The organism is Azohydromonas lata NBRC 102462, assembly GCF_001571085.1.
Lineage (GTDB): Bacteria > Pseudomonadota > Gammaproteobacteria > Burkholderiales > Burkholderiaceae_C > Azohydromonas > Azohydromonas lata.
On record NZ_BCTC01000041.1, the window covers coordinates 1 to 52,988 of the forward strand.

Sequence of the window (52,988 nt, forward strand, 5' to 3'; positions counted from 1 at the left end):
GAATTCGCTTTCGGCTGGCACTTGCTATCTTTCAATAGTTGATTTCGCGAGCAAACCAACTTGAGAATAAGCTGGCAACCCTGCAATTCAGCTTAGCAATAGCATCCCGCCAGCCAAGGCGCTTCGCACCCCATTTCTTCATTCCCGCGAAGGCGGGAATCCAGGCGGCCCCACGTCAAAGCGAAGGAGTAACGCAGGAAAACCAATTTTTTGGGCCCTGTGCCGCCAGCTAACGAGCTTGCGGCCAACTTGGGGGCCGCCTGGATTCCCGCCTTCGCGGGAATGACGGATCGGGGTGCGCTGTGGAGCAGCCTTCGGCTGACGCTTGTCGTCTTTCCACAGGTGGCATTGTGCCTTCGCGGCAATAACGTTCCGGAGTGCGCTGCATTTTTCCCCGGCCAAATGCATCAGTCGGTTTCAAAAAGCGGCGCACCCATGGAAAACAAAAACGTCAAATACTGAGTACCGAGCACTCCAGATCCAACGGGTTTTGCAAGCTCACCCCCCGCTATATTCCCCCACCCAATCCGCATAGGGCCCATGCACCCTTTCCAGCGCCAGCGCATAGATCGCCGGCAGCGTGTACGGGTGCAGTTCGCGTATCGCCTCCTCCACGGCCGAATAGCGGGACGCAACGGTCTTGAGCATCAGGCGGTATTCGCCTTCCTCCTGCAGCTTGTTTTCCCAGAGATAAACGCTTTCGATCTTCGATATCTGCGCGCAGGCCACCAGGCGGCGCTCGACCAGTGCGCGGGCGATGCGGCGCGCGTCTTCCGCGTTGGCCACGGTGGTCATGACGGCAATGGGCTTCATCGGCGGGCTCCTCTGTGCTTTGAGCGGTGAGTGAAAACGGCGAATCGGAAAACGAAGGTCAGCGGATCAGGGGTGAAGATTCAGCGCGGCGCCTGCGTCGTGGCGGGCGTCGCGGGCGAAGGCTCGGTGGCCGAGGGCACGGGCGACGATGCCGGCTCGGACGCGGGTGCGGCCACCGGCGAGGCCGGCGGTACGGCGGACGTGCCGGCCACCTGCTGCACCGTCAGGCGCCGCGCAGCGCCCACGGACGACAGGTCGCCCGCCGCCTTCAGGTCGCCCGCGATCACGCCGCGCAGCGCCTGCGCCGGCCAGTACTTCTGCGCGAAGCCCTGCACCTGCTGCGGCGTCACGGCGGTGATCTCCTCGACGAAGCCGCGCAGCTCGGCCAGCGGCCTGTCCTGCGCCACCTGGCCGGAAATCGTCGCGGCCAGGCCCCCCACTGTCTCCAGACGGCGCGAGAAGCCGCCGATCAGCGTGGCCTTGCGCGCCTCCAGCTCCTCGACGCCCGGGGCCTCGCGGCCCAGGCGCGCCACCTCGTCGCGCATGACCTGCAGCACCTGGCCGGCGGTGCTGTTCTGCGTCTGCGCGCTGGCGCTCCACATGCCGCCGCCCGGGTGGGCCTCGGCCTCGCTGCCGGCGCCGTAGCTCAGGCCGCGCTTGATGCGCACCTCCTGGTTCAGCCGCGCGGAGTAGCCGCCGCCCAGCAGCACGTTGGCGGACTGGCCGATGCGGCGCGTGATGCGGTCTTCCTTGTCCAGCGCCACGAAGGGCGCCACCACCACCACGCTGCTCTGCCCGGCGCCGGGCATGTCCACCAGCACGGTGGCGTCGCCCTGCGCCTGCGGCTGCGCGGCCACCAGCGGCGCCAGGGGCGTCTTGGGCGCGCGCCAGTCGCCGAAGTGGCGGCGGGCGAGCTGCATCGCCTGCGCCTCGGTCACGTCGCCGGCCAGCACCAGCGCGGCCTGGTCGGGGCGGAACTGCGCGGCGTGAAAGCGCTGGATGTCGGCGGTGGAGATCTTCTGCAGCGAGGCGGGCGTGGCGGAGACGCCGTAGGGCGAGTCGCCCCAGTAGGCGCGCCGCGCGGCCAGGCCGGCCACGGTGCCGGGGCTGGAGAGCGCCACGCGCAGCGAATCCAGCGCCTGGGTGCGGGCGCGCTCCAGCTCGTCCTTGGCCAGGGTCGGCCGGCGCGCCACGTCGGCGATGAGCGACAGCGCCTCGCCCAGCTTGGGCGTGGTCACGGTCATGGCCACCGTCGTGGAGCGCCAGGAGCTGCCCGTGTCCAGCGAGCCGCCCAGGGCCTCGGCCTGCTGCGCCAGCGTGGTGGCGTCCACGGCGCGGCCCTTGCGCACGGCCCCCTTGGACATGAGCGTGGCGGCCATGGAGGACAGGCCCGCCAGGCCCGCCGGGTCGGTCTCGGGGCCGGCGCGCACCAGCAGCCGCGCGCTCACCAGCGGAATGCCCGGCCGCGGCGCCACGATCACGCGCAGGCCGTTCTCCAGGCGCTGCTCCGGCATGGGCGGCAGCACGATGGGGCGCGGCGGCTGCGCCGCGGGCGGCTCGTCCACGCCCGGCGTGGCGGCCTGGGGCGAGGTCAGCGCGGCGCCCAGCAGCGCGGCGGCGGCAAGGGGCAGGAGTCGGGGGGTGCGGGTCATCGAGCCTTCCTTCACGCCTTCTTCTCCGTGTAGTCCAGCGTCACGCGCGGACGCTGCAGCACATAGGTCTTGAGCACGCGCTGCACGTCGGCGGCGCGCACGGCCTGCAGCTCGGCCAGCTCGCGGTCGGCGGCGCGCGGGTCGCCCCGCTGGATCACCGCCCAGCCCACGCTTTGGGCGCGGCCGTGCGGGGTCTGGCGCTCGGCCAGCTCGCCGGTGAGCACCTGGGTGCGCACCTTCTCCAGCTCGGCATCGGCAATGCGGCGCTGCGCCAGGCGCTCGATCTCGCGCAGCAGCGCCTGCTCCAGTTGCGCCGTGGAGTGCCCGCCCGCGGCGATGGCGTAGGCCATGAGCAGCCCGGCGTCGGCGTTGAGGTCGGCACTGAAGCCGGCGGCCTGCGCCGACTGGTCGCGGTACACCAGCGCCTCGTTGAGCCGCGAGGACTCGCCGGCGGACAGCAGCGCCGAGGCCACGTTCAGCGCCGCGGCGTCGCGGCTGTCGGCGCGCGGGCCCTGCCAGATCAGCGCCACGGCGGGCAGCGGCACGGTTGGGCCGAACACCTGCGCGCGGCTGTTCTCCTCGCGCCGCGGCTCCCGCACGGTCACGCGCGGGATGGGGGTGTCGGGTTTTTTCAGCGGGCCGAAGTAGCGGTCTATCCAGGCGGCGGCCTGCGCGGGGTCGAAGTCGCCGGAGACGATGAGCGTGGCGTTGTCCGGCCGGTAGTAGGTGGCGTGGAAGGCGCGCACGTCCTCCAGCGTCGCGGCGTTGAGGTCTTCGATGCTGCCGATGACGGGGCGCTTGTACGGGTGCGCGATGTAGCCGTAGGCGGGCAGCGCGTTGAACAGCCGCCCGTAGGGGCCGGCGAGCACGCGCTGGCGGTACTCCTCCTGCACCACGGCGCGCTCGCTGTCGAAGTTGGCCTGGTCCACCACCAGCGAGCCCATGCGCTCGGCCTCGGCCCACAGGATGCGCTCCAGGTGGTTGGAAGGCACGGTGGAGTGGTAGGCGGTGACGTCCTCGGCGGTGAAGGCGTTGTTGTTGCCGCCCACGTCCTCGGTGAGGCGGTCGAAGGTGGCCGCGCCCATGTGGCGCGAGCCCTTGAACATCATGTGCTCGAAGAGGTGGGCGAAGCCGGAGCGGCCCGCGGGGTCGTCCTTGCCGCCGACGTGGTACCAGACCTGCACGCTGACCGTGGCCGTGTTGCGGTCCGGCAGCGTCAGCACCTGCAGCCCGTTGGCCAGCCGCCGCTCGGCCAGCGGCAGCGGCGGCACGCTGATGGGCGCGGGCGGCGCGGCGGCCCAGGCCGGCAGCGCGGCCAGGACCCCCAGGGCCACCAGACATTCACGGCGATTGGGCATCGGCGGTTCTCCTTCTTGGCATTCCTGCGGTGCGGCCATCCTAGCCGCGCGCCTGGGCACAATCCCCGGGCAGGCGCCAAGCCCGCGCCCACGGTGCCGGGCGCACGCCCGCCCCGCCGGCCTGAGGGCCGCCTGGAGTCCTTGATTTACCGAGCGGCCACGCCGCGCCATCGCCATGCAGCTCTACTTCCACCCCAGCAACGCCAGCATGGCGCCACACCTGCTGCTGCAGGACATAGGCGCCCCCTTCGAGCTGAAGTTCGTGGACCGCGACCGCGGCGAGCACCAGTCCCCCGAGTACCTCCGGCTCAACCCGAACGGGCGCATCCCGGTGCTGGTGGACGGCGACCTGGTGCTCTACGAGGCGGCGGCCATCTGCCTGTACCTGGCCGACAAGTTCCCGGATGCGCGCCTGGCGCCGCCCGCGGGCACGCCGCAGCGCGCGCGCCTGTACCAATGGATGTTCTGGCTGAGCAACACGCTGCAGGCCATGCTGATGCACTGGTTCTACCCGGAGCGCATGGTGGACAGCGGCGACGCGGCGGCCGCCTCGCAGGTGCGTGCGCAGGCCGAGGAGCACATCGCCGTGATGCTGCAGCGCCTGGACGAGCAGGTGGCCGCCAGCGGCGGCCCGTGGCTGCTGGGCGCCGACTACGGCGCGGCCGACGCCTACGCCCTCATGCTCTGCCGCTGGACCCGCCACTTCGACCGCCCGGCCCGCGACTACCCGCACCTGGGCCCCTACCTGCAGCGGCTGCTGGAGCGCCCGGCGGTGCAGCGCATGTTCGAGGCGGAGGGGCTGCAGGCGCCGCTGGTGTGAAGTGGGAAAAAGGAAGCGGTGCTGTCCGGGGGAAGTTGTTCTGATCCGTCAGCCCCGTGGCAAGGGCGCTTCGCACCCTTACCCGTCATGCCCGCGAAAGCGGGCATCCACCCCGGCCGGGGTGCTGGCGCGCCGACGCCGCCTCTGAGCGATGCCGTTCGAAGGCCACAGCTCAGTGCTCGTGGATGCCCGCTTTCGCGGGCATGACGAAGTAGAGAGCGCAGCGTCTGAGTCTTCGGGATGCCCACAAAAGCCAACGGGCCCTCACGGGCCCGCAGTCGTTTCAATCGCGACGAGTTTCAAACGCAACGGCCGCCTTCATGGGCAACCGTCACAGCCGTTGAAGCCTCAGCCCACGTAGTGCCGCTCGTAGCGGTCGGCGGCGCACATCAGCTCGGTGGACAGGCGCGGGTCCTCGTTGCGCAGGGCGTGGGCCAGGGCGCGGACGTCGGCCACTTCCTGCTCATGGGTGCGCGGAGCCGGCGCGAACATCACGCGCAGGCCGTTCCACACGCGGGCAAAGATCTCAGCGGCAACCACGGCACCGCGCGGAGCCGTGCGGCGGAAAGCGGAAACAGTGATGGCAGTCATGGTGATCCCTCTTCAGAAAACATCGATTCCTTCGATGGACTGAATACTAGGGTTTACCCCCAATTTACACAATTGAAGACTGGGCAAGCCAGGTATTAGTCAACCGCATAACATGCCCGGCATGAACTTCCGAACGCTGGACCTCAACCTGTTGCGCGTCTTCGATGCCGTGATGGCCGAAGGCAGCCTCACCCGCGCGGCCACGGCGCTGTCCATGACGCAGCCGGCGCTCAGCCATGCCTTGAAGCGCCTGCACCAGGCCGTCGGCGAGGACTTGTTCACCCGCACCGCGCGCGGCATGCAGCCCACGCCGCACGCGCAGACGCTGTGGCCGCAGGTGCGCGCCGCGCTGGCCTCGCTGCGCCAGGCGCTGGCGCCGGAAGCCTTCGATCCGCGCTCGGACGTGGTGAACTTCCGCGTCGCCCTGGCCGACGCCACCGCGGCGCTGCTGGCCCCCGTGCTGGTGGAGGTGATCGAAAAGGAGCAGGCGCTGGCCAACCTGCGCTTCCTGCCGCTGACCACGCGCGACCCGCGCCCGCTGGTGGAGCGCGGCGACGTGGACCTGGCCATCGGCCACTTCCCCTGGGTGATCCCGGTGCTGCAGTCCGAGGGGCCGGATGCCGCGCTGCGCCACGCGCGGCTGTACGAGACGGACTACGTCTGCGTCATGCGCCGCGGCCACCCGCTGGCGCAGGGCCCGCTGACGCTGGACGACTTCTGCGCCGCCCACCACCTGCTGGTGAGCTTTTCAGGGCGCCCCTACGGCCTGGTGGACGAGGCGCTCTCCGCGCTGGGCCGCCAGCGCCGCATCGTCCTGACGGTCAACCAGTTCTTCACCGCCGGGCTGGTCGTGACGCGCTCGGACCTGCTGACGGTCCTGCCCCGCCACTTCCTGCCCGCCACCGGCTACCAGGAGGAACTGGCCGTGCAGCCCATCCCGCTCACCCTGGGCAGCGTGCAGGTGGAAATGCTGTGGCACATGCGCCAGGACGGTGACCCCGCCCAGCGCTGGCTGCGCCAGCGGCTGATGGAGTCGCTGACCGAGTAGTTTTTGAGTTTCAAGGCTGCACCCGCAAATTCGACAAAACAGTCAGGGAGCCGGCATGACCTACGACGAGGACGAGGCTGCGCGACAACTGCGCGCGCGGCAGCTTCAATACCTGCAGTCCAAGCGCAACAGGCTCATGCGGAAGGCCGGCGGAGTGAAAACGCTGGTGCTGGGCTCCTCGCATGGGGATTACGCCTTCAACCCCGCCTTTTGCCCCGGATCGTTCAACCTCTGCTCGCGATCCCAGGATTTTCAATATTCCCTGCTGATGTACGCGCAATGGGCGCCGCGGTGCCCGCAATTGCGCAACGTCGTCGTGTTCTGCTCGGTGTTCTCGCCCGGCTTCGTGCTGGAGAAGTCGCCCTCGCAGGCGCCCCTGGCGCCGCTGCTCAACGAGGTGTTCCAACTTGGACGGCACTACGAGCCCGGGCCGCTGGCGGCCATTGCCGACGCGGTGCACGGGCAGGCGGACGATGCGGATTTCTTGTTGAAAGGCGAAAGCGGGTTTTTGCCGGCATTCGAAAAGGATTTACTGCCCGCCGAATATGGAGCAGGCAAGCGCGCCCATGAGCATTTGAAATACAACCGGCGGCAAGGCGGATTGCCCTACCTGGCGGAGATCTTGAAAACAAGCCACGAGCGGGGCCACCGGATTCATATGGCCCTGTCGCCCGCCAGGCCGGATTACAGAATGGCGCTGGGCCGCGATGCCGGCGACTTGTTTGAATCCCTATTCAAGACCATGCAGGACTTGAACGGGGAACCGGCCGCGCAGGTCTTGAATTTCTTTGATTCGCCGCTGTTCGGCGAAGCGGATTTCGGCGACTTCGACCACCTGCACCCGTTGGGCGCGGGCGTCGAAAAGCTCTCGCAAGAGATCGGCCGGGCCGTGGCGGGTGCCGCGGCCCGGCAGGCTGCCTAGCGATCAGGCCAGCACGGCCGCCATGGCGTCGGCCACGGCCTGGACGTTGCCCGTGTTCAGGCCGGCGACGCACATGCGGCCGGAGCGCACGAGGTAGACGGCGTGTTCCTCGCGCAGGCGGTCCACCTGCTCGGCGGTGAGGCCGGTGTAGCTGAACATGCCGCGCTGGGTCAGGAAGTAGTCGAAGTTGCGGCCCGGCAGCTTGGCGTTGAGCACGCCGTGCAGGCTGCGGCGCATGGCGGCGATGCGCTCGCGCATGGCGGCCACTTCGCCCTCCCACTGGGCGCGCAGCGCGGGGTCGTTCAGCACCTTGGCCACCACCAGGCCGGCGTGGATGGGCGGGCTGGAATAGTTGCGGCGCACGGTGGCCTTGAGCTGGCCCAGCACCAGGTCGGCCTCGGCCGCGTCGGCGCAGACCACGCTGAGCGCGCCGGCTCGCTCGCCGTAGAGGCTCATGCTCTTGGAGAACGAGTTCGCCACGAAGAAGCGCAGGCCCGCGTCGGCCAGGGCGCGGATGGCGAAGGCGTCTTCGTCAATGCCGTCGCCGTAGCCCTGGTAGGCCAGGTCCAGGTAGGGCAGCAGCTTGCCGTCCTTGAGCACGGGGATGAGCTGCAGCCACTGCTCGCGCGTGAGGTCCACGCCGGTGGGGTTGTGGCAGCAGGCGTGCAGCAGCACCACGGAGCCCGCGGGCACCTCGCGCAGCGCGGCCAGCATGGCGTCGAACTTCAGGCCGCCGGTGGCCGCGTCGTAGTAGGGGTAGGTGTGCACGGGCAGGCCGGCACCTTCGAACATGGCGCGGTGGTTGTCCCAGGTCGGGTCGCTGACCCACACGCCCACGCCGGGGAACCAGCGCTTCAAGAAATCGGCGCCCACCTTGAGGCCGCCGCTGGAGCCCACGGTCTGCAGCGTGGCGATGCGCTGGCCCGTGACGGCCTCGTGGCCGGCGCCGAACAGCAGCTTCTGCACCGCGGCACGGCAGGCGGCGGAGCCTTCGATGGGCAGGTAGGACTTGGCCGCGTTCTCGGCCAGGAGTTGCGCTTCGGCGCGGTGCACGCTCTCCAGCACGGGGATGCGGCCGGCATCGTCGAAGTAGATGCCGATGGAGAGGTTGACCTTGTTGGGCCGGGGATCGGTCTGGAACTGCTCGTTGAGGCCCAGGATGGGATCGCCCGCGTAGGGCTCGAGGTGCTGGAACATGGGGCTGACTCCGAAGGACCCGGGATGATAGGGGCGCCGCAGGCCGGCCCCCGCCTTCAGCCCAGCGCCTTCTCGATGTCCGCTTCGAGCTTCTGCGGCGCCTCGGCGGGGCCGTAGCGGCGGATGACGTGGCCGTCGCGGCCGACCAGGAACTTGGTGAAGTTCCACTTGACGGCCTTGCTGCCCAGCAGCCCCGGCGCCTGTGCGCACAGCCATTTCCACAGCGGGTGCGCGTGGGCGCCGTTAACCTCCACCTTGCTCATGAGCGGAAAGCTCACGCCGTAGCGCGTGCTGCAGAAATCCAGGATCTGCTGCTCGGTGCCCGGCTCCTGGCCGCCGAACTGGTTGCACGGAAAACCCAGCACCACCAGGCCGCGGGCGCGGTAGCGCGCCCACAGCGCCTCCAGCCCGGCGAGCTGCGGCGTGAAGCCGCAGCGGCTGGCGGTGTTGACGATGAGCAGCACGCGGTCGCGGTACTCCATCAGCGACACGGGCCGGCCGTCTATGCCGTGGGTTTCGAAGGTGTAGAGGCTGCCGTTGTTGTGGTTCATGGCGCACGTTCGTCCTGCACGGGGGACGAGGATCGTAGCGCCGGGGCGCCGCGCCGCCAGGGGTGAAGCGTCAGTGCCCGCGCCGCGTGGCCAGCACCACGGCCGAGACGATGAGCACGCCGCCGAGCAGCAGCCGCCCCGTGAAGTCGCCCGCGCCCAGCGCGAAGGCCGACAGCGAGGCGAACAGCAGCTCGCTGAGCATGATCACCGCCGTCACCTGCGCCGGCAGCCGCGTGGCGCCGTACTGCAGCGCCAGGTTGGCCAGGATGAAGCAGCCGGCGAACGCCATCGCCCCCAGCGCCCAGGGCAGCGGCAGCACCGCCGGCGCCGGCACCCGGCCCGCGGCGGTGAGCAGCGCCGCCAGCGCCCCGGCCACCACCGCGCCGCCCACGAACATGGCCATGCCACGCGCGGCCGGGCTCTGGTGCGCCTGGCGGCGCAGCATCACGTTGTTCAGGGCGAAGCTGAAGCCGCCCAACACGCCCAGCGCCTCCGGCAGGTTGCGCGGCAGCGGCAGCCCACCCCCTTCAGGCCACAGCACGGTGCCCGCGCCCGCCAGCGCCAGCGCCATGCGCACGCCCGCGGCGGCGTTGAGCTTTTCATGCAGCAGCACGCGCCCAAGCAGCAGGGCCCACAGCGGCATCAAGTAGAAGAGCAGCACCACGCGCACCACGTCGCCCGTGGCGGCGGCCCAATTGAAGGAGGCGTTGGTCGTGCCCGCGGCCAGCACCAGCACCCACAGCGCCGGCGTGCGCGCCAGTTGCAGCAGCGCGCGCGGGCGGGCGGCCACCAGCAGCGCCAGCGCCAGCAGGTAGATCAGCGCCGTGGACCACAGCGGGTGCAGGCCCTGCGCGTGCAGCAGCCGGAACGGCCACCAGGACAGACCCCAGACGAAGGCATTGAAGGTCAGCGCCAGCGCGGGCAGCAGGGCCCGGGGGGCGGCGCCGCCGTGCAGCGCGCGGCTCAATGCCGGTCGGTGCGCGCGATGGCGAGCAGCCGCTCGACCTCGTCGCGGTGGCGCACGCAGTTGCGCAGGTGCCAGCGGCCGATGAGGGCCATGATGCCCGCCACCACGATGCCGAAGATGGTGATGGCGCCGAAGGCCGACAGGCCCAGCTTGGTCATGCCCGTGTAGAAGGCGCCCAAGCCGAGGATGCAGGCCTGCTCGTTGAAGTTCTGCACGGCGATGGAGCGGCCCGCGCCCATGAGGTTGTGGCCGCGGTGCTGCAGCAGCGCGTTCATGGGCACCACCAGGTAGCCGCCGATGCCGCCGAGCAGGATCAGGAAGGGCGCCGCGATCCACACGTCGGTGATGAAGTTCATGCCGATCACGAGCAGCCCCATCACCACGCCCAGCGGGATGACGCCGGTGGCGCGGTCGAGCTTCATGGCCAGCGAGGCGACGATGGCCCCCACCGCCGTGCCTATGGCCACCACGCCCACCAGCGCCGAGGCCTGCGTGGTGCCGTAGCCCAGCGCCGCCGCGGCCCAGGCCAGGACGATGTAGCGCAGGTTGCCCGACACGCCCCAGAACAGCGTGGTGGTGGCCAGCGAGATCTGGCCCAGCTTGTCGGCCCACAGCCGCGCGTTGCAGTGCGAGAAGTCGCGCACCAGGCCGGGCAGGCCCAGCTCCAGCGGCTGCAGCGGCGCCTCGGTGCGCGGAATGCGCAGGTTGAACAGAGCCGCGGCGACGTACAGCAGGATCATGGACGCGATGGCCGCTTCCGGCGGCGTGTCCACGCCCGTGTCTATCAGCGGAAAGTCCAGCCCAAGCAGCGCCTGGCCCACCTTGGGCCCAACGAGCTGCCCGCCCAGGAGCACGCCCAGGATGATGGAACCGATGGTGAGGCCCTCTATCCAGCCGTTGGCCTTGACCAGTTGCGAGGGCGGCAGCAGCTCGGTGAGGATGCCGTACTTGGCCGGCGAGTAGGCCGCCGCACCCAGGCCCACGATGGCGTAGGCCGCCAGCGGGTGCGTGCCGAACAGCATCATCAGGCAGCCCACCACCTTGATGCTGTTGGAAACGAACATGACCTTGCCCTTGGGCACCGCGTCGGCAAAAGCGCCCACGAAGGGCGCCAGCACCACGTAGAACAGGGCAAACATCGGCACCAGCGCCGCCCGCTGCCATTCGGCAGCCCCCGAGGTCTTGAGCAGTTCGACCGCCGCGACGAACAGCGCGTTGTCAGCCAGCGAGCTGAAAAACTGCGCTGACATGATCGTGTAAAAGCCTTTTTTCATGCGCAGCGGGCAGCAGCCGGGCACCGGCCAGGCCGGCATCTCGGTGCGCCAGGGAATTCTTGGGGGGTTGCCTAGGCCGTGGAGCGCGGGGTTATAGCACGCGGTATTCCCGGCTCCCGCATGGTGAAAGCGGCTTGCGCTGCAAAGGCAGAATTGCTCCTCACTTTGCAGCGCCCTGCCCCGCCGTACCCGCTACAACCGCCATGCCGCGTCCCATCCAAGCCCTGATCCACACCGCCGCCCTCACGCACAACCTGGCGCGCGCACGCGCCGCCGCGCCGGACGCGCGGGTGTGGGCGGTGGTCAAGGCCAACGCCTATGGCCACGGCATAGAGAACGTCTTCCAGGCCTTTCGCGGCGCCGACGGCTTCGCGCTGCTGGACCTGGAGGAGGCCAAGCGGCTGCGCGCGCTGGACTGGCGCGGGCCCATCCTGCTGCTCGAAGGCTGCTTCGAGCCGCGCGACCTGGAGCTGTGCTCGCGCCTGGACCTGTGGCACGTGGTGCACCGCGAGGCGCAGATCGACTGGCTGGCCGCGCACAAGACGCAGCTGCCGCACCGCGTCTTCCTGAAGCTCAACAGCGGCATGAACCGGCTGGGCTTCACGCCTCAAGCCTTCCGGTCGGCCTGGGTGCGGCTCAATGCGCTGCCGCAGGTGGACGAGATTTCCTTCATGACCCACTTCGCCGATGCCGATGGCCCGCGCGGCATCGAGCACCAGTTGAAATGCTTCCTGGAGGCGACGGCCGACCTGCAGGGCGAGCGTTCCCTGAGCAACAGCGCCACGGCGCTGCGCCTGGCCGGGGACGACCCGCGGGTGCGCGCCGACTGGGTGCGCCCGGGGATCATGACCTACGGCAGCGCGCCGGATTACCCCGAGCACGACATCGCCCACTGGGACCTGCAGCCCACCATGACGCTGCGCTCGCAACTGATTGCCGTGCAGCACCTGCAGGGCGGCGACACCGTGGGCTATGGCAGCACCTTCACCGCCGAGCAGCCCATGCGCATAGGCATCGTCGCTTGCGGCTATGCCGACGGCTACCCGCGCCACGCCGGCACGGGCACGCCGGTGCTGGTGGAGGGCGTGCGCACGCGCACGCTTGGGCGCGTTTCCATGGACATGCTGGCCGTGGACCTCACGCCCGTGCCCGCCGCGCAGTGCGGCGCCGAGGTCACGCTGTGGGGCAAGGGCCCGCGCGGCACGGTGCTTGCGATAGACGAGGTGGCCCGCGCCGCCGGCACCCTGGGCTATGAATTGATGTGCGCCGTGGCCCCGCGCGTGCCGGTGCTGGCCGCCGCCTGACCCCGGCCGAAACGCCGCGCGGGCACCGTTTTTCCCTTCACACAGGACTTCGCAGTACATGAACCACCTGCCCGCCCACCAGCTCTCCATGACGGTGCTGATGACGCCCGACACCGCCAATTTCTCGGGCAACGTGCACGGCGGCGCCATCCTGAAGCTGCTGGACCAGGTGGCCTACGCCTGCGCCAGCCGCTACGCCGGGCGCTACGTGGTGACGCTGTCGGTGGACCAGGTGATGTTCCGCCAGCCCATCCATGTGGGCGAGCTGGTCACCTTCCTGGCCAGCATCAACCACACGGGCACGTCCTCGATGGAGGTGGGCATCAAGGTGATTGCCGAGGACATACGCACCCAGGTGGTGCGCCACGTCAACAGCTGCTTCTTCACCATGGTGGCGGTGGACGACGACCGCAAGCCCGCCCCCGTGCCGCCGCTGCGCCCCTTCACGCCGGAGGAGAAGCGCCGTTTCGAGCAGGCCAAGGTGCGCCGCGCGCTGCGCCAGGAGCTGGAGCAGCGCTACCAGACCATGCGCGAGCAGCCCGCCGCCCCGGCCGAGCCGCTGGCCACCCCGGCCAAGGCCACCAAGCACTGAAGCCCGTCCTGCCGTGAAGCCCAGCGTCCGCGTCCAGCCGCACGAGGTGCACTGCACGGCGATGCGCGCGCAAGGCGCGGGCGGGCAGAACGTCAACAAGGTGTCGACGGCCATCCACCTGCGCTACGACGTCCACGCCAGCTCGCTGCCGGAGGACGTCAAGGAGCGGCTGCTGGCGCTGGGCGATGCACGCATCACGCGCGAGGGCGTGGTGGTGATCAAGGCGCAGGAGCACCGCAGCCAGGAGATGAACCGCGCCGACGCGCTCACGCGGCTGCAGGCGCTGGTGGACAGCGTGGCCGAGGCGCCCAAGACCCGCCGGCCCACCAAGCCCACGCGCGCCTCGCAGCGCCGCCGGGTGGAAGCCAAGGCGCGGCATGGGGCCATCAAGGCGATGCGCGGGCGGGTGGACGGCTGATAGTCCGCCATGCGCGCCGGGCACCATGCCCACCGCCGCCCAATTGTGAAGCGCAGGTAAAGCTGGTCATCCCCGCCCCGGCCACCGCCGTTGGGACGGCATCTGCCCTGACGGAGATGGACATGCAAGCACAAGCCCCGGCACGCCGCCGCGCGTTGTTGGCCGGCGGCCTGGCCGCCCTGGCACTGGCCCTGGGCGGCTGCGTCGTGGCGCCGGCCCAGCCCTACTACTACGGCGACGTCGCCACCGCGCCGCCCCCCGCGCCGCTGGTGGAGAGCTACGGCGCGCCGCCCGTGGTCGGCTCCATCTGGATCAACGGCTACTGGCGCTGGGGCGGCGCCCGCTACGCCTGGGTGCCGGGCTACTGGCACGCGCCGCGCCCGGGCTACTACTGGGAGCCGCACCGCTGGGCCCCGGCCGGCCCGGGCTGGCGCATGGCCCCGGGCTACTGGCGGCGCGGCTGACGCTGGGTCAGGAAGCAGGCTGCGGCAGCGGCGCCAGGGTGCAGTCGCTGCTGAACAGGCCGTTGCACGGGCGCGCGCCGTAGGCGCCCAGCCAGCCCGCGCGCGTCATGGCGTCCGTCACCACGCGCGCGAGCAACTGGTAGCCGTAGGGCGTGAGGTGCACCGTGTCGGCAAACCACCAGCGGGACACGTCGGGCGCCACCACCGTGGCCTTGTTGCAGAACAGCGAATTGAAGCGCTGCGAGGACAGCAGGCAGGCCGGCTGCGTCGTGTTCACCAGCCCGTAGAGCGCCGGGCTCTGCGCCTGCTGCCGGCTGGCGGTGAAGGCGTCCACCACCAGCACGCGAGGCTCGTTGGCAAAGGCCTGCTGCAGCGGCGCGTTGAAGGCCTGCGAGAACTGCGAGATCACCGCGCGCTGCTCCACCGACAGCGACACCACCGAGGGCGTCACGCCGATGTCGGGCAACAGCACCAGCGCCACGCGCTGCGCGCCACGGGCCAGCAACTGGCTCTGCACCAGCGCCGCGAGCTGCGCTCCGGCCAGGGCCATGTTCTGAATGGCTTGAGTCGCCAGGGCAGTGATGGTGTCGGCATCCGCGCCGGTGAGCAGCGCGCCCACCAGCGGCTCGACCTGCACCAGCGCGTCGTTGCCGCCGGCCATCACCGTGACCAGCTCCCCATTGCCGAAGCGCCCGCCGGCCAGGGCCAGGTGGCGGGCGATCTGCACCGTCAGCGGGTCGGTGGACGCGCCCAAGAGGCCGCGCTGGTCATCAGGCAGCCGTGCCGCGTTGCCGGGGCCGTAGGGGTCGGTGACGCGCGCGCCGCCCTGGGCGTAGTTGAAGCAGCCGGCATGGTCCTGTGTGGCCTCGGCCAGGGCCAGGTAGGGACTGCCCGGCGGCGGGTTGAGGCCCGTGCGCGCCGCGCAGGGCGCGGGCAGCGCCAGCTCGCGCGCGAGCTGCTCGGTCCAGTTGGTGCCCGCCGCGGGGCGCGTGGCGCTGTAGTCGTTGACGGTGAACTGACCGCCATCGAACACGGCGCGCATGCCCGCCGTGCGGTAGGTGCCCACGTCGCTCAGGCTGTCGCCAAAGCTCACCAGCCGCGCGTAGCTTGGGCCGTCATTGCCGCCGTCGCTGCCGCCGCAGCCCGCCAGCAGCGCCGCCGCAGCCACCGCGGCGGCCATGCAGGTCCGTGTCCATTTTCTTGCCCTCATGTCGCATCTCCGTTGAAGGACGCGCAGTTGTGAACCTTTTCCGCGCGCCCTCCAGCCACGTCAATGCGGGATTGCCTGCCGCGCGCCGGTTCGCCTTGCCGCTTGGCCGCGCGCGGGCGCGGGCATGCGCGGCGCCCGGACAATCGGGGAATGGCACGTGAAAAAACCATCTACACCTGCACCGAGTGCGGGGGCACCAGCGCCAAGTGGCTTGGGCGCTGCCCGGCCTGCGGGGCCTGGAACACGCTGGTCGAGGGGCCGGCGGACGTCAGCGCCGCGGGCGCATCGAAAAACCGCTTCCAGGCCCTGGCCAAGAGCCAGCCGGTGGCCACGCTCAGCGAGATCGAGGCCGGCGACGTGGCGCGCACGCCCACGGGCATCGAGGAGCTGGACCGCGTGCTGGGCGGCGGCATCGTGGCCGGCGGCGTGGTGCTCATCGGCGGCGACCCGGGCATAGGCAAGTCCACGCTGCTGCTGCAGGCGGTGGACGCGCTCTCGCAGCAGATGCTGGTGCTCTACGTCACCGGCGAGGAGTCCGGCGCCCAAGTGGCGCTGCGCGCCCGCCGCCTGGGCCTGGAAGGCGCGCGCGTGCGCGTGCTGGCCGAGATCAACCTGGAAAAGATCCTCGCCACCGTGGAAGCCGAGCGCCCGGCCTTCTGCGTCATCGACTCCATCCAGACGCTGTACTCCGAGCAGCTCACCTCGGCGCCGGGCTCGGTGGCGCAGGTGCGCGAGTGCGCCGCGCACCTCACGCGCTCGGCCAAGGGCGGCGGCACCAGCATCGTGCTGGTGGGCCACGTCACCAAGGAAGGCGCCCTGGCCGGCCCGCGCGTGCTGGAGCACATGGTGGACACGGTGCTGTACTTCGAGGGCGACACGCACTCCAGCTTCCGCCTGGTGCGCGCCATCAAGAACCGCTTCGGCGCGGTCAACGAGATCGGCGTGTTCGCCATGACGGAGAAGGGCCTCAAGGGCGTGGCCAATCCCAGCGCCATCTTCCTGAGCACCCACGGCGAGCCCGTGCCGGGATCGTGCGTGCTGGTGACGCTGGAGGGCACGCGGCCGCTGCTGGTGGAAATACAGGCGCTGGTGGATGCGGGCGGGCCGAGCCCGCGGCGGCTGTCCGTGGGCCTGGACCGCGACCGGCTGGCCATGCTGCTGGCGGTGCTGCACCGGCACGCGGGCGTGTCGTGCATGGACCAGGACGTGTTCGTCAACGCCGTGGGCGGCGTGCGCATCAGCGAGCCCGCGGCCGACTTGGCCGTGCTGCTGGCCATCCACTCCAGCCTGCGCGGCAAGCCGCTGCCGCGCGGCTTCATAGCTTTCGGCGAAGTGGGCCTGGCCGGCGAGGTGCGCCCCGCGCCGCGCGGCCAGGAGCGCTTGAAAGAGGCCGCCAAGCTGGGCTTCAGCGTGGCGGTGGTGCCGCGGGCCAACCTGCCCAAGAAACCCATTGAGGGGCTGAGCATCCACCCGGTGGAGCGCATCGAAGAAGCCATCCAGGTGCTGCGCGGCCTGGACTGACCACGGACGAACGAGAAAGGAAACGACGATGAACCAATGGCTGGGTTGGATATTGGCGCTGGCGGCGCTGGCGGTGGGCTACGTGCAGCACGGCTGGCAAGGCGCATTGATGGGGCTGACGGTGGTGGCGTTCTGGCTGCTGCTGCAGTTCAACCGCGCCGTGCGCGTGATGCGCAACGCCAACCGCGCGCCCGTGGGCCACGTGGACAGCGCCGTGATGCTCAACGCCAAGCTCAAGCCGGGCATGCGCATGCTCGACATCGTGTCGCTCACCCGCAGCCTGGGCCAGCGCCTGGACGGCAGCGGCGAGCGCTGGGTCTGGCGCGACGCCGGCGGCGCCCGCGTGGAGGTGGAGATGAAGGGCGGGCGCTGCAGCCGCTGGAGCCTCGCACGCGAGGACGATGTGGCCTAGTACCGCTGCGCGCCGCCCCGGATGCCGCGCGTTTGGGCGGACCGGTGCGGTCGCCCTCGTAGAATCGTGAGTTTTTCCCAACAGGCAAATTTCCGGAGTCCACGATGTCCATGCACGACCGCGACGGCAAGATCTGGATGGACGGCGAGCTCGTCGACTGGCGTGACGCCAAGATCCATGTCCTGACCCACACGCTGCACTACGGCTGCGGCGCCTTCGAGGGCGTGCGCGCCTACAACACGGTCAACGGCACGGCCATCTTCCGCCTGCGCGAGCACACCGAGCGGCTGTTCAACAGCGCCAAGATCCTGCGCATGAAGATCCCCTTCTCGGTCGAGCAGATCGAGCAGGCCCAGTGCGAGGTGGTGCGCACCAACAATCTGGAGAGCTGCTACCTGCGCCCGCTGGTGTGGATAGGCTCGGAGAAGCTGGGCGTGAGCCCCAAGGGCAACCAGATCCACGTGATGGTCGCGGCCTGGCCCTGGGGCGCCTACCTGGGCGAAGAGGGCTTGAAGCGCGGCATCCGCGTCAAGACCAGCAGCTACACCCGCCACCACGTCAACATCACCATGACGCAGGCCAAGGCGGTGAGCAACTACAGCAACTCCATCCTGGCCAACATGGAAGCCACGGAGGACGGCTACGACGAGGCGCTGCTGCTGGACTCGGCCGGCTTCGTCAGCGAAGGCGCGGGCGAGAACATCTTCGTGATCAAGAACGGCGTGGTGTACACGCCCGACCTGTCGGCCGGCGCGCTCAACGGCATCACGCGCAACACCATCTTCGCGATCTGCCAGGACCTGGGCCTGAAGCTCGTGGAAAAGCGCATCACCCGCGACGAGGTGTACATCGCCGACGAGGCCTTCTTCACCGGCACCGCCGCTGAAGTCACGCCCATCCGCGAGCTCGACCGCATCGAGATCGGCCGCGGCTACCGCGGTCCCATCACCGAAAAGATCCAGGCCGCCTTCTTCGACATCGTCAACGGCCGCAACGCCAAGTACGGCGAGTGGCTGACCAAGGTCTGAGCCTGATTTTCGAACCCAGGGAGCGCAACGTGAGCACCACCGAAGCCAAGTCCGTCGTCGAAGTCTCCGCCTCCGAGCTGCAAGGCCCGGGCGTGGTGTTCTGCCCCAACCCGAAGATGCCGCTGTGGAGCACGCACCCGCGCGTCTTCATCGACGTGGCCACCACCGGCGAAGGTGCCTGCCCCTATTGCGGCACCCACTACCGCCTCAAGGCCGGCGAGAAGGTGTCGGCGCACCACTGAGGCGCCGCCCCGGCGCCCCGGCTTTCATGGCCGGGACGCCCTGAACGAAGCCGCCCCGCGTGGGCGGCTTTTTCTTGGGCGCGGCGGACGCGCTCAAAGCTGCAGCCGGCCGCTGTAGAGCACGGGGCCGGTAGGCGCGCCGGTGGGCGAGCCGCCGGCGGGCTCCAGGCTCACCGCCAGCGCCGCGGTGCCGGGGCCCAGCACGGCCGCGGGCAGCCGCTCGCGCGGCAGCACCGTCACGCCCTGCGGCGAGATCAGGCCCAGCGAGCGCGGCGCGCCCTGCGGCGGCAGCGCCCACAGCTCCAGCGCGCGGTCCTGCGCCACGTTCACGGGCAGCAGCGGACGCGTCACCAGCGAGCGGCCGTCGCCGGCAAAGCTCGCCACGAAGGCCGGGCTGCTCGCATTGGCGCCGCCCGCGCCCTGCAGCACCACGATCACCGGCGGCGGGCTCGCCACCGGGCGCACGACCAGCACGGCCAGGGCGAGCGCCGCCGCCGTCGCCAGCGCCGAGGCGCCGCGCCACCAGCCCAGGCGCCGCCACCAGGGCTGCGGCTGCGGCGGGGCGTCATCTGGCCACAGCCGCCGTTCGATGCCGGCCCACACGCGCGGCGGCGGCGCGGCGGGCTCCACCGCCACGCTCAGCGGCATGAGGCGGCGCTCCCAGTCGGCCACGGCCGCGCGCAGCACGGGATGGGCGGCGAGCAGGGTTTCGAAGCGGCGGCGGGCGGGGCCGCGCAGGGTGCCGGCGACGTATTGGGCGGCCAGGGCCTCGGCGCGGTTTGGGCGGGCGTAGTCCATCAGTGCGCCTGCCCGGCTTGCGCCGTGTCGCGCTGCGCCGCGCGCTCCAGGCACTGGCGCAGCGTGGCCAGCGCGCGCCGCACCCAGGACTTCACCGTGCCCAGCGGCTGGTGCAGGCGGTCGGCGACCTCGGCGTGGCTCAGGCCGTCGTAAAAGGCCAGCGCCACGCTCTGGCGCTGCTGGGGCGTGAGGGCCTGCACGCAGCGTTCGAGCTCGCGCGCGTCGCTGGCGCGCTGCAGCAGCTCCAGCGGGCCGCCGCCCTCGGGGGCGGGCGGCTCGGGGGCCGCGTCGTCCTCGTCGCGCGGGGTGGTGGAGACGGTCTGCGGCTGCGCTTGGGCGCGGCGCAGGCTGTCTATGGCGCGGTGGCGGGCGATGCTGGTCATCCAGGTCAGCGGCTGGCTGTGGGCTGCGTCAAAGCTGGCCGCCGCCTTCCAGATGCTCACGTAGATGTCCTGGAGCAACTCCTCGGCTTGGGCCCTGTCGCGCTGGATACGCAGCACCACGGCGAACAGATGCGCGCTGCTGCGCTGGTAGAGCGCGGCGAAGGCGCGGCGCTCGCCCAGCGCACAGCGGGAAAGCAGCTCGGCCAGCTCGCGGCTGCGCTCGTTCCAGTCCTGGAGGTGGGTCTTCATCGGCGGGGCGGATGATGGCCCCTCCCTACAATCCGCGGCAAGGAACATTTGTCATGCCGCGCGAACAGGAATTCATACTCACCCTCTCCTGCCAGGATCAACCCGGCATCGTCCATGCCGTCTCGGGGCTGCTGTACCAGGCGGGCTGCAACATCATCGACTCGCAGCAGTTCGGCGACGTCGGCGCGGAGGACTCCACGGGCCTCTTCTTCATGCGCGTGCACTTCGAGGCGCCGGCCCACCTGGCCGACGCCGCCACGCTGGAGCGGCTGCTGGGCAACATGCGCCAGCAGTTCCGCATGGACGCCAAGCTGCACGCCGTCACGCAGCGCCCGCGCGTGCTGCTCATGGTCAGCAAGTTCGGCCACTGCCTCAACGACCTGCTGTTCCGCTGGCGCAGCGGGCAACTGGCGGTGGACATCCCGGCCATCGTCTCCAACCACCCCGACTTCGCCGAGCTGGCCGCGAGTTACGGCCTCGCCTTCCACCACCTGCCGCTGCCCACGGGCGCCTCCGCCGAGGCCAAGCGCGCGCAGGAAAGCGAGATCGAGGCGCTCATCGAGCGCGAGCGCATCGACCTCGTGGTGCTGGCGCGCTACATGCAGATCCTCAGCCCCGAGTTCTGCAAGGTGCTGCATGGTCGCGCGATCAACATCCACCACAGCTTCCTGCCCAGCTTCAAGGGCGCCCGGCCCTATGCGCAGGCGCATGCGCGCGGCGTCAAGCTCATCGGCGCCACGGCCCACTACGTCACGGCCGACCTGGACGAAGGTCCCATCATCGAGCAGGACGTCGAGCGCGTGGACCACGCCCTCTCCGCCGACGACCTCACCGCCGTGGGCCGCGACGTCGAGAGCGTCGTGCTGGCGCGCGCCGTGCGCTGGCACGTCGAGCACCGCGTGCTCATGAACGGGCACAAGACGGTGGTGTTCCGCTGACGGAGAAACGAACGCCATGGCGCGACCGAAGTCCCAGACCGCCGCGCTCATGGCCTCGCCGGAGGACATCGAGGCCGAGTTCTACGAGGCGCTGCAGCGCGGCGACATCGAGCGGCTCATGGCCGTGTGGAGCGACGACGAGGAGATCATCTGCGTGCACCCCGGCGGCCCGCGGGTGATTGGGCCGCTGGCCGTGCGCGCGACCTTCGAGGCGCTGTTCGCCGAGGGCCCCGTCAACGTGCGGCCCGCGCAGGTGCGCCGCGTGCAGGCCGCGGGCTGCGCCGTGCACAACCTGCTGGAGCGGGTGGAAGTGCTCACGGCCGAGGGGCCCTTGACCGCGTGGGTGCTGGCCACCAACGTCTACGTGAAGGGTGCGTTGGGCTGGCGACTGGTGGCACACCATGCAAGCGGCGGCTCCAGCGAGGAGCCGCCGGAAATCTCCGAGGCTCCTCCAGTCCTGCACTGAAATCCGAGATGGAATACACCGCTCCGTACTGGCTGCCCGGCGGTAACTTGCAGACCATCTGGCCAGCGCTGTTTTCCCGCCGCTTCGAAGGCCCCGCCCCCAACTACACGCGCGAGCGCTGGCGAACGCCGGACGGCGACTTCGTGGACGTGGATTTCCAAAGCGGCCCGCCCGGCGCGCCGCTGCTGGTGCTGTTCCACGGGCTGGAGGGCTCGTCCAGCAGCCACTACGCCCAAGCCTTCGCCGCCACGGCGCGCGCGCTGGGCTGGGCCTACGCGGTGCCGCATTTCCGCGGCTGTTCCGGCGAGATCAACCTCGCGCCGCGCGCCTACCACTCCGGCGACCACGCCGAGGTCGGCTGGATGCTGCAGCGCCTGCGCGAGCGCCACGGCCGGCCCTTCATGGCCGTGGGCGTTTCCCTGGGCGGCAACGCGCTGCTGCGCTGGGTCGAGGAAAGCGGCGACATGGCCGCGCGCTGCGTGCAGGCGGTCGCCGCCATCAGCTCGCCGCTGGACCTCATGGCCGGCGGCCACCACATCGGCGCGGGCTTCAACCGGCTGGTCTACACGCGGCTGTTCCTCAACACCTTGAAGCCGAAAGCGCTGGCCAAGCTGGCGCAGCACCCGGGGCTGTGCGACCGCGACAAAGTGCTGGCCGCGCGCACGCTCTACGAGTTCGACAACGCCTTCACCGCGCCGGTGCACGGCTTCCGCAACACCGAGGACTACTGGACGCGCTGCTCCTCCAAGCCGCATCTGCACCGCATACGCGTGCCGGCCCTGGTGCTCAACGCGCGCAACGACCCTTTCGTCCCCGCAGCCAGCCTGCCTCGGCCGCAGGAAGTGGGCGACCATGTGACGCTGTGGCAGCCGCTGGACGGCGGGCACGTGGGCTTTCCGCACGGCGCCTGGCCCGGCCACGTGCTCACGCTGCCCAGCGCCGTCACGCGCTGGCTGCAGTCGCCGCGCTGAACGAAGTTTTTGGAAATACCGACATGGACGACATCGTCAAGGCCGCGATGAGCAAGTGGCCCAACGTGCCCGCCGCCCGCGGCTGGCTTGGGCTGGACGCGCGGGGCCAGTGGTTCCTGCGCGACGAGGCCACGCAGGCCGCCGGCGGCTTCCCGCAGTCCAAGGGCAGCCGCATCGAGCACGAGGCGCTGTGCGCCTTCATAGGCCGCAACTACATGAGCGACGGCGCCGGCGCCTGGTTCTTCCAGAACGGCCCGCAGCGCGTGTACGTGGAGCTCGAAGCCGCGCCCTGGGTGTGGCACCTGGACGATGCCTTCCACATCCAGGCCCACAACGGCGCCGCGGCGCAGTGGCGCGGCGCCTGGCTGGACGAGCTGGGCCGCCTCTTCCTGGACACCGACCTGGGCCTGGGGCTCGTCCACAGCCGGGACGTGCCCCTGGCCGCGCAGGCGCTGGAGCAGGGCCACTGGACGCTCAACGGCGAGCTGCGCTTCGAGGAGCTGCCCGCGCGCTTCAACTACCGCCTGAGCCCCGCCGCCCTCGTGGACCGCTGGGAACAGGCCGGCGCGCAGCCGCCCAAGCCGCCCGCGGCCTGAAGCGCGCATCGAGGCGCCCATGAAAAAGCCGGCCCGCGGGCCGGCTTTCGTTGGAGCGCGAGGCGCTTACTTGGACGCGTTGACCATGTAGGTGACGACGGCCTTGATGTCGGCATCGGAAGCGGCCGAGCCGCCCTTGGGCGGCATGGCGCCCTTGCCCTTGATGGCGCTGGCGGTCAGGGCGTCAATGCCCTGCGCGGCGCGCGGGGCCCAGGCGGCCTTGTCGCCCACCTTGGGCGCACCGGCGACGCCGGCGGCGTGGCAGGCCTGGCAGGTCTGGGTGAACAGCGCCGGGGCGGCATCGCCCTGGGCCGCCGCGGGCGCGGCAGCGGGTGCTGACGCCGTCGCCGTGGCGGCAGGAGCCGCGGCAGCCGGGGCAGCGGCGGCGGTGTCGCCGGCCGGGGCCTTGGGCTCGGGGAACTTGGCGCCGGCCTTGTTGGCCATGTAGACCACGGCACGGCCGACTTCCACCTCGCTCAGCGCGCCGCCGCCTTGCGGCGGCATGGCGTTCTTGCCCTTGAGCGCCGAGCTCAGCAGCGCCTCGTAGCCGTTCTTGATGCGCGGCGCCCAGGCGGCCTCGTCGCCGAACTTGGGCGAGCCCGCGGCGCCGGTGCCGTGGCAGGCCGAGCACTGGGCCTGGAACACCTGCTCGCCGGTCTTGAGCACGCCCGCGCCGCCGGCACTGGCCTCGCGGATCGTCACCGTGCCCACGGGCTGGATGCGGCGTGCCACGGCCTCGGCGGCCATGAAGTCGGAGCCCGCGCCGGGCTTCTTGCCTGCGCCCACGTAGGTCACCAGCAGCACGATGCCGGCGATGGGCACGATGAAGGCGAACAGCACGGCCCAAATGAGCTGCCTGGGCGTCTTGATCGGACCTTCGTGCGGCGCTTCGTGGTCAGGGGTGTGGTGGCTGTTGCTGGTCATAAATCCTCGGCCAAATTCCGGTTGGGCCCGGCGGCGGCTCGGCGCGCACGACGCGCACGCTTTTGGGCGCAAAAAAACCGCCGAAGTATATCGGCGCACCCCCTGGAGAAAGGGGCCTGCGGCGGGGCTTGCCGCGACTTGCCACACGGTCCCGTGCGGCAAGGAAGCGCCCCCGAGCGCACGGCCCAGGCAGCGGCTTGAACACGCCTTTGCACGCACGCGGCGGTAGGGCTTCGCAGCATGGCTACAATGGCGGTTTCGGCGCCTGTAGCTCAATGGATAGAGTACTGCCCTCCGAAGGCAGGGGTTGCTGGTTCGATCCCAGCCAGGCGCGCCAATAACACCAACAACTCAAGCAGTCTCAGACGCCTTCGGCCTGCAACGGGCCCTGGTTTTCCGGAAGGCGTCCGAACAATCCACCGCAGTTCTGTCCACCGGTCGGGTGTGCGTGTCCCGGCCAGCACTGCGGCTGGGCTGGTCGTCCTTGCCGGCGCCTGGCCTTGCCGCCTTCATGAAAGGTGCCGCCGATGCAACGCTCGACGAAACGACTGGCCCTGCTGCTGGCCCTGCTGGCCGGCTGCGCCACGGGCCCGTCCCTGGCCGACACCCCCGCTGCGGCCGACACCCCCGCGCAAGTGCCGCAAGACCTGGTGCAAGGCACCGCCGCCACACCGGCCGACCTCGCCGCCCAACCCGCTAACGCCGCCGAGCGCCCCGCGCCGTCCCGCTCCCTGTTGAGCCAACTGCTGCAGCGCGGCCGCGCCTCCTGGTACGCGCACCACTTCCACGGCCGCCGCACCGCCAGCGGCGAGCGCTACGACCGCACCGAGCTCACGGCCGCGCACCGCACGCTGCCCCTCAACAGCTACGCCCGCGTGCGCAACCCGGCCAATGGCCGCGAGGTGGTGGTGCGCATCAACGACCGCGGCCCCTTCAACCGCGGCCACGTCATCGACGTGAGCCACGCCGCCGCGGCGCGGCTGGGCATCCTGGGCAGCGACCGCGAGGTGGAAATCGAGCCGCTGGCCAACGGCGGCGCGCGCCACGCCAGCCAGGAGCCCACGGCCTCCCGCCTGGTACCCACGTCCTTCTCCAGGCGTGTGGCCGCCAGGACCGCCGCGAAGGCCGCAAAGGCCTCCACCAAGACGGCCGCGAAGACCCGCACGACCACCACCGCCAAAGCCACCGGGAAGGCGGCCCGCAAGCCGCAGCTCGCCGCCGTGTCGGCGCCGTCCCACAAGCTGCGGCGCTACCGCCTGACAGACCGCACGTCGGCCCGCACCTAGTCTCTGCAGCCATCGAGGCTGCGGAGACTTTCATGGCACGGCACAAAGGCAAGGCGGCGCTGGCCCTGGCTTGGGCGCTGTGCGGTGCCCTCGCCTGGGCACAACAGCCCGGCACGGACGCCGGCAGCACGGTGGAGACGGTCGCAACACCCGCCGCCGTGAAATACCTCAACGGCGGTGCGGGCGACGAGGAACGCTCCGCGCTCATGGCGCAATGGCCGCAATTTCCGCTGCTCATCGTCTTCAGCGCCTCCGGCGGCGCCTACGCCGTGGCCGACGGCGTGCGCGTGGCCAACGCCCAGGGCACCACCGTGCTGGAGGTGGCGCAGGCCGGCCCGTTGCTCATGGTCAACCTGCCTCCGGGCGAGTACCGCGTGCAGGCCCGCGTCGGCGACGCCGTGCAGGAACGCCGCCTGCAACTGGGCAGCCAGCCTCAGCGCCTGGACTGGCGCCTTTAAATCCCCGCGCGTGCCGGCCCGGCCTGCCAAAAAAAACGCCCGCCCCTTGCGGGGTGGGCGCGTGAAGTCCTCATGAAAAGGACGTCGTTGGGACCGGCAGGCCGGGTGCGCCGCACGGCTGTGCGGCGCCCTGGGCAACTCTCGCAATTTAGGCAAGGTCGGCACGAGCCAAACCCCCGGACCAGGGGACAATGCCGCGATGAGCCCGCGAAACGCCCCCGAACTTTCCCCACTGGACGAACGCGAGCTGGAAGAGCTTGAAGCCCTGCTCGACGCTGTGCCCGCCCCGCTGGAGCCGCTGGACGTGTCCATGACCGACGGTTTCCTGGTCGGCGTGCTGCTGCAGCCCCAGACCGTCCCGCCCGCACAGTGGCTGCGCCACATCACCGATGCGGACGGCCGCGAACCGCCCAACACCCCGTCGCTGCAGCGGCTGCACGCCCTGGTGCGCCGCCGCCACGCCGAGCTGGAACGCACCATCGCCCAGCGCCAGTGGTTCGACCCCTGGGTGTGGGAGCTGGACGAGGACGCCAGCCCCTCGGAGGCCGTCATGCCCTGGGTGGCCGGTTTCGCCACGGCCATGGAGTTCTTCCCCGCCCTCATGCGCATGGACGGCCCCGCGCTGCTGGAGCCGCTGGCGCAGCTCTTCATGCACCTGGACCCCGAGGACCTGGAAGACGCCGGCGAGCTGCTGGCCGAGATCGAAACCCTGGAGCCGCCCGCCGACATGGCCGAGGCCGTGGAGATGCTGGTGCGCGCCAGCCTGCTGCTGGCCGACGTCTCGCGCCCGCGCAAGGTGAATCCTCCCGCACGCAAGACGCACCGCCCGCGCCCGGCGGGCGCCGCCCCCGCCCGCCGCCCGCCGCCACGGCGCTGAGGCCTGCGCCGACGCTCAGCCGCTCAACCGCCCGCCTGGAAGCAGCGCGCCGCGTGCAGCCCTAAACCCTGGGCCACGCTGGCGAAGCGCTCGCCGCGCACGCTGCGCGCGGCCGGGAAGGCGGCGGCAATGCGGCTGGTCAGCGGCTGCAAGCCCGTGGAGCCGCCGGTGAAGTACAGGGCGTCCACCCGGTCCGGCGCCACGCCCGCGCGGCGCACCGTTTCCACAGCGGCGTCGGCAATGCTTTGCAGATCGGCATCCAGCGCCTGCAGCGCCTGAGGCTCGTCCAGTTCCGAGAACAGTCCCGGCTCCAGCAGCGACAAATCCACTCGGGCTTGGCCGGACGACGCGACGTCGATCTTGGCGCCCTCGGCCAGCGCGCCCAGCGCGTGGCCCAGCCGCTCCTGCACGGCCTTCATGAGGCGGCGGTGCTGGTTCGCGTCGGCATAAAAGTCCTTCATGGCGCGCAGCTCGGCCACACGCGGCGGCGTGTAGACGGTGTTGATCAGGTGCCAGGTGGCCAGGTCGAAATACACGGCGCTGGGCACCTCGCGCCCGCCCGGGCCCCGGCCCTTGAACCCGCAGGCCGGCAGCACGGACAGCAGCTCGATGCGGCGGTCGAAGTCGGTGCCGGCCACGTGCACGCCGTGGCTGGCCAGGATGTCGTCCTGCCGCTGCAGCCGCGCCGCGCGCTTTGGGCCCACGCGCACCAGCGAGAAGTCCGAGGTGCCGCCGCCGATGTCGGCGACCAGGACGAGCTCCTCGCCCTGCACCGTGCGCTCGTGGTCCAGCGCCGCGGCAATGGGCTCGTACTGGAACTGCAGCTCCTCGAAGCCGACGGAGCGCGCCGCGGCCTCCAGCGAGGCTTGCGCCGCCGCGTCGCGCGCGGCGTCCTCGTCCACGAAGAACACCGGCCGGCCCAGCACGGCGCGGGTGATGGGCGCCCCATGCGCGCCTTCGGCCTGTGCCTTCAAGCGGCGCAGGAAGGCGGCAATGACGTCCAGGTATTTCACGCGGTGGCCGGCGCCAATGTCCGTGTCCTGCGTCACCAGCGGCGAGCCCAGCACGCTTTTCATGGAGCGCATCAAGCGGCCGTCGAAGCCGTCCACGTAGGCGGCGATGGCCGCGCGGCCGTAGTGCAGCTCGGGGCCGGCCGCCGAGTCGGGGTCCACCGCGTAGAACACGGCGGTGGGCATGGTGGGCTGAGGCCCCTCCAGCGCCACCAGCCGCGTGGCGCCCGCGGCGGCGGCCTGGTCAGGCACGGCCACGGCGGAGTTGGAGGTGCCGAAATCGATGGCGCAGAAGGACATGGGCACTCGCGCAGCGCCGCAGGGGCGCCGGAAAAAAGGGCGCGATTGTAGGCGCGCCCTTCTCAACCGCGGCCCGCGCGGGCCTTCGCCCGGCTCAGACCGCCAACAATTGCCAGGCCACGGCCCCCATGGCCAGCGCCACCAGGGCGTCCACGCAGCGCCAGGTGCGCGGCTGCGCGAGCTTGGGCGCCAGCGCCGCCGCGCCAAAGCCCAGCGCCGTGAACCACATCACCGAGGCCGTGGACGCGCCCGCGGCGAAAACGGCCGGTTGCGCCTGCTGCGCGCCCAATGCGCCGATGAGCAGCACCGTGTCCAGCCAGACATGCGGATTCAGCCAGGTCAGCGCCGCCGTGGTCAGCAGCACGCCGGCGCGGCCCTGCGAGGCGCCGCCCGCGGCCAGCGCGCTGTCCCCCCGCCAGGCGCGCCGCGCGGCGTTCCAGCCGAACCACAGCAGGTACAGGGCGCCTGCCCAGCGCAGCGGCGCCATCAGCGCGGGCGCCTCGCGCAGCAGCCCGCCCAAACCCAGCACGCCGGCGAAGACCAGCACCGCGTCGGACAGCGCGCACAGCGCCACCACCGGACCAACGTGGGCGCGCAGCAAGCCCTGGCGCAGGACGAAGGCGTTCTGCGCGCCAATCGCGACGATCAGGCCGGCCATCGAGAGCCAGCCCTGGACGAAGACGGAAGTTGAAACAGTCATGCCGCACATTGTCGAAAGCCTGGGCTCGCGCATGAAGCTGATTTAATGAAACTCCGCCTTCATCAGAACAGCTTATGGACAACCTGGACTCCGCCGCACTGGACTGCCTAGCCGCGCTGGCCGACGAGGGCAGTTTCGAAGGCGCCGCGCAGCGCCTGGCGGTGACGCAATCGGCCGTGTCGCAGCGGCTGCGCGTGCTTGAATCCCAATTGGGCCGGCCGCTGGTGGTGCGCGCGCGCCCGCTGCGCCTCACGCCCGCGGGCCAGGTGCTGCTGCGGCTGGCCCGGCAGTGGCAGGCGCTGCGGGTGGATGCCGCGGCCGAGCTGGGCCTGCCGCTGCCGCGCTTGAAAATGCCCATTGCCGTCAACGCCGACAGCCTGGCGACCTGGGTGTTGCCGGCGCTGGACGCGCTGGTGCAGCAGGAGGAAATGCTGGCGCTGGAGCTGCTGGTAGACGACCAGGCGTTCACGCAGGAGTGGCTGCGCGACGGCTCGGTGTTGGGCTGCGTGAGCACGGGCCGCGAGCCGCTGCGCGGCTGCAGCGCGCAGGCGCTGGGCGTCATGCCCTATGGCGCCTTCGTGAGCCCCGCCTTCCTGGCGCAGCGGCTGCCGCAGGGCCTGCACGAGGGCAACGTGGCGGCCATGCCTTTCATCGTCTTCAACCGCAAGGACGACATGCACCAGCGCTGGGTGGAACGGGCGATGGACCTGCGCGCGCCGCGCCTGCTGGAGCGCCACGTCCCCTCCAGCGAGGCCTTCATGCAGGCCACGCTCATGGGATGGGGCATCGGCGTGCTGCCGCTGCTGCAGGTGCGCGCGGCGCTGGAGCGCGGCGAGTTGGTCGCGCTGCGGCCGCAGGCACAAGTGCCTGTGGCGCTGTACTGGCACCAGTGGACGCTCAAGGCACCCTCGGCCGCGCCGCCGCTGCTGGACCGCATAGGCCAGGCGCTGCTGGCCCAGGCGCGGTGCGACCTGGAGCCCCCGCCTGCGGCATAGAAAAAGCGCCCCGGAGGGCGCTTTGGCGAGGCGCCGCAGCGGGCGCCGGACGGTGCCGTTAAACGCTTTTCAGCGCACCAGCAGCACGGGCGTCTTGCAATGCGCCATGACCTTGGTGGCGACGGAGCCCATCACCAGGTTGCCCAGGGCGCTGTGGCCGTGCGAGCCCATGATCAGCAGGTCGTACTGGCCCTTGTCGGCGAGGCCGGCGATGTGGTCGGCGGCATGGCCCACCTTGCTGACGTACTCGATGGCCACGTCCTTCTTCTTGAAGAAGGCGCGGATGGGCTTGAACACCTTGTCGGCCTCGCTGTCGTAGTAGGCCTTGACCACGTCCTTGTCCAGCGCGGCCGCGGCGCGCGGCGGCACCGCGGGCACCACGTGCAGCAAGGTGTACTGGTGCGACCCGGAGAGCCACTCCTCGTGCTCCGCCAGGTAGGCCAGCATGTGCTTGGTGTAGGGGCTGCCGTCGACGGGAACGAGGATCTTCATGTGCTGCCTTCCAGGGGGTATTGGAAAGGCCAGTGTCGCACGCACTCCTCGGGGCGCCTTGTCCAAAGTCAAGGCGCACGCCGCGCGTGCGCCCACGGCCGGGGCCTACAGCTCTATGAGGCGCAGCGGGTCAAAACCGTCCGGCTCGCCCTTGTTGGCCGTGCCGCGGGCCTGGCTAACCACGCGGGTGTGCCGACCGTCGGGGTGCTCCACCACGTAGTCGTGGCGCAGGTGCACGTGGCCGTGCAGCCACAGGTCCACGCCGGGGAAGAGGTCGTCGTCGGCGTTGCAGAAGCTCGCCGTGCTGGCCTGGCGGCCGTAGCGCGGGTCGGCGCTGCGCAGGCTGGGGGCGAAGTGCGTCACCACCACGGTGGCGTCCCAGCGCCCCTCGGCCGGTTCGGCCAGCTCCTGCTCCAGCCACTGGCGGCACAGGAGGCCCTCCTCGCGCACCGCGGCGGCGTCGAACACCGCGCCGCCGCGCGTGGACTGCTGCACCCGCGCGAAGTAGCCGCCCGCGCGCTGCGCCTTGGTGCGCTGCGAGGCGCCGAAGACTTCGAAGTCGCTCCAGCGCACCGTGCCCACGAAGCGCACGCGGCGCCCGTCGGCGGCGGTCCAGACGAGGCGCTCGCGCTCCAGCAGCGTGAAACCCAGCTCGGCGCAGCGCGCGCGCAGGCCGGTCCAGGCCTCGTCCATGTCGCGGCGGTCGAACTCGTGGTTGCCGGCCACGAAGATCACCGGCACCGGCCAGTGGGCGAACAGTTCCAGCCCCTTCCAGCGGCTGTCCAGGTCGCCGGCCAGCACCAGCAGCTCCGCGCCCGGGGCGGGCTGCGGAGTGAACGACTCGGTTTCGAGATGCAGGTCGGAGAGCAGCTGCAGCCGCATGCGCTTGCTCAGCTCAGGCCTTGCCGTGGCACTGCTTGAACTTCTTGCCGCTGCCGCAGGGGCAGGGGTCGTTGCGGCCGACCTTGGGCGCGTCGCGGCGCACCTGCTGCACGGCGTAGCGCTGGTCCTGGGTGAGGTCCCACAGCTCGGCCACGGCCATGATGAGGTCGTCGATGGCCTCGTCCACGCTGGCCAGGGGCAGTTCCTTGTCCATGGTGGAGAGCACCTCGCGCTCCTCGTCGGACTGCGCGGGCAGGTGCCGGAAGATGCGCGCCAGCGTGAGGTCCACGGCGTCGTCGTCGGACTCCATGAGCGCCGGGAAGCACAGCGTGGCGTGCTGGAAGCCGGCCACCCAGGGCATGAGCGGGCGGGAGGTTTCCGGCAGCGACGCCTGCAGCGCCTTGGCGTCGTCCACGGCCTGCTGCTCGTACTCGCTCAGCGGCACGTCCGGCTCGGCAGCCTCGCCCTCTTCTTCCGGCACGTCCGGGTCGAGGATGATGGGATCGAAGCCGCCGTCCTCGGCCAGGGCGCGGTTGAGCGCCTCGTAGCGGCGGCGGATGAGCGTGGTGCAGCGCTCCAGCCAGGCGCCGTCCACGTCGGCGGGCAGCGGCTGCTGCTCGATGTCGAAGATGGGCGGCAGCCAGTCGGCCTCGTCCAGCAGCTGCGGCTGCACCAGCACGCCGCAGAGGTAGCCGTCGAGCATCACCACGTCCAGCGGCTGCAGGTCTTCGGGGGCGGCTGCGAGGAGCTCGTCGAGCTCGCCGAGCTCCTGGTCGGTCAGGTCTTGTTTCATGGTTGGGATTGTCGGCGATGGCGCCGCCACGGCCGGCAAAGGGCCGGCGGCGCCGTCAAAAACGCAAAAAGGCCCGCGCGGGGCGGGCCTTCAGAGCGGGGCAAATGCCGCGCCGGGGGCTCAGGCGGCCAGGTGCTGCTCCAGGCGGGCCTTGGCGGCGGCCAGCTCGGCGGGCAGGTGACTCTTGAGCATTTCGAACAGCTCGTCGTGCAGCTTGATCTCGTGCTGCCAGGCTTCGCGGTCGATGCTGGTGACGCTGTCGAACTGCTCGCGCGAGAAGGCGAGGCCCGTCCAGTTCAGGTCCTCGTAGCGCGGCGTGGTGCCGAAGAGGTGCTCCTCGCCGGCCGGGGCGGTGCCGTCCACGCGGCCCAGGATCCACTGCAGCACGCGCATGTTCTCGCCGTAGCCCGGCCAGGTGAACTTGCCGTCGGCGCCCTTGCGGAACCAGTTGACGCAGAAGATGCCGGGCAGCGTGGCGCCCTGCTCCTGCAGCTTGGCTCCCAAGTTGAGCCAATGCTTGAAGTAGGCGCCCATGTGGTAGCCGGCGAAGGGCAGCATGGCGAACGGGTCGCGGCGCACCACGCCTTGCTGGCCGGCGGCCGCGGCGGTGGTCTCGCTGCCCATGGTGGCGGCCATGTAGACGCCCTCGACCCAGTCACGGGCCTCGGTCACCAGCGGCACCGTGGTGGAGCGGCGGCCGCCGAAGATGAAGGCGTCGATCACCACGCCCTCGGGGTTGTCCCACTCGGGGTCCAGCACCGGGTTGTTGGTGGCGGCCACCGTGAAGCGCGCGTTGGGGTGCGCGGCCTTGCGGCCGGTTTCCTTGGCGATCTGCGGCGTCCAGTCCTGGCCCTGCCAGTCGATGAGGTGGGCCGGGGCCTCGTCGGTCATGCCTTCCCACCACACGTCGCCGTCGTCGGTGAGCGCCACGTTCGTGAAGATCACGTCGCGCTGCAGCGAGTCCATGCAGTTGGGGTTGGTCTTGCTGTTGGTGCCCGGGGCCACGCCGAAGTAGCCGGCCTCGGGGTTGATGGCGCGCAGCTTGCCGTCGGCGGTGGGCTTGATCCAGGCGATGTCGTCACCGATGGTGGTGACCTTCCAGCCCTCGAAGCCCGCCGGCGGCACCAGCATGGCGAAGTTGGTCTTGCCGCAGGCGCTGGGGAAGGCGGCGGCGACGTGGTGCTTCTTGCCGGCCGGGTCGGTCACGCCGAGAACCAGCATGTGCTCGGCCAGCCAGCCCTCGTCGCGGCCCATGTTCGAAGCGATGCGCAATGCAAAGCACTTCTTGCCCAGCAGCGCGTTGCCGCCGTAGCCGGAGCCGTAGGACCAGATCTCGCGCGTGGCCGGGTAGTGGACGATGTACTTGGTCTTGTTGCAGGGCCAGGCCACGTCCTTCTGGCCTTCGGCCAGCGGCGCGCCCACGGTGTGCACGCAGGGGACGAACTCGCCGTCCTCGCCCAGCAGCTCCAGCACGCGGCGGCCCATGCGGGTCATGATGCGCATGTTGACAGCCACGTAGGGGCTGTCGGAGAGCTCCACGCCCAGCTGGCTGATGGGCGAGCCCAGCGGGCCCATGGAGAACGGAACGACGTACAGCGTGCGGCCGCGCATGGCGCCGCGGAACAGCGCGTTCTCGCCGGTCTGCAGCAGCGCGCGCATCTCGGCCGGGGCCATCCAGTTGTTGGTCGGGCCGGCGCCTTCGGCGGTTTCGGAGCAGATGAAGGTGCGATCCTCGACGCGGGCCACGTCGCTGGGATCGGAGCAGGCCAGGTAGCTGTTGGCACGCTTGGCCGGATTCAGCCGCTTCATGGTGCCGCCGTCCACCAATTGCTGGCAAAGGCGGTCGTACTCTTCTTGAGAACCGTCGCACCAGTACACGTCGCGGGCTTCGGTCAGCGCAGCGATTTCGGCGACCCAGGTGATCAAACGGCTGTGACGAACATAAGCGGGAACGTTCAAGCGCAAGCCTTCCATGGCGGGTTGGTTCATGAGAACTCCGATCTCTGACTCTGGAAAAAACAAGGCGGCATTGGGTCAACCTCGCCCTCGCGCGAAGTTGGCCGAATACCGTCAGGCTGTGCGACGCGCCCTGGATCGCAGGGGCGGTTTCGCCCGGGTACGGCCTTCGATTCCAACCGCCGGGCGTGCAGTGTGGCGGCAGTGTAATGGCGTGGTAACCGCCCCGGACCTGGGATAGCGCAAGCTTGGTGCATGGCAATTGGAGGGACGTGGGGTCTTTCACGCTGGAGTGCGCCCGGCGGCAAGCGACATGCCGTGGTGCAATTCCGACACCGGCACCTGACTTTTTTCACGATGCAGCTCTTGAGCCTCAACACCCTGATCCTCCGCGCCGACGGCAGCGCCGAGCCCCGCCGCCGGCCTGCGGCCGAAGCCATGGACGTGCAGCGCTTCGGCCTCGCCGGCGAACCGCCCGCACCCACGCTGACACGGGCCCTCTTCGCCTATCCCGCCGAGCACTACCCGCTGTGGCAAACGCTGCGCGCCCAAGCCCGCGCGGGTGAATGGGGCGAGGTCCTCCCCTACGGTGCGTTGGGCGAAGCGCTGACGCTGCAAGGCCTCACCGAAGCCCAGGCCTGCGTGGGCGACGTGCTGGTGTTCGACAGCGGCTGCGAGCTCGCCGTGAGCGAGCCCCACGTGCCCGGCCCCGAGCTGGATGCGGCCCTGAGTTTCAAACACGCGGTGCGCATGATGTTGCAGTCCGGCTTCACCGGCTTTCACTTGGGCGTGCGCGTCGGCGGCACGATCCGCAGCGGCGACCGTTTCACGCTGCGGCCCGGGCCGCGCGACGTGAACATCGCCGAGCTGTTCCGCGCCCGAAAAGGTTGAGTGGGAGAGCGGGCCCTGACGGGCCTTCAAGCGGGCGGCCCCGGCGGGCCGTTCCAATCCGGCCGCTGTCAGGTCGCCGCGCGCAGCGCCTGGCGGCGCAGCCGGCGCCGCTCCACCAGCGTGAACAGCGGCCCCATGAGCACCAGCACGGCCAGGTAACGCATGACGTGGAAGGCCGTCACCAGCGGCACGCCCAACTGCAGCACCTGCGCCGTGATGCACATCTCCGCCATGCCGCCGGGCGAGTTGCCCAGCAGCACCGCCGCGGGCGCCAACCCCGTCACCTGCGCCAGCAGCCAGGCAAAACCGGCGGAGACGGCCAGCAGCGCCAGCGTGCCGGCGGCCACCGTGCCCATCCAGCGCGGCGCGGCGCGCAGGAATTCCGGCGTGAAGCGTGTACCCAGCGACACGCCAATGAGCAACTGCGCCGCGCTGGTCATGAGCTGCGGCACCACCGACTCCGGCAGCACGCCACTGCCCGCCAGCGCCATGCTCACGATCAGCGCCCCCAGCACCCACGGGTTGGGCGTACCCAGCTGCCGCAGCACCAGCGCGCCCCCCAGCGTGGCCGCGCCCAGCAGCGCCAGTTGCGCAGGCGCCAGCACATGAATGCCGGCGCGCGCTTCCAACGGATGAAAGCCCGCGAGCTGCAGCCCCCACGGCACCGTCAGCACCACCAGCAGCACGCGCAGCGAGTGCGCAGCGGCCACCCGGTCCACCTGCCCGCCATGGCGCTCGGCCAGCACCGCCATTTCGGAGGCGCTGCCAATCGCGCCGGCAAAAAACGCCGTGGCACGGTCCGGCGCGCCGCCATGACTGAGCAGCAGCCGGAAAAACAGGCCGCCCAACAGCAGTGCCCACAGCACGCCGGCCAGCAGCGCCGGTGCCAGCCCAAGCAACTGCTGCAGCACCAGCGGCGTGAAGTGCAGCCCAAGCGCCATGCCTATGACCCACTGGCCGCCGTTGCGCATCACCTGCGGAATGCCCAGCCGCGCGCCGGCCGAGCAGGCCAGCGCCGTGGCCAGCAGCGGCCCAAGGGTCCAGGCCAGCGGCACGCGCAGCCGCTCGCACACCAGGGCGGCGGCGACGGCCAGCGCCAGCGTCAGCGGCCCGCGCGCCCAAGTGTGGGCGGCGGCGCGCAAGGGGCTGGCAAGGGCCATGGGCCGCGCGGCCTTCAGGCCAGCGTCGGGTAGTCGATGTAGCCGCTGGCGCCGCCGCCGTACAGCGTGTTGGCGTCCAGCGGATTCAGCGGCGCGCCGCGCTGCAGGCGCAGGCCCAGGTCGGGGTTGGCGATGAACGCCTTGCCGAAGGCCACCAAGTCGGCCGAGCCGCTGGCGACGACGTCCATGGCCATGCGGCGGTCGTAGCCGTTGTTGACCATCCAGGCGGCTTGCGTCTGGCGGCGCAGCGCGGCGTAGTCGAACGCAGCGACGTCGCGCGGGCCGCCGGTGGCGCCTTCCACTACGTGGACGAAGGCCAGCTTGTACGGGGCCAACTGCGCCAGCGCGGCTTCATAGAGCGCCTGCGGGTTGCTGTCCTGGCCGATGTCGTTGGCCGGCGTCACAGGGCTCAGGCGCAACCCCGTGCGGCTGCCGCCGATCTCGGCCGTCACGGCCTCCACCACCTCGCGCAGCAGCCGGGTGCGGTTCTCGATGGAGCCGCCGTAGGCGTCGGTGCGGTCGTTGCAGCTGTCGCGCAGGAACTGTTCGATCAGGTAGCCGTTGGCGGCGTGAATTTCCACGCCGTCGAAACCCGCCTCCATGGCGCAGCGCGCGGCATGGCGGTAGTCGGCCACGATGCCGGGGATTTCCGAGGTCGCCAGCGCGCGCGGCGTGCTCACCGGCTCGAAGCCCCTGGCGGTGTAGGTCTTGCTGTTGGCCGCGCGCGCGGTGGAAGACACCGGCGGCTGGCCGCCCGGCAGCAGCGAGACGTGCGAGATGCGGCCCACGTGCCAGAGCTGGATCACGATGCGCCCGCCGCGCGAGTGCACGGCGTCGGTGACCTTCTTCCAGCCCGCGACCTGCTCCGGCGTGTAGATGCCCGGCGTGTCCAGGTAGCCGTGGCCGAAATCGCTGATGGGACTGGCCTCGGTGATGATCAATCCGGCCCCGGTGGCGGGCGTGGCGCGCTGCGCGTAGTACGCCACCATCAGCGCGTTGGGCACGTGGCCGGGGGCGCGGTTGCGCGTCAGCGGCGCCATCACGACGCGGGTATCCAGGGCGATGTCGCCAATGCGTAGGGGGTCGAACAGGCTGGGCATGCTGAAGATGCGTGTACGGAATGAGAAAGTTCGCAGCCTAAGCGATTCAGTACTTACCCGCAGTCCCTGCCGGCGTAAGGCCCGCGGGTGCAACGGCTACAGTGCCGCGCATGCTTGCCTATCGACACGCCTTTCATGCCGGCAACCACGCCGATGTCCTCAAGCACCTGGTCCTGGCCCAGGTGCTGCGCTACATGAACGAGAAGGACAAGCCCTACACCCTCATAGACACCCATGCCGGCGCCGGCGGCTACTCGCTGCAAGGCCGCTATGCACACAAGAAGGACGAGTTCGAAACCGGCATCAAGCCGCTGTGGAGCGAAGCCTCCGGCCTGCCCGCGCCGCTGGCCGACTACGTGCAGCTGGTGCGCGACTTCAACGACGGCGGCAAGTTGACGCAGTACCCGGGCTCGCCGGGCATCGCGCAGCGCATCCTGCGCGAGACGGACCGGCTGCGGCTGTATGAGCTGCACCCCACGGACTGCCGCATCCTGGAGTCCTTCCTGGGCACACGGGCGCACACGCAGGTGTCCATGAGCGACGGCTTCGCCGCCATCGCCCGCGAGCTGCCCCCGCCGTCGCGCCGCGGCGTGCTGCTCATCGACCCGTCCTACGAGCTCAAGACCGACTACGCCCAGGTGGTGCACGCGGTGCGCGACGCGCTGCAGCGCTTCGCGCAGTGCGTGATCCTGGTCTGGTACCCGCAACTGCAACTGGTGGAAGCGGCACAGTTGCCCAAGCGGCTCACCGCCGCCGCGGCCGCCGCGCCCAAGGGCTGGCTCAACGCCAGCTTGAGCGTGGCCCAGGCCGGGCCGAACGGCTTCGGCATGACGGGCAGCGGCATGTTCGTCATCAACCCGCCGTTCACGCTGCACGACGCCCTGGCCGAGAGCCTGCCCGTGCTGGTCAACAAGCTGGGGCAGCACGACGGGGCGCGCTTCAGCATCGAGCAGCAGGCGGCCTGACCTGGCCGCGGCGCACCGATACTGCGCCGCCTATGAATACCGTCGCCTGGATGCCCCGGCGCGCCGCGCTCGTCCGCTGCGCGCCCTTCGCCCTCTTCATGCTGCTGCTGGCGCTGCGCGGCGCCGCGGCCGACCACGGCTGGCCGCACGCGCCCTGGCTGTACGCGCTCAACCTCGTGCTGGTGGGCGGCCTGCTGTGGGCCTGGCGGCGCGAGTACGCGGAACTGCGCGAGCGTCCGTCCGCGCGCGAGGCGCTGCTGTCCGCGGCCGTGGGCCTGCTGGTGATGGTGCTGTGGATTCACCTGGACGCGCCGTGGATGCAGATCGGCGAGCCCACCGCCGCCTTCGTCCCACTGGATGCCACCGGGCAGCCGGACTGGCCGCTGATCGCCGTGCGTTGGACCGGCGCGGCGTTGCTGGTGCCGGTGATGGAGGAGCTTTTCTGGCGCGGTTTCCTCCTGCGCTGGCTGGAGCAGCTGGCTTTTGAAACCGTGGACCCGCGCCGCGTGGCGCTGCGGGCGGTGGCGATCTCCACGGCCCTTTTCATGCTGGCCCACACGCTGTGGCTGGCGGCCATCGTCGCGGGCCTGGCCTACGCGCTGCTGTACATGCGCACCGGGCGGCTGTGGAACGCCGTCATCGCCCATGCCGTGACCAACGGCGCGCTGGGAGCCTGGGTGGTGGCGACGGGGGACTGGCAGTTCTGGTGAGCGCCCCTCAGCGGGCCGCCGCTGCGGCGGCCCGCCCGGGTCAGACCCCGCGCGCGCGATCCGCGGCGAACTGCGCGCGGAACTGCTCGAACGTGCCCGCGTCCAGCGAGGCGCGGATTTCGCTCATCAGGTTCAGGTAGTAGTGCAGGTTGTGGATGCTGGTGAGCATGGGGCCCAGCATCTCGCCGCAGCGGTCCAGGTGGTGCAGGTAGGCGCGGCTGAAGTGGCGGCAGGTGTGGCAGGAACAGGTCTCGTCCAGCGGGCGCTCGTCGCTGCGGTGGCGGGCGTTGCGGATCTTCAAATCGCCGAAGCGCGTGAAGAGATGGCCGTTGCGCGCGTTGCGGGTGGGCATCACGCAGTCGAACATGTCCACGCCGTTGAGCACGCCGTCCACCAGGTCCTCGGGCGTTCCCACCCCCATCAGGTAGCGCGGCTTGTGCTGCGGCAGCCGGTGCGGCGTGTGCGCCACGATGCGCTGCATCTCCGCCTTGGGCTCGCCCACGCTCACGCCGCCGATGGCGTAGCCGGGCAAGTCCAGCTCCAGCAGCGAGGCCAGCGACGCCTCGCGCAGCTGCTCGAACATGCCGCCCTGCACGATGCCGAACAGCGCGTTGGGATTCTCCAGCCGCTGGAATTCGGTGAGGCAGCGCCGCGCCCAACGCAGGCTCAGCTCCATGGACGACTTGGCCTCCGCCTCCGTCGTGAGGTGGCCCTTGGTCTCGTAGGGCGTGCACTCGTCGAACTGCATGACGATGTCCGAATTCAGCACCGTCTGGATCTGCATGCTGACTTCCGGCGTCAGAAACAGCTTGTCGCCGTTGACCGGCGAGGCGAACTTCACGCCCTCCTCGCTGATCTTGCGCATCTCGCCCAAGCTCCACACCTGGAAGCCGCCGCTGTCGGTCAGGATGGGCTTGTTCCAGGCCTCGAAGCGGTGCAGCCCGCCAAACTGCTTGACCACGTCCAGGCCCGGGCGCATCCACAGGTGAAACGTGTTGCCCAGGATGATTTGGGCGCCCATTTCCTCCAGCGAGGCCGGCAGCACGCCCTTGACGGTGCCGTAGGTGCCCACGGGCATGAAGATGGGCGTCTCCACCACGCCGTGGTTGAGCGTGAGGCGGCCGCGGCGCGCGCGGCCGTCGGTCTTGAGCAGTTCGAATTTCAACATGCGGGAATTGTCCCAAACCCCCGCCACCCGGCCGGTGTCTGGGGCCTCAAACGCCGCCGCCCCGGCGTGCACTTGGGCACGCGCGGGGCGGCGGTTCAAGCGAAAGCGGCGGATCGCGGCTCAGGCCGACCAGCGGCCGGGCGCCATCCGGCGCGGCCTTACTTCTTGGCGGTGTCCAGGGCCAGGATCCACTTCACCAATTGCTTGGCGTCGGCTTCCTTGATGGCGACGTGGTTGGGCGGCATGGCCAGGCCGGAGACCTTGCCCTTCCAGTGGCTCTCGTAGGGGTTGGAGCCGTTGAGCACGGTCTTGGTCAGCTGCTCCTCGGCGCCCTTGACGCCCTTGTACTTGGCCGACACGTCCTTCCAGGCCGGGCCGATGGGGGCCATGCCGTCCGGGCCGCTGGCACCGGGCTCGATGTGGTGGCAGGTCATGCAGCCGCTCTTGGTGGCCAGCGCCACCATGGCGTCGTCCTTCTTGTCGGCGGCCAGGGCGGCGGTCGAAGCCACGGCCAGACCGGCCAGCAGACACAAAGCTTGCTTGTTCATGGTTTACCCCTCTTGCGGTGTTGAATGGCCACACGGTACGCGGCGCAAGAGGTGGCAATTTGACTGACATCAATGTCGCTGGCGCTTTTGCCAGGCTGGAGCAACCGCAGCGTGACCCCTGCAACAGGGCTGCTCCAGGCCGGAGCAGCATGCAAAAACCGGGCAAGGGGCCTTGACGTCAAGCCGCGGCCCGCCCTGCGCCGCCGGCCGGCGGCTTGCCGGCCGCGGTGCCGTATTTTCAGCGCCGGCGCTGCAGCACCATGGCGTCGCCGTAGCTGAAGAAGCGGTAGCGCGCCTCCACCGCGTGGCGGTAGAGCGCCCGCACATGCTCATGGCCGCTGAAGGCGCTGATGAGCATGAGCAGCGTGCTCTTGGGCAAATGGAAATTCGTGACCAGCAGGTCCACCACGCGGAACTCGAAACCCGGGGTGATGAAGATGTCGGTCTCGCGCGCGCCGGCCTGCAACTGGCCGCCGACGGCCGCGGACTCCAGCGCGCGCAGCGTGGTGGTGCCCGCCGAGATCACGCGCCCGCCCGCGGCCCGCGTTTCGCGAATGGCGGCCACCGTCGCCTCGCTGACCTCGAACCACTCGCTGTGCATGCGGTGCTCGGCCAGGTTCTCGCTGCGCACGGGCTGGAAGGTGCCCGCGCCCACGTGCAGCGTGACGCTGGCGCTGCGCACGCCACGGGCTTTCAAGGCGGCGAGCACGGATTCGTCGAAGTGCAGCGAGGCCGTGGGCGCGGCCACGGCGCCCGGGCGCGCGGCGAACACGGTCTGGTAGCGCTGGGTGGCCTGCGCCTCGTCGGCCTCGGTGATGTAGGGCGGCAGCGGCACGTGGCCGTGGCGCTCCAGCAGGGTGAGCGGGTCGCCGGGGAAGCGCAGGTGAAAGAGCGATCCGTCCACCCCGCCGCGGCCCAGCACCTGGGCCTCGAAGCCCTGGGCCAAGTCGTCGCCAAAGCGCACCACGCTGCCCGGCTTGGGCGACTTGCTGGCGCGCAGGTGGGCCAACACCTCGTTGTCGGGAAGCAGCCGCTCCACGAGCGCCTCCACCGCGCCGCCGGTGGACTTCTCGCCGTACAGCCGCGCCTTGATCACGCGCGTGTCGTTGAACACCAGCAGGTCGCCGGGCATCAGCAGCGAGGGCAGCTCGCGAAAGCCGCGATCCACCGGCAGCGGGCCGCGGCCGTCGAGCAGCCGGGAACCACTGCGCTCGGCCGCCGGATGCTGGGCGATGAGCTCGGGGGGCAGGAAGAAATCGAAATCGCTGAGGGTGTAGGTCGTCATGGCACAGGCTGTACCGGCCTGGGAGAGGCGTGGAATGAGCATGGAATGGGAGAAGGCAGAATTGTTCCATGCCAGTCACCGCCGAGTCCGTTCCTTTGCCGCAACGCCCTGCGCCGTCTGGGCGTTCGGCCAGCCCGGCAGGCAAGGCCATGATCAAGCTGGGCCTGGTGCGCGACATCGACCTGGCGCTGCACCTGCCCCTGCGCTACGAGGACGAGACCCGCATCACCCCCATCGCCCGCGCCCGCGAGGGCGACAACGTGCAGGTCGAAGGCATCGTCCGCCACGCCCAAGTGGAGCTGCACCCGCGCCGCCAACTGGTGGTGCGCATGTCCGACGCCAGCGGCGAGCTCACGCTGCGCTTCATTCACTTCTACGCCACGCAGCAGAAGCTGCTCGCGCCCGGCGCCCGCGTGCGCGTGCGCGGCGAGGTGCGCGGCGGCTTCTTCGGCCGCGAAATGGTGCACCCGGTGTTTCGCGCCGTGGAGGCCGACACGCCGCTGGCCACCTCGCTCACGCCCGTCTACCCGGCCAGCGCGCAACTGCCGCAGGCGTATTTGCGCAAGGCCGTGGTGTCGGGGCTGGCGCGCGCGCCGCTCAACGAGATCCTGCCGCCGCAGGTGCTGCCCGCGGGCCTGCCCACGCTGCGCCAGGCGCTGGACTTCCTGCACCACCCGCCGCCGGACGTGAGCATGGCCACGCTGGAGGACCACAGCCACCCGGCCTGGCAGCGGCTGAAATTCGAGGAGCTGCTGGCACAGCAGATCAGCCAACTGCAGGCGCAGCGCGAGCGCGCCAAGCTGCAGGCGCCCTCCCTCGTGGCGCGCGAGGACGGTTTACGCCAGCAACTGCTGGGGCAACTGCCCTTCGGCCTGACCGGCGCGCAGCAGCGCGTGGTCGACGAGATCGCCGCCGACTTGGCGCTGGGCCAGCCCATGCACCGCCTGCTGCAGGGCGACGTGGGCTCCGGCAAGACCGTGGTGGCGGCCCTGGCCGCGGCGGTGGCCATGGACGCCGGCTGGCAATGTGCGCTGATGGCGCCCACCGAAATCCTGGCCGAGCAGCATTTCCGCAAGCTCATCCAGTGGCTGGAGCCCTTGGGCGTGGGCATCGCCTGGCTCACCGGCAGCCGCAAGGGCAAACAGCGCCAGCAGATGCTGGAGCGCGTGGCCAGCGGCGAGGCGAAATTGGTGGTGGGCACGCACGCCGTCATCCAGCAGGACGTGCATTTCGCCCGGCTGGGCCTGGCCATCGTGGACGAGCAGCACCGCTTCGGCGTGGCGCAGCGGCTGGAGCTGCGCAAGAAGCTCGCGCTGGAGGCGCTGGAGCCGCACCTGCTGATGATGAGCGCCACGCCCATCCCGCGAACCCTCGCGATGACCTACTACGCCGACCTGGACGTCAGCACCATCGACGAGCTGCCGCCGGGCCGCTCGCCCATCGTCACCAAGGTCTTTGCCGACACGCGGCGCGAGGAGGTGATCGCCCGCATCGCCGACGAGGTGGCCAACGGCCGCCAGGCCTACTGGGTGCTGCCGCTCATCGAGGAAAGCGAGACGCTGGACCTGCGCAACGCCACCGAAACCCATGCCGAGCTGCAGGACGCCCTGCCCGGCGTGAAGGTGGGCCTGCTGCACGGGCGCATGCCCGCGGCGGACAAGGCGGCCGTGATGGCGGCGTTCTCGGCGGGCGCCATGGGGTTGCTGGTGGCCACCACGGTGATCGAAGTGGGCGTGGACGTGCCCAACGCCAGCCTGATGGTGATCGAGCACGCCGAGCGTTTTGGCCTGTCGCAACTGCACCAGTTGCGCGGCCGCGTGGGCCGCGGCGCGGTGGCCAGCGTCTGCGTGCTGGTCTACACGGGCCCGCTGTCGCAGACGGGCAAGTCGCGCCTGCGCGCCATGGCGGAAACGACGGACGGGTTCGAGATTGCCCGGCGCGACCTGGAAATCCGCGGCCCCGGTGAATTCATGGGCGCGCGTCAGAGCGGCGACGCCTTGTTGCGCTTCGCCGATCTGGTGCAGGACGCGGCGCTGCTGGAGCGGGCGCGGCGCGTGGCGCCCAAGCTGCTCGACCAGTTCCCCGACGCGGCCCAGGCCCACGTGGCGCGCTGGCTGGGCAGCAAGGCGGAGTTCCTGAAGGCGTGAGCCCCCGGCCCCGCCGGGCCGGCGCCGTCGTTCAGGCCCCTGGCCGCCCCGGACAGCCGGGACCGCCCGCGATGGCGTGCGCCAGCTTGCCGTCGCCATAGGCGTGCAGCACCTGCGCCACCACCACCTGGTAGCCCGCCAGCCAGCGGCCCTGCCGGGCCTTGGCCTCCAGGTGGCGGGGATGCTCCATCAGCGCGCGCAGCGCCTCCAGGGAGCTCCAGTAGTACACGTTGCAAAGCTGCCCCGTGGCCGCGTTCTCCCAGGACTCCTCGCCCAAGTAGCCGGGAATGGACTTCGCGGCCTGCGCGATGGCCGCGTCCAGGCGGTGGAATTCCTCGTCGTACTCGCCCTTGGCGAAGGTGAACGTCGAGGTGTAGAGGGCCGCAGCGGCCCCGGGCGAGCCGGGCGCCATGGCGTCAGATCTCCACGTTGTCGATCAGCCGCGTCTTGCCCAGCTTGGCCGCGGCCAGCACCACCATGGGCTCCTGCAGGCTTTGCGGCTCCAGCAGGTCGGCCTGGCGGCGCACGACCACGTAGTCGGGCTGCCAGCCGCGGCGCTGCAGCGCGGCCATGGCCTCGCGCTCCAGGGTGTGGGCGTCGCTGCCGCTGTCGCGCACGGCGCGCGCCATGGAGTCCAGCAGCCGGTGCAGCTCCACCGCCTCGGCGCGCTCGGCCGGGCTCAGGTAGCCGTTGCGCGAGGACAGCGCCAGGCCGTCGGCGGCGCGGCAGGTCTCGCCGGCGACGATCTCCACCGGCAGCGCCATCTGCCGCACCAGGGCCTTGATCACGAGCTGCTGCTGGTAGTCCTTCTTGCCGAAGTAGGCCGCCGCGGGCTGGACGATGTTGAACAGCTTCAACACCACCGTGCACACGCCGGTGAAGAAGCCGGGGCGGAAGTGCCCTTCCAGGATGTCGGCCAGCTCGGACGGCGGCTGCACCTTGAAGGCCTGCGGCTCGGGATACAGCTCGGCCTCGTCCGGCGCGAACACGACGTCGCAGCCCGCGGCCTCCAGCATCGCGCAGTCGGCCTGCAGGGTGCGGGGGTAGCGGTCGAAATCCTCGTGGGGGCCGAACTGCAGCCGGTTGACGAAGATGCTGGCCACCACCGGGCGCCCCGAGGCCTTGGCCTGCCGCACCAGCGCCAGGTGGCCCTCGTGCAGGTTGCCCATGGTCGGGACGAACGCCGGGCGCGGCCCCTGGGCCAGCGCGGCGCGCAGTTCGGCAATGCCGTGCAGCACTTGCATGTTCTCAGCCTCTCCTCGTTGTTTTGGTCAATAGCCGTGCAGGGCGTCGTCGGGGAAACGGCCCGCCTTCACCTCGCGCACGTAGTCGCGCACGGCAGCCTCGACGCTGGGCGCGCCTTCCATGAAATTGCGGACGAAGCGCGGCTTCTTGCCGCGCGTGATGTCCAGCATGTCGTGAAGCACCAGCACCTGGCCGCTGCAGCCCGGGCCCGCGCCAATGCCTATCGTCGGGATGGGCAGCGCCTGCGTGATCTCGCGCGCCAGCTCGGAAGGCATGAGCTCCAGCACCACCATGGCCGCACCCGCCTCGGCCAGCTCACGCGCGTGGCGCTTGAGCGTGGCAGCCGCCTCGCCGCTGCGGCCCTGCACGCGCCAGCCGCCCAGGGCGTGCACCGCCTGCGGCGTCAGGCCCAGGTGGGCGCACACCGGAATGCCGCGATCCACCAGCGCGCGCACCAGCGGCGCCGTCCAGCCGCCGCCTTCGAGCTTGACCATGTGGGCGCCCGCCTGCATCAGCGCCACGGCGCTGCGCACGGCCTGCGCCTCGCCCTCGTGGTAGCTGCCAAAGGGCAGGTCCGCGATGACCCACGCCGTGCGGTTGCCGCGCGCCACGCAGCGCGTGTGGTAGGCCATCTCCTCCAGCGTCGCCGGCAGCGTGCTGGGCTGGCCCTGCAGCACCATGCCCAGCGAATCCCCGATCAGTAGCATCTCCACGCCCGCGGCATCCAGCACCTGGGCAAAGGCGGCGTCGTAGCAGGTGAGCATCGTGAGCTTCTCGCCGGCGGCGTGCAGCTCGCGCAAACGGTGCAGGGTCAGGGGCTTGCGGTCCATGATGTTTCCACTCCATGCCGGCGCATGGCTCGCGCGGGCGGGCCGGGATTTGAGCACAATCCCGGGATGACCCTGACCGAACTGCGTTACATCGTGGCCGTGGCCCGGGAGAAACATTTCGGCCGCGCCGCCGAGGCCTGCTTCGTGTCACAGCCGACGCTGTCGGTGGCCATCAAGAAGCTGGAGGAAGAGCTCGACGTGAAGCTCTTCGAGCGCGGCAGCAACGAAGTGAGCGTCACCCCGTTGGGCGAGGACATCGTCCGCCAGGCCCAATCCGTGATCGAACAAGCCGCCGCCATCAAGGAAATCGCCCGCCGCGGCAAGGACCCGCTCAGCGGCCCGCTGCGCCTGGGCATCATCTACACCATAGGCCCCTACCTGCTGCCGGAGCTGGTGCGCAACGCCATCGCGCAAACGCCCCAGATGCCGCTGATCCTGCAGGAGAACTTCACGGCCAAGCTGCTGGAGATGCTGCGCACCGGCGAGCTGGACTGCGCCATCATGGCCGAGCCCTTCCCCGACACGGGCCTGGCCCTGGCGCCGCTGTACGACGAGCCCTTCGTCGTGGCCGTCCCGAAAAGCCACCCGCTGGCCGAGCGCCGGGCCATCAGCGCCGAGGAGCTCAAGCAGGAAACCATGCTGCTGCTGGGCACGGGCCACTGCTTCCGCGACCACGTGCTGGAGGTCTGCCCCGAGTTCGCCCGCTTCTCCAGCAACACCGAGGGCATCCGCAAGAGCTTCGAGGGCAGCTCGCTGGAGACCATCAAGCACATGGTGGCCTCGGGCATGGGCATCACCGTGGTGCCGTCGCTCTCGGTGCCGCGCGAGCCCAACAACCTGGTGAAGTACGTCCCCTTCCAGGCGCCGGTGCCCTCGCGCCGCGTGGTCCTGGCCTGGCGCCGCACGTTCACGCGCTACGAAGCCATCGCCGCGCTGCGCAACGCGGTCTATGCCTGCGAGCTGGACGGCGTCACGCGGCTGAGTGCCTGAGCCGGCGGCAGGCCGGCGATGGCAGGACTATCGCCGCTTTAGGCTATTTAAATGGCATTCATGATAGCCAGACACTATCATTCTTCCCATGCCATCGCGCTTGAAAGTCTGGCGCGACACCCAGGCCCAACGAGGAGAACCGCCATGCAACGAGCCGCCACCGCCCTGCAAGCCCAAGATGCACAGCGCCTGCGCCGCGCCGTCGGCTGGACGGTCTTCGTGGCCGGCGCGCTGCACGGCTTGTCGCAGGCACTGCCTTTGCTCACGCGCGGCTTCTGAATTTTTCCGCCGCGGGTCTGCCACAAGGTCTGGCTGCTGCGGCATCCCTCGCCGTCTCGCACAACGCCACCAGGAGAAGCACATGCCCTCGCCCATCAACATCGGCATCAGTGAAGAGCACCGCGCCGCCATCGCCGGCGGCTTGAACAAGCTGCTGGCCGACACCTTCACGCTCTACCTGAAGACGCACAACTTCCACTGGAACGTCACGGGGCCGATGTTCAACACGCTGCACACCATGTTCATGACGCAGTACACGGAGCTGTGGAACGCGGTGGACCCGATTGCCGAACGCATCCGCGCCCTGGGCCACACCGCGCAGGGCTCCTACGCGCAGTTCGGCCAAGCCGCCACGGTGGCCGACGCCCCGGCGCAGCCGCCCAAGGCGCTGGAGATGGTGCGGCAACTGGTGGAAGGCCACGAGACCGTGGCCCGCACCGCGCGCGAGCTCTTCCCCATCGCCGACGAGGCCGGCGATGAGCCCACGGCCGACCTGCTCACCCAGCGCCTGACCATCCACGAGCAGACCGCCTGGATGCTGCGCTCGCTGCTGGAAGAGTGATTCCGGGCTGAACGGCCCTGGGCGGCCCCGCCCGGGGCGGCAGCCCTGCACGGCGCGGCGGCGCCGGCAATGACCGCTTGCGGCCAAGACCCGGCGCCAGCACCGATAATTGAGGGTTTTCCTTCACACGGGCGGTCGGGTTTGCGGCCGCAAGCCGCATGTCCGCCGATCTGCTTTCCCAGGTGCGCCGCCGCCGCACCTTCGCCATCATTTCCCACCCCGACGCGGGCAAGACCACGCTCACCGAGAAGCTGCTGCTGTTCTCGGGCGCCATCCAGATCGCCGGCTCGGTCAAGGCGCGCAAGGCCAGCCGCCACGCCACCTCGGACTGGATGGAGATCGAAAAGCAGCGCGGCATCTCGGTGGCCTCCTCGGTCATGCAGATGGAGTACCGCGACTGCGTGATCAACCTGCTCGACACCCCGGGCCACCAGGACTTCTCGGAAGACACCTACCGGGTGCTGACCGCCGTGGATGCGGCGCTGATGGTCATCGACGCCGCCAACGGCGTGGAACCGCAGACCCGGCGCCTGCTGCAGGTCTGCCGCGCGCGCAACACGCCCATCCTCACCTTCGTCAACAAGATGGACCGCGAGGTGCAGGAGCCGCTGGCGCTGCTGGACGAGATCGAGCGCGAGCTGGGCATGTCGGTGGTGCCCTTCACGTGGCCCGTGGGCATGGCCAAGCATTTCGGCGGCGTGCTGGACCTGCGCCGCGACCAGATGCGCGTGTTCTCCCCCGGCGAGGACCGCCACCACGACGACGACGAGATCATCGACGGCGTGCACAACCCGGCGCTGGCGCAGCGCTTCGGCATGTCCTACGAGCAGGCCGAGGGCGAGATCGAGCTGGTCCAGGAGGCCGCGCCGTCCTTCGACGAGACCGAATTCCTCGCCGGCCGCCAGACGCCCATGTTCTTCGGCTCGGCCATCAACAACTTCGGCGTCAAGGAAGTGCTGGACGCCCTGGTGGAGCTGGCCCCCGCGCCGGGCTCGCGCATGGCCATACAGCGCGAGGTGCAGCCCGAGGAGCCCAAGTTCACGGGCGTGGTGTTCAAGATCCAGGCCAACATGGACCCGGCGCACCGCGACCGCATCGCCTTCCTGCGCGTGGCCAGCGGCCACTTCGAGCGCGGCATGCGTTTGAAAGTCGTGCGCTCCGGCAAGGAGCTGCGGCCCAACTCGGTGGTGAGTTTTCTTTCGCAGCGCCGCGAGCTGCTGGACGAGGCCTTCGCCGGCGACATCATCGGCATCCCCAACCACGGCGTGCTGCAGTTGGGCGACACCATCACCGAGGGCGAGGCGCTGCAGTACACGGGCCTGCCCTTCTTCGCGCCGGAAATGTTCCGCGCGGTGGAAGTGGCCGACCCGCTCAAGACCAAGCAGTTGCGCGCGGGCCTGACGCAGCTGGGCGAGGAAGGCGCGATCCAGGTGTTCCGCCCCGCGGCCGGCTCCGTGCTGCTGCTGGGCGCCGTGGGCCAGCTTCAGTTTGAAGTGGTGGCGCACCGCCTGGAGCATGAATACGGCGTGCGCGCCCGCATACAGCCCGTGCGCTACAACGTGGCGCGCTGGGTGACCTGCCCGGATGAGAACGGCGGCGCCAAGGAACTGCAGCGCTTCATAGACCACAACGCCCACCGCGTGGCGTTCGATGCCGTGGACGCGCCCTGCGTGCTGCTGGAATACGCCGGTGAGCTGCGCGCCATGCAGGACAACTGGCCCAAGATCAGGTTCCACGCGCTGCGCGAGCACGCGGGCCTGATGTTCCAGCAGCGGCTGGATGCGTGAGGCGCTTGGGCGGACTCAGCGCTCCGCCTGGGGCCTGTCCTCCCGGATCGCCTGGCTCACGTCCGCGCGCGTGAGGCCCCAGCGCAGCAGCAGGTAGTCGAACAGCACGCGCTCGCTCTCCTGCACGCGGCCGTCGGCGGTGATGGCAGCCGCCCCGAGCCGCGCCACCAGCAGCCGCTTGGCCGGGTCGCGCACGGCCTGCAGCTCGGCTTCTATGAGCGCCTGCTCCGACAGCGACAGCCACGGCCGCGCCTGCAGCCGCTCGCCCAACTCTTCGCACAAGTCGCTGGCCACGCGCATGAACTCGGCGCGCTCCAGGCCCAGCCGGCCAAAGGCGTCCAGCTCATCCAGCATGGCCAGCTCGCGCGGGTCCAGCTTGGTGTCGGCCACGATCAGCAGGGCGATCAGCCGGGCCATGGCCTGGGGGCTGTCGATGTCGCGGTCATTGAGGGACATGGCGGCTCTCCTTGAGGTGTGAGGGATAAAAGGCCCCCGTGCGCGGCCTGGGCTCACCGGGGCACACCCGCCGTGGAGCAAGCCCCGTGCGCCGGAGTTCCCTGCGGCGGCCGCGCGAAAATCCGCCGCCATGAGCACGCATGCCGTTCCCACCCCTTCCCGCCTCACGCTGTACCTGGACCTGATTCGCTGGAACCGCCCCGCCGGCTGGCTGCTGCTGCTGTGGCCCACGCTCTCGGCGCTGTGGATGGCGGCCGACGGCTTTCCCGGCTGGCACCTGCTGGCGGTGTTCGTCCTGGGCACCATCCTCATGCGCAGCGCCGGCTGCTGCGTCAACGACGTGGCCGACCAGGAATTCGACCGCCATGTGAAACGCACGGCGCAGCGACCCATCACCCGCGGCGCCATGGGCACGCGCGAGGCGCTGCTGGTGGGCGCGGCGCTGGCGCTGCTGGCGTTCTTCCTGGTGCTCACCACCAACGCGCCCACCATCGCGCTGTCCTTCCCGGCCCTGGCCATCGCCATTGCCTACCCATGGGCCAAGCGGCTGGTGTCCATGCCGCAGGCGGTGCTGGGCGTGGCATTCAGCTTCGGCATTCCCATGGCCTTCTCGGCGGTACTGGGCGGCAGCGACTGGCACTTGGCCGCCATCGCCGACGCCGTGCCCTGGCACGCTTGGGCGCTGCTGATCTCGAACCTGTTCTGGGTGCTGGCCTACGACACCGAGTACGCCATGGTGGACCGCGACGACGACATCCGCATCGGCATCAAGACCTCGGCGCTGACGCTGGGCCGTTTCGACGTGATCGGCGTGACGGCCTTTTACCTGCTGCACCTGGCGAGCTGGGCCGCCATCGGCCTTTACCTCGGCCTGGGGGCCTGGTTCCTGGCCGGTATCGCCGCCGCGCTGGCGCAGGTGGCCTGGCACTGGGGCCTGATCCGCCACCGCACGCGTGAAGGCTGCTTCAAAGCCTTCCGGCTCAACCACTGGCTGGGGTTCGCAGTGTTTGCCGGGACGGTGGTGGATTTGGCGCTGCGCTGAAAAGCCGCGCCCACGCGTCCCGGTTGGAGCGAGGCGTGAGGGGCGTTACCGGCCGCGACGGCAGGCCGGCAGCGACGGCGCAAACGCCTCGTAGACCCGCAATTTCACCCCGTGCCGGACGAACACCGAGCTGCGCCCGGCCACTACCGCGCCGCCCCAGTGACCGCCGGTGAAGGCCTGCCAATCGCGCCGGACCCGCCCGTGCCCTTCGCCGCCGCGGCACCAGCGGTGCGGTTTCAAGGGCGAGCGCGCCACGCGCGGGTCATCGAACAGCAACTGACCGAGCGGCCGCGTGCCCAAGCCGCCCAGCGCCCGCCAGGGGCCCGCAAGAGAGCGTGCCGGCGCCACGCTGCGCGCCCACACCAGCGGCTGCCCATCCACGAGCAGGATGACTTCACGCACCAGGAAGCGCCCAACGCCCAGCTCGCGCCGCTCTTCGCGCAGCAGCGGCGCCACGCGCTGGCGCAGCGTCTGCACCTCGAAGTGCTTACCCAGTTGCTTGAGCCGGGCCGTCAGCGAGCCCGGCGCGCGCTGCCAGCGCCCAAGCGCCAGGCTCACGCCCGGCCGAACTCGTCGCCCAGCTCGCGGGCGCGGGTCTGTGCGGCCTGCAGCGCGCGGACGAAGGCGTCGCGAACGCCGTCCTTTTCCAGCGAGGTCAGCGCCGCGTAGGTGGTGCCGCCCTTGGACGTGACGCGCTCGCGCAGCACCGCGGGGCTCTCGTCGGACTGCTGCGCCAGCGCCGCCGCGCCGGCCACGGTGGCCAGCGCCAGCTCGCGGCCCTGCGCGGCGGTGAGGCCCATCTGCTCGGCCGCGGCCATCATGGCCTCCACCACGTAGAAGACGTAGGCGGGGCCGGAGCCGGAGAGCGCCGTCACGGCGTCCAGGTCGGATTCCTGGTCCACCCACACCGTGCGGCCCGTGGGCGCCAGCAGCGCGTCAACTTCCGCCTTTTGCGCATCGCTCACGCCGGGACGGGCGTAGAGGCCGGCGATGCCCTGGCCGATCAGCGCCGGCGTGTTGGGCATGGCGCGCACCACGGCCTGGCTGCCCGTGGCCTGGACGATGGCGTCGCTGCGTATGCCCGCCATCACGCTGAGCTGCAGCGCGCCGTTGATGCGCCCGGCGCAGGGCGCGGCGGCTTCCTTGAACAGCTGGGGTTTCACCGCCCACACCACGATTTGCGCCTGCGACAGCGCCGGCGCCGCCGCGGGCAGCGCCACCACGCCGAAGGTCTGCAGCAGCTTCACGCGCTGCGCCTCGAAGGGCTCCACGACCAGGATGGACGAGGCCGGACGGCCGGACTGCAGCAGCCCGCCGATGAGGGCGCCGGCCATGTTGCCGCCGCCGATGAATGCAACTGTGCTCATCCGGAAAGTGTAGGCGGGCCGCGCAGCCCGCCGGCCCGGGCACGGCGGCTGCCCGCGGGGCGCGCGAGCCTGGCACGTCTTGCCAAGCTTTTCGCTCCTGGGAGGCCTACAGTGCCCTTGACGGCCCAAGAGAAAGCGCCGCCGGGCACAACGTCCAACATGAGAGGAGAGCACTCGCCATGTCCATGAACCTGTCCTACGTGAATCCCACGGCCGACAGCCCCTGGGGCACCTACCTGTCGCAGGTCGAGCGCGTCACGCCCTACCTGGGGCACCTGGCACGCTGGGTGGAGACGCTCAAGCGGCCCAAGCGCGCCCTCATCGTGGACGTGCCCATAGAGCTGGACGACGGCACCGTCGCGCACTACGAGGGCTACCGCGTGCAGCACAACCTGAGCCGCGGCCCCGGCAAGGGCGGCGTGCGCTACCACCCCAGCGTCACGCTGGAGGAAGTCATGGCGCTGGCGGCATGGATGTCCATCAAGAACGCCGCCGTCAACCTGCCCTACGGCGGCGCCAAGGGCGGCATTCGCGTGGAGCCCAAGCAGCTCTCGCGCAAGGAGCTGGAGCGCCTCACGCGCCGCTACACCAGCGAGATCGGCCTGATCATCGGCCCGCAGCAGGACATCCCGGCCCCGGACGTCAACACCAACGCCCAAGTCATGGCCTGGATGATGGACACCTACTCCATGAACACCGGCGCCACCGCCACCGGCGTGGTCACGGGCAAGCCCATCCACTTGGGCGGCTCGCTGGGCCGGGTGAAAGCCACCGGCCGAGGCGTGTTCGTCACCGGGCGCGAGGCGGCACGGCGCATCAACCTGCCGCTGGACGGCGCGCGCGTGGCCGTGCAGGGCTTCGGCAACGTGGGCTCGTCGGCGGCGGAGCTGTTCGTCCAGGCCGGCGCCAAGGTCGTCGCCATCCAGGACCACACGGGCACCCTCTACAACGGCGGCGGCATCGAGTTCGCCGATCTCATGCCGCTGGTGCAGCGCCAG

Annotated in this window: 58 protein-coding genes and 1 tRNA gene (1 of these 59 running past the window's edge); 30 read left to right on the forward strand and 29 right to left on the reverse strand. The window is 70.5% G+C overall.

Annotation, left to right across the window (positions count from 1 at the left end; translation table 11 throughout):
• Positions 1–498: 498 nt before the first annotated feature.
• From cutA to ALA01S_RS15310, 3 genes are all read right to left on the reverse strand, one after another.
• On the reverse strand, positions 499–813 hold the full coding sequence (gene cutA / locus ALA01S_RS15300; RefSeq protein ID WP_066337830.1) for a divalent-cation tolerance protein CutA: 315 nt from the start codon (positions 811–813) through the stop codon (positions 499–501).
• 80 nt (positions 814–893) lie between these two features.
• A complete protein-coding gene (locus ALA01S_RS15305) occupies positions 894–2,465 on the reverse strand; it encodes a M16 family metallopeptidase (protein ID WP_066337833.1) in 1,572 nt (523 codons plus the stop codon).
• Positions 2,466–2,476: 11 nt separating this feature from the next.
• The gene (locus tag ALA01S_RS15310; protein ID WP_066337834.1) at positions 2,477–3,823 is read right to left on the reverse strand and encodes a M16 family metallopeptidase; all 1,347 of its coding nucleotides are present in this window, start codon (positions 3,821–3,823) and stop codon (positions 2,477–2,479) included.
• A gap of 175 nt (positions 3,824–3,998) precedes the next feature.
• Here ALA01S_RS15310 and ALA01S_RS15315 point away from each other — a divergent pair, with 175 nt between their 5' ends.
• On the forward strand, positions 3,999–4,643 hold the full coding sequence (locus ALA01S_RS15315) for a glutathione S-transferase family protein (RefSeq protein WP_066337835.1): 645 nt from the start codon (positions 3,999–4,001) through the stop codon (positions 4,641–4,643).
• A gap of 348 nt (positions 4,644–4,991) precedes the next feature.
• Here the strand turns inward: ALA01S_RS15315 and ALA01S_RS15320 are convergent, their stop codons facing one another.
• Positions 4,992–5,234 (reverse strand): hypothetical protein, encoded by a 243-nt coding sequence (locus ALA01S_RS15320; RefSeq protein ID WP_066337836.1) that lies wholly within the window; start codon positions 5,232–5,234, stop codon positions 4,992–4,994.
• Positions 5,235–5,355: 121 nt separating this feature from the next.
• Between ALA01S_RS15320 and ALA01S_RS15325 the strand changes: the two genes are divergently transcribed.
• Together ALA01S_RS15325 and ALA01S_RS15330 are read left to right on the forward strand one after the other, a co-directional pair.
• On the forward strand, positions 5,356–6,282 hold the full coding sequence (locus tag ALA01S_RS15325) for a LysR family transcriptional regulator (protein ID WP_174548631.1): 927 nt from the start codon (positions 5,356–5,358) through the stop codon (positions 6,280–6,282).
• Positions 6,283–6,337: 55 nt separating this feature from the next.
• On the forward strand, positions 6,338–7,204 hold the full coding sequence (locus ALA01S_RS15330; protein WP_066337838.1) for a hypothetical protein: 867 nt from the start codon (positions 6,338–6,340) through the stop codon (positions 7,202–7,204).
• A gap of 3 nt (positions 7,205–7,207) precedes the next feature.
• Here ALA01S_RS15330 and ALA01S_RS15335 read toward each other — a convergent pair whose 3' ends face one another.
• From ALA01S_RS15335 to lplT, 4 genes are all read right to left on the reverse strand, one after another.
• Positions 7,208–8,401 carry an amino acid aminotransferase gene (locus ALA01S_RS15335; protein ID WP_066337839.1) on the reverse strand — a complete coding sequence of 398 codons (1,194 nt, stop codon included), beginning with the start codon at positions 8,399–8,401 and terminating at the stop codon, positions 7,208–7,210.
• A gap of 56 nt (positions 8,402–8,457) precedes the next feature.
• A complete protein-coding gene (locus ALA01S_RS15340) occupies positions 8,458–8,952 on the reverse strand; it encodes a glutathione peroxidase (protein WP_066337840.1) in 495 nt (164 codons plus the stop codon).
• Between the two features lie 70 nt (positions 8,953–9,022).
• Positions 9,023–9,919 carry a DMT family transporter gene (locus ALA01S_RS15345; protein ID WP_066337841.1) on the reverse strand — a complete coding sequence of 299 codons (897 nt, stop codon included), beginning with the start codon at positions 9,917–9,919 and terminating at the stop codon, positions 9,023–9,025.
• Complete coding sequence (gene lplT, locus ALA01S_RS15350; RefSeq protein ID WP_066337905.1) at positions 9,916–11,193, reverse strand: lysophospholipid transporter LplT; 1,278 nt, start codon at positions 11,191–11,193, stop codon at positions 9,916–9,918. The genes ALA01S_RS15345 and lplT overlap by 4 nt, the downstream gene beginning before the upstream one ends.
• A 203-nt stretch (positions 11,194–11,396) precedes the next feature.
• Here lplT and alr point away from each other — a divergent pair, with 203 nt between their 5' ends.
• From alr to ALA01S_RS15370, 4 genes are all read left to right on the forward strand, one after another.
• Complete coding sequence (gene alr, locus ALA01S_RS15355) at positions 11,397–12,497, forward strand: alanine racemase (protein WP_066337842.1); 1,101 nt, start codon at positions 11,397–11,399, stop codon at positions 12,495–12,497.
• 58 nt (positions 12,498–12,555) lie between these two features.
• Positions 12,556–13,089 carry an acyl-CoA thioesterase gene (locus ALA01S_RS15360; protein WP_066337844.1) on the forward strand — a complete coding sequence of 178 codons (534 nt, stop codon included), beginning with the start codon at positions 12,556–12,558 and terminating at the stop codon, positions 13,087–13,089.
• A 13-nt stretch (positions 13,090–13,102) separates the two neighbouring features.
• The gene (gene arfB / locus ALA01S_RS15365) at positions 13,103–13,507 is read left to right on the forward strand and encodes an alternative ribosome rescue aminoacyl-tRNA hydrolase ArfB (RefSeq protein WP_084267606.1); all 405 of its coding nucleotides are present in this window, start codon (positions 13,103–13,105) and stop codon (positions 13,505–13,507) included.
• A gap of 122 nt (positions 13,508–13,629) precedes the next feature.
• Positions 13,630–13,971 (forward strand): hypothetical protein, encoded by a 342-nt coding sequence (locus tag ALA01S_RS15370; protein ID WP_238455816.1) that lies wholly within the window; start codon positions 13,630–13,632, stop codon positions 13,969–13,971.
• 7 nt (positions 13,972–13,978) lie between these two features.
• On the opposite strand, the gene ALA01S_RS15375 is transcribed toward ALA01S_RS15370, so the two are convergent.
• Positions 13,979–15,181 carry an SGNH/GDSL hydrolase family protein gene (locus ALA01S_RS15375; RefSeq protein ID WP_157119033.1) on the reverse strand — a complete coding sequence of 401 codons (1,203 nt, stop codon included), beginning with the start codon at positions 15,179–15,181 and terminating at the stop codon, positions 13,979–13,981.
• A gap of 150 nt (positions 15,182–15,331) precedes the next feature.
• On the opposite strand from ALA01S_RS15375, the gene radA reads away from it, so the two are divergent.
• The 4 genes from radA to ALA01S_RS15395 all read left to right on the forward strand — a co-directional run bounded on the left by radA (position 15,332) and on the right by ALA01S_RS15395 (position 18,384).
• Complete coding sequence (radA, locus tag ALA01S_RS15380; protein ID WP_066337849.1) at positions 15,332–16,702, forward strand: DNA repair protein RadA; 1,371 nt, start codon at positions 15,332–15,334, stop codon at positions 16,700–16,702.
• Between the two features lie 28 nt (positions 16,703–16,730).
• Entirely contained in the window at positions 16,731–17,114 is a 384-nt protein-coding gene (locus ALA01S_RS15385) for a hypothetical protein (RefSeq protein WP_066337850.1), read from the forward strand.
• Between the two features lie 104 nt (positions 17,115–17,218).
• Positions 17,219–18,142, forward strand: a complete 924-nt coding sequence (locus tag ALA01S_RS15390) for a branched-chain amino acid transaminase (RefSeq protein ID WP_066337851.1) — start codon at positions 17,219–17,221, stop codon at positions 18,140–18,142.
• Between the two features lie 29 nt (positions 18,143–18,171).
• Positions 18,172–18,384 (forward strand): zinc-finger domain-containing protein, encoded by a 213-nt coding sequence (locus ALA01S_RS15395; RefSeq protein WP_066337910.1) that lies wholly within the window; start codon positions 18,172–18,174, stop codon positions 18,382–18,384.
• A gap of 93 nt (positions 18,385–18,477) precedes the next feature.
• Here the strand turns inward: ALA01S_RS15395 and ALA01S_RS15400 are convergent, their stop codons facing one another.
• The gene (locus ALA01S_RS15400) at positions 18,478–19,182 is read right to left on the reverse strand and encodes an anti-sigma factor (RefSeq protein WP_066337852.1); all 705 of its coding nucleotides are present in this window, start codon (positions 19,180–19,182) and stop codon (positions 18,478–18,480) included.
• A complete protein-coding gene (locus tag ALA01S_RS15405; protein ID WP_066337857.1) occupies positions 19,182–19,814 on the reverse strand; it encodes a sigma-70 family RNA polymerase sigma factor in 633 nt (210 codons plus the stop codon). The genes ALA01S_RS15400 and ALA01S_RS15405 overlap by 1 nt, the downstream gene beginning before the upstream one ends.
• Positions 19,815–19,867: 53 nt before the next feature.
• Between ALA01S_RS15405 and purU the strand changes: the two genes are divergently transcribed.
• Genes purU through ALA01S_RS15425 form a run of 4 tightly spaced genes read left to right on the forward strand, consistent with a single transcriptional unit; the run spans position 19,868 to position 22,785 of the window.
• Positions 19,868–20,752: a formyltetrahydrofolate deformylase gene (gene purU / locus ALA01S_RS15410; protein WP_066337859.1), complete on the forward strand. Its 885-nt coding sequence runs from the start codon at positions 19,868–19,870 to the stop codon at positions 20,750–20,752.
• A 16-nt stretch (positions 20,753–20,768) separates the two neighbouring features.
• The gene (locus ALA01S_RS15415; protein ID WP_066337860.1) at positions 20,769–21,218 is read left to right on the forward strand and encodes a YybH family protein; all 450 of its coding nucleotides are present in this window, start codon (positions 20,769–20,771) and stop codon (positions 21,216–21,218) included.
• A gap of 8 nt (positions 21,219–21,226) precedes the next feature.
• A complete protein-coding gene (locus ALA01S_RS15420) occupies positions 21,227–22,189 on the forward strand; it encodes a YheT family hydrolase (protein WP_066337861.1) in 963 nt (320 codons plus the stop codon).
• Between the two features lie 23 nt (positions 22,190–22,212).
• Positions 22,213–22,785 carry a DUF2946 family protein gene (locus tag ALA01S_RS15425; protein WP_066337862.1) on the forward strand — a complete coding sequence of 191 codons (573 nt, stop codon included), beginning with the start codon at positions 22,213–22,215 and terminating at the stop codon, positions 22,783–22,785.
• Between the two features lie 66 nt (positions 22,786–22,851).
• Here ALA01S_RS15425 and ALA01S_RS15430 read toward each other — a convergent pair whose 3' ends face one another.
• Complete coding sequence (locus ALA01S_RS15430) at positions 22,852–23,709, reverse strand: c-type cytochrome (protein WP_066337863.1); 858 nt, start codon at positions 23,707–23,709, stop codon at positions 22,852–22,854.
• Positions 23,710–23,970: 261 nt separating this feature from the next.
• On the opposite strand from ALA01S_RS15430, the gene ALA01S_RS15435 reads away from it, so the two are divergent.
• The 4 genes from ALA01S_RS15435 (at position 23,971) to ALA01S_RS15450 (ending at position 26,330) form a co-directional block, all read left to right on the forward strand.
• A tRNA-Arg gene (locus ALA01S_RS15435) sits at positions 23,971–24,046 on the forward strand.
• Positions 24,047–24,236: 190 nt separating this feature from the next.
• Entirely contained in the window at positions 24,237–24,995 is a 759-nt protein-coding gene (locus ALA01S_RS15440; protein ID WP_084267607.1) for a septal ring lytic transglycosylase RlpA family protein, read from the forward strand.
• Positions 24,996–25,027: 32 nt separating this feature from the next.
• Positions 25,028–25,453, forward strand: coding sequence for a hypothetical protein (locus tag ALA01S_RS15445; protein WP_066337864.1), 426 nt, complete (start codon positions 25,028–25,030; stop codon positions 25,451–25,453).
• A 199-nt stretch (positions 25,454–25,652) separates the two neighbouring features.
• Complete coding sequence (locus ALA01S_RS15450) at positions 25,653–26,330, forward strand: YecA/YgfB family protein (RefSeq protein WP_066337866.1); 678 nt, start codon at positions 25,653–25,655, stop codon at positions 26,328–26,330.
• Positions 26,331–26,353: 23 nt separating this feature from the next.
• On the opposite strand, the gene ALA01S_RS15455 is transcribed toward ALA01S_RS15450, so the two are convergent.
• Together ALA01S_RS15455 and ALA01S_RS15460 are read right to left on the reverse strand one after the other, a co-directional pair.
• Positions 26,354–27,640: an Hsp70 family protein gene (locus ALA01S_RS15455; protein ID WP_066337867.1), complete on the reverse strand. Its 1,287-nt coding sequence runs from the start codon at positions 27,638–27,640 to the stop codon at positions 26,354–26,356.
• Between the two features lie 94 nt (positions 27,641–27,734).
• Positions 27,735–28,340, reverse strand: a complete 606-nt coding sequence (locus tag ALA01S_RS15460; protein ID WP_066337912.1) for a LysE/ArgO family amino acid transporter — start codon at positions 28,338–28,340, stop codon at positions 27,735–27,737.
• A 74-nt stretch (positions 28,341–28,414) separates the two neighbouring features.
• On the opposite strand from ALA01S_RS15460, the gene ALA01S_RS15465 reads away from it, so the two are divergent.
• A complete protein-coding gene (locus ALA01S_RS15465) occupies positions 28,415–29,335 on the forward strand; it encodes a LysR family transcriptional regulator ArgP (RefSeq protein ID WP_066337868.1) in 921 nt (306 codons plus the stop codon).
• A 69-nt stretch (positions 29,336–29,404) separates the two neighbouring features.
• Here ALA01S_RS15465 and ALA01S_RS15470 read toward each other — a convergent pair whose 3' ends face one another.
• The 4 genes from ALA01S_RS15470 to ALA01S_RS15485 form a co-directional block, all read right to left on the reverse strand.
• Complete coding sequence (locus ALA01S_RS15470) at positions 29,405–29,827, reverse strand: universal stress protein (RefSeq protein WP_066337869.1); 423 nt, start codon at positions 29,825–29,827, stop codon at positions 29,405–29,407.
• A gap of 105 nt (positions 29,828–29,932) precedes the next feature.
• Positions 29,933–30,709 (reverse strand): metallophosphoesterase, encoded by a 777-nt coding sequence (locus ALA01S_RS15475; protein ID WP_066337871.1) that lies wholly within the window; start codon positions 30,707–30,709, stop codon positions 29,933–29,935.
• Between the two features lie 13 nt (positions 30,710–30,722).
• A complete protein-coding gene (locus tag ALA01S_RS15480; RefSeq protein ID WP_066337872.1) occupies positions 30,723–31,502 on the reverse strand; it encodes a YecA/YgfB family protein in 780 nt (259 codons plus the stop codon).
• Positions 31,503–31,622: 120 nt separating this feature from the next.
• On the reverse strand, positions 31,623–33,491 hold the full coding sequence (locus ALA01S_RS15485) for a phosphoenolpyruvate carboxykinase (GTP) (RefSeq protein WP_066337874.1): 1,869 nt from the start codon (positions 33,489–33,491) through the stop codon (positions 31,623–31,625).
• Between the two features lie 333 nt (positions 33,492–33,824).
• Here ALA01S_RS15485 and ALA01S_RS15490 point away from each other — a divergent pair, with 333 nt between their 5' ends.
• Entirely contained in the window at positions 33,825–34,349 is a 525-nt protein-coding gene (locus ALA01S_RS15490) for an MOSC domain-containing protein (RefSeq protein ID WP_169805935.1), read from the forward strand.
• A 68-nt stretch (positions 34,350–34,417) separates the two neighbouring features.
• Here ALA01S_RS15490 and ALA01S_RS15495 read toward each other — a convergent pair whose 3' ends face one another.
• Together ALA01S_RS15495 and ALA01S_RS15500 are read right to left on the reverse strand one after the other, a co-directional pair.
• The gene (locus ALA01S_RS15495) at positions 34,418–35,509 is read right to left on the reverse strand and encodes an AbrB family transcriptional regulator (RefSeq protein ID WP_066337877.1); all 1,092 of its coding nucleotides are present in this window, start codon (positions 35,507–35,509) and stop codon (positions 34,418–34,420) included.
• 14 nt (positions 35,510–35,523) lie between these two features.
• Complete coding sequence (locus ALA01S_RS15500; RefSeq protein ID WP_066337879.1) at positions 35,524–36,609, reverse strand: alkene reductase; 1,086 nt, start codon at positions 36,607–36,609, stop codon at positions 35,524–35,526.
• A gap of 110 nt (positions 36,610–36,719) precedes the next feature.
• On the opposite strand from ALA01S_RS15500, the gene ALA01S_RS15505 reads away from it, so the two are divergent.
• Positions 36,720–37,574: a 23S rRNA (adenine(2030)-N(6))-methyltransferase RlmJ gene (locus ALA01S_RS15505; protein WP_066337881.1), complete on the forward strand. Its 855-nt coding sequence runs from the start codon at positions 36,720–36,722 to the stop codon at positions 37,572–37,574.
• Between the two features lie 32 nt (positions 37,575–37,606).
• Positions 37,607–38,284, forward strand: coding sequence for a CAAX prenyl protease-related protein (locus ALA01S_RS15510; RefSeq protein WP_238455818.1), 678 nt, complete (start codon positions 37,607–37,609; stop codon positions 38,282–38,284).
• Between the two features lie 40 nt (positions 38,285–38,324).
• Here ALA01S_RS15510 and tgt read toward each other — a convergent pair whose 3' ends face one another.
• From tgt to queA, 3 genes are all read right to left on the reverse strand, one after another.
• Positions 38,325–39,452 carry a tRNA guanosine(34) transglycosylase Tgt gene (tgt, locus tag ALA01S_RS15515; protein WP_066337884.1) on the reverse strand — a complete coding sequence of 376 codons (1,128 nt, stop codon included), beginning with the start codon at positions 39,450–39,452 and terminating at the stop codon, positions 38,325–38,327.
• Positions 39,453–39,610: 158 nt separating this feature from the next.
• Positions 39,611–40,000, reverse strand: coding sequence for a c-type cytochrome (locus tag ALA01S_RS15520; protein WP_066337885.1), 390 nt, complete (start codon positions 39,998–40,000; stop codon positions 39,611–39,613).
• Positions 40,001–40,238: 238 nt separating this feature from the next.
• Positions 40,239–41,285: a tRNA preQ1(34) S-adenosylmethionine ribosyltransferase-isomerase QueA gene (gene queA / locus ALA01S_RS15525; protein ID WP_066337886.1), complete on the reverse strand. Its 1,047-nt coding sequence runs from the start codon at positions 41,283–41,285 to the stop codon at positions 40,239–40,241.
• Positions 41,286–41,353: 68 nt separating this feature from the next.
• Between queA and recG the strand changes: the two genes are divergently transcribed.
• A complete protein-coding gene (recG, locus tag ALA01S_RS15530; protein ID WP_066337887.1) occupies positions 41,354–43,432 on the forward strand; it encodes an ATP-dependent DNA helicase RecG in 2,079 nt (692 codons plus the stop codon).
• Between the two features lie 31 nt (positions 43,433–43,463).
• Here recG and ALA01S_RS15535 read toward each other — a convergent pair whose 3' ends face one another.
• The 3 genes from ALA01S_RS15535 to panB are packed head-to-tail and all read right to left on the reverse strand — an operon-like array spanning position 43,464 to position 45,507.
• Positions 43,464–43,844 carry an antibiotic biosynthesis monooxygenase family protein gene (locus ALA01S_RS15535; RefSeq protein ID WP_066337889.1) on the reverse strand — a complete coding sequence of 127 codons (381 nt, stop codon included), beginning with the start codon at positions 43,842–43,844 and terminating at the stop codon, positions 43,464–43,466.
• A 4-nt stretch (positions 43,845–43,848) separates the two neighbouring features.
• Positions 43,849–44,676 carry a pantoate--beta-alanine ligase gene (panC, locus tag ALA01S_RS15540; protein WP_066337890.1) on the reverse strand — a complete coding sequence of 276 codons (828 nt, stop codon included), beginning with the start codon at positions 44,674–44,676 and terminating at the stop codon, positions 43,849–43,851.
• Positions 44,677–44,703: 27 nt separating this feature from the next.
• Positions 44,704–45,507 (reverse strand): 3-methyl-2-oxobutanoate hydroxymethyltransferase, encoded by an 804-nt coding sequence (gene panB, locus ALA01S_RS15545; protein WP_066337892.1) that lies wholly within the window; start codon positions 45,505–45,507, stop codon positions 44,704–44,706.
• Between the two features lie 66 nt (positions 45,508–45,573).
• Between panB and ALA01S_RS15550 the strand changes: the two genes are divergently transcribed.
• The 4 genes from ALA01S_RS15550 (at position 45,574) to ALA01S_RS15560 (ending at position 49,125) form a co-directional block, all read left to right on the forward strand.
• Positions 45,574–46,497, forward strand: a complete 924-nt coding sequence (locus ALA01S_RS15550) for a LysR substrate-binding domain-containing protein (RefSeq protein ID WP_066337893.1) — start codon at positions 45,574–45,576, stop codon at positions 46,495–46,497.
• 144 nt (positions 46,498–46,641) lie between these two features.
• Positions 46,642–46,776: a hypothetical protein gene (locus tag ALA01S_RS35215; protein WP_259375523.1), complete on the forward strand. Its 135-nt coding sequence runs from the start codon at positions 46,642–46,644 to the stop codon at positions 46,774–46,776.
• Positions 46,777–46,858: 82 nt separating this feature from the next.
• Complete coding sequence (locus ALA01S_RS15555) at positions 46,859–47,338, forward strand: Dps family protein (RefSeq protein ID WP_066337895.1); 480 nt, start codon at positions 46,859–46,861, stop codon at positions 47,336–47,338.
• Positions 47,339–47,496: 158 nt separating this feature from the next.
• Positions 47,497–49,125: a peptide chain release factor 3 gene (locus ALA01S_RS15560; protein ID WP_066337897.1), complete on the forward strand. Its 1,629-nt coding sequence runs from the start codon at positions 47,497–47,499 to the stop codon at positions 49,123–49,125.
• A gap of 15 nt (positions 49,126–49,140) precedes the next feature.
• Here ALA01S_RS15560 and ALA01S_RS15565 read toward each other — a convergent pair whose 3' ends face one another.
• Entirely contained in the window at positions 49,141–49,581 is a 441-nt protein-coding gene (locus ALA01S_RS15565; RefSeq protein ID WP_084267608.1) for a hypothetical protein, read from the reverse strand.
• Between the two features lie 130 nt (positions 49,582–49,711).
• Here ALA01S_RS15565 and ubiA point away from each other — a divergent pair, with 130 nt between their 5' ends.
• The gene (ubiA, locus tag ALA01S_RS15570) at positions 49,712–50,623 is read left to right on the forward strand and encodes a 4-hydroxybenzoate octaprenyltransferase (RefSeq protein ID WP_066337898.1); all 912 of its coding nucleotides are present in this window, start codon (positions 49,712–49,714) and stop codon (positions 50,621–50,623) included.
• A gap of 45 nt (positions 50,624–50,668) precedes the next feature.
• On the opposite strand, the gene ALA01S_RS15575 is transcribed toward ubiA, so the two are convergent.
• Both ALA01S_RS15575 and proC read right to left on the reverse strand, forming a co-directional pair.
• On the reverse strand, positions 50,669–51,181 hold the full coding sequence (locus ALA01S_RS15575; RefSeq protein ID WP_066337899.1) for a chorismate--pyruvate lyase family protein: 513 nt from the start codon (positions 51,179–51,181) through the stop codon (positions 50,669–50,671).
• Positions 51,178–51,990 (reverse strand): pyrroline-5-carboxylate reductase, encoded by an 813-nt coding sequence (gene proC, locus ALA01S_RS15580; protein ID WP_066337901.1) that lies wholly within the window; start codon positions 51,988–51,990, stop codon positions 51,178–51,180. Before proC ends, ALA01S_RS15575 begins: the two co-directional genes overlap by 4 nt.
• Before the next feature lie 179 nt (positions 51,991–52,169).
• Here proC and ALA01S_RS15585 point away from each other — a divergent pair.
• The coding region annotated (locus tag ALA01S_RS15585; RefSeq protein WP_066337903.1) for a Glu/Leu/Phe/Val family dehydrogenase crosses the window boundary (this coding region is incomplete at its 3' end): on the forward strand, positions 52,170–52,988 show 819 of its 1,015 nt. Its footprint extends 196 nt past the window's final position.

What these genes read in the sequence shown, in the direction of transcription:
- cutA (WP_066337830.1), bottom strand. Translation starts at nt 813, where the DNA reads ATGAAGCCCATTGCCGTCATGACCACCGTGGCCAACGCGGAAGACGCG.
- ALA01S_RS15305 (WP_066337833.1), bottom strand. Translation starts at nt 2,465, where the DNA reads ATGACCCGCACCCCCCGACTCCTGCCCCTTGCCGCCGCCGCGCTGCTG.
- ALA01S_RS15310 (WP_066337834.1), bottom strand. Translation starts at nt 3,823, where the DNA reads ATGCCCAATCGCCGTGAATGTCTGGTGGCCCTGGGGGTCCTGGCCGCG.
- ALA01S_RS15315 (WP_066337835.1), top strand. Translation starts at nt 3,999, where the DNA reads ATGCAGCTCTACTTCCACCCCAGCAACGCCAGCATGGCGCCACACCTG.
- ALA01S_RS15320 (WP_066337836.1), bottom strand. Translation starts at nt 5,234, where the DNA reads ATGACTGCCATCACTGTTTCCGCTTTCCGCCGCACGGCTCCGCGCGGT.
- ALA01S_RS15325 (WP_174548631.1), top strand. Translation starts at nt 5,356, where the DNA reads ATGAACTTCCGAACGCTGGACCTCAACCTGTTGCGCGTCTTCGATGCC.
- ALA01S_RS15330 (WP_066337838.1), top strand. Translation starts at nt 6,338, where the DNA reads ATGACCTACGACGAGGACGAGGCTGCGCGACAACTGCGCGCGCGGCAG.
- ALA01S_RS15335 (WP_066337839.1), bottom strand. Translation starts at nt 8,401, where the DNA reads ATGTTCCAGCACCTCGAGCCCTACGCGGGCGATCCCATCCTGGGCCTC.
- ALA01S_RS15340 (WP_066337840.1), bottom strand. Translation starts at nt 8,952, where the DNA reads ATGAACCACAACAACGGCAGCCTCTACACCTTCGAAACCCACGGCATA.
- lplT (WP_066337905.1), bottom strand. Translation starts at nt 11,193, where the DNA reads ATGAAAAAAGGCTTTTACACGATCATGTCAGCGCAGTTTTTCAGCTCG.
- alr (WP_066337842.1), top strand. Translation starts at nt 11,397, where the DNA reads ATGCCGCGTCCCATCCAAGCCCTGATCCACACCGCCGCCCTCACGCAC.
- ALA01S_RS15360 (WP_066337844.1), top strand. Translation starts at nt 12,556, where the DNA reads ATGAACCACCTGCCCGCCCACCAGCTCTCCATGACGGTGCTGATGACG.
- ALA01S_RS15370 (WP_238455816.1), top strand. Translation starts at nt 13,630, where the DNA reads ATGCAAGCACAAGCCCCGGCACGCCGCCGCGCGTTGTTGGCCGGCGGC.
- ALA01S_RS15375 (WP_157119033.1), bottom strand. Translation starts at nt 15,181, where the DNA reads ATGAGGGCAAGAAAATGGACACGGACCTGCATGGCCGCCGCGGTGGCT.
- radA (WP_066337849.1), top strand. Translation starts at nt 15,332, where the DNA reads ATGGCACGTGAAAAAACCATCTACACCTGCACCGAGTGCGGGGGCACC.
- ALA01S_RS15385 (WP_066337850.1), top strand. Translation starts at nt 16,731, where the DNA reads ATGAACCAATGGCTGGGTTGGATATTGGCGCTGGCGGCGCTGGCGGTG.
- ALA01S_RS15390 (WP_066337851.1), top strand. Translation starts at nt 17,219, where the DNA reads ATGTCCATGCACGACCGCGACGGCAAGATCTGGATGGACGGCGAGCTC.
- ALA01S_RS15400 (WP_066337852.1), bottom strand. Translation starts at nt 19,182, where the DNA reads ATGGACTACGCCCGCCCAAACCGCGCCGAGGCCCTGGCCGCCCAATAC.
- ALA01S_RS15405 (WP_066337857.1), bottom strand. Translation starts at nt 19,814, where the DNA reads ATGAAGACCCACCTCCAGGACTGGAACGAGCGCAGCCGCGAGCTGGCC.
- purU (WP_066337859.1), top strand. Translation starts at nt 19,868, where the DNA reads ATGCCGCGCGAACAGGAATTCATACTCACCCTCTCCTGCCAGGATCAA.
- ALA01S_RS15415 (WP_066337860.1), top strand. Translation starts at nt 20,769, where the DNA reads ATGGCGCGACCGAAGTCCCAGACCGCCGCGCTCATGGCCTCGCCGGAG.
- ALA01S_RS15420 (WP_066337861.1), top strand. Translation starts at nt 21,227, where the DNA reads ATGGAATACACCGCTCCGTACTGGCTGCCCGGCGGTAACTTGCAGACC.
- ALA01S_RS15425 (WP_066337862.1), top strand. Translation starts at nt 22,213, where the DNA reads ATGGACGACATCGTCAAGGCCGCGATGAGCAAGTGGCCCAACGTGCCC.
- ALA01S_RS15430 (WP_066337863.1), bottom strand. Translation starts at nt 23,709, where the DNA reads ATGACCAGCAACAGCCACCACACCCCTGACCACGAAGCGCCGCACGAA.
- ALA01S_RS15440 (WP_084267607.1), top strand. Translation starts at nt 24,237, where the DNA reads ATGCAACGCTCGACGAAACGACTGGCCCTGCTGCTGGCCCTGCTGGCC.
- ALA01S_RS15445 (WP_066337864.1), top strand. Translation starts at nt 25,028, where the DNA reads ATGGCACGGCACAAAGGCAAGGCGGCGCTGGCCCTGGCTTGGGCGCTG.
- ALA01S_RS15450 (WP_066337866.1), top strand. Translation starts at nt 25,653, where the DNA reads ATGAGCCCGCGAAACGCCCCCGAACTTTCCCCACTGGACGAACGCGAG.
- ALA01S_RS15455 (WP_066337867.1), bottom strand. Translation starts at nt 27,640, where the DNA reads ATGTCCTTCTGCGCCATCGATTTCGGCACCTCCAACTCCGCCGTGGCC.
- ALA01S_RS15460 (WP_066337912.1), bottom strand. Translation starts at nt 28,340, where the DNA reads ATGACTGTTTCAACTTCCGTCTTCGTCCAGGGCTGGCTCTCGATGGCC.
- ALA01S_RS15465 (WP_066337868.1), top strand. Translation starts at nt 28,415, where the DNA reads ATGGACAACCTGGACTCCGCCGCACTGGACTGCCTAGCCGCGCTGGCC.
- ALA01S_RS15470 (WP_066337869.1), bottom strand. Translation starts at nt 29,827, where the DNA reads ATGAAGATCCTCGTTCCCGTCGACGGCAGCCCCTACACCAAGCACATG.
- ALA01S_RS15475 (WP_066337871.1), bottom strand. Translation starts at nt 30,709, where the DNA reads ATGCGGCTGCAGCTGCTCTCCGACCTGCATCTCGAAACCGAGTCGTTC.
- ALA01S_RS15480 (WP_066337872.1), bottom strand. Translation starts at nt 31,502, where the DNA reads ATGAAACAAGACCTGACCGACCAGGAGCTCGGCGAGCTCGACGAGCTC.
- ALA01S_RS15485 (WP_066337874.1), bottom strand. Translation starts at nt 33,491, where the DNA reads ATGAACCAACCCGCCATGGAAGGCTTGCGCTTGAACGTTCCCGCTTAT.
- ALA01S_RS15495 (WP_066337877.1), bottom strand. Translation starts at nt 35,509, where the DNA reads ATGGCCCTTGCCAGCCCCTTGCGCGCCGCCGCCCACACTTGGGCGCGC.
- ALA01S_RS15500 (WP_066337879.1), bottom strand. Translation starts at nt 36,609, where the DNA reads ATGCCCAGCCTGTTCGACCCCCTACGCATTGGCGACATCGCCCTGGAT.
- ALA01S_RS15505 (WP_066337881.1), top strand. Translation starts at nt 36,720, where the DNA reads ATGCTTGCCTATCGACACGCCTTTCATGCCGGCAACCACGCCGATGTC.
- ALA01S_RS15510 (WP_238455818.1), top strand. Translation starts at nt 37,607, where the DNA reads ATGAATACCGTCGCCTGGATGCCCCGGCGCGCCGCGCTCGTCCGCTGC.
- tgt (WP_066337884.1), bottom strand. Translation starts at nt 39,452, where the DNA reads ATGTTGAAATTCGAACTGCTCAAGACCGACGGCCGCGCGCGCCGCGGC.
- ALA01S_RS15520 (WP_066337885.1), bottom strand. Translation starts at nt 40,000, where the DNA reads ATGAACAAGCAAGCTTTGTGTCTGCTGGCCGGTCTGGCCGTGGCTTCG.
- queA (WP_066337886.1), bottom strand. Translation starts at nt 41,285, where the DNA reads ATGACGACCTACACCCTCAGCGATTTCGATTTCTTCCTGCCCCCCGAG.
- recG (WP_066337887.1), top strand. Translation starts at nt 41,354, where the DNA reads ATGCCAGTCACCGCCGAGTCCGTTCCTTTGCCGCAACGCCCTGCGCCG.
- ALA01S_RS15535 (WP_066337889.1), bottom strand. Translation starts at nt 43,844, where the DNA reads ATGGCGCCCGGCTCGCCCGGGGCCGCTGCGGCCCTCTACACCTCGACG.
- panC (WP_066337890.1), bottom strand. Translation starts at nt 44,676, where the DNA reads ATGCAAGTGCTGCACGGCATTGCCGAACTGCGCGCCGCGCTGGCCCAG.
- panB (WP_066337892.1), bottom strand. Translation starts at nt 45,507, where the DNA reads ATGGACCGCAAGCCCCTGACCCTGCACCGTTTGCGCGAGCTGCACGCC.
- ALA01S_RS15550 (WP_066337893.1), top strand. Translation starts at nt 45,574, where the DNA reads ATGACCCTGACCGAACTGCGTTACATCGTGGCCGTGGCCCGGGAGAAA.
- ALA01S_RS35215 (WP_259375523.1), top strand. Translation starts at nt 46,642, where the DNA reads ATGCAACGAGCCGCCACCGCCCTGCAAGCCCAAGATGCACAGCGCCTG.
- ALA01S_RS15555 (WP_066337895.1), top strand. Translation starts at nt 46,859, where the DNA reads ATGCCCTCGCCCATCAACATCGGCATCAGTGAAGAGCACCGCGCCGCC.
- ALA01S_RS15560 (WP_066337897.1), top strand. Translation starts at nt 47,497, where the DNA reads ATGTCCGCCGATCTGCTTTCCCAGGTGCGCCGCCGCCGCACCTTCGCC.
- ALA01S_RS15565 (WP_084267608.1), bottom strand. Translation starts at nt 49,581, where the DNA reads ATGTCCCTCAATGACCGCGACATCGACAGCCCCCAGGCCATGGCCCGG.
- ubiA (WP_066337898.1), top strand. Translation starts at nt 49,712, where the DNA reads ATGAGCACGCATGCCGTTCCCACCCCTTCCCGCCTCACGCTGTACCTG.
- proC (WP_066337901.1), bottom strand. Translation starts at nt 51,990, where the DNA reads ATGAGCACAGTTGCATTCATCGGCGGCGGCAACATGGCCGGCGCCCTC.